The organism is Pseudomonas sp. UBT (assembly GCF_050915955.1).
Lineage (GTDB): Bacteria > Pseudomonadota > Gammaproteobacteria > Pseudomonadales > Pseudomonadaceae > Aquipseudomonas > Aquipseudomonas antarctica_A.
In genome coordinates, this window is record NZ_CP168081.1 from 419,660 (window position 1) to 477,330 (window position 57,671).

Consider the following 57,671-nt stretch of genomic DNA (forward strand, 5'->3'; position numbering starts at 1 on the left):
CCGCAGGCTGCTGATCATTCGCGGGTTGCTGTCGCTGCTGGCGTGGTTGCTCTATTACACGGCCGCCAAGGACCTGACCCTGGCGGAAATGACCACCTTGTATTTTTCCGCGCCAATCATGGTCACGTTGCTCGCCGCGCTTATCCTCAAGGAACGCGCCAGCCGTGGCCAATGGGTTGCGCTGATCATCGGCTTTGTCGGCGTGGTGATCGCCTGTCGCCCGAGCAATATGGTTGACCCATTGCCAATCGCACTGACCCTGGCCGCTGCGCTGTGTTGGGCATTTACCTATATCCAGTTGCGCCAGGTCGACCCGACTACCTCAGTGCTGGAGCAGATGCTGATCACCAATGGGGTGTTCGTGGTGTGCATGGCGCTGACCTTGCCCTGGACGCATACCCCATCGCCGACCCCGGCCTGGCTGGGCATGTTGGCGGCGGGGCTGGTCGGCGGTATCGGTCAGTTTCTGTTGTTCGCCAGTTTCCGTCGCGCCACGGCGACCTTGCTCGCGCCGTTTGAGTACACCGGTTTGATCTGGGCGTTTCTGTTATCCAGCCTGATCTGGGGCACGTCGATGGACCTGTCGCTGATCATCGGCGCGGTGCTGATCGCAGTCAGCGGGACGTTGGCGATGCTCAGCGCCCGCCACACCGAATCACACGATGTGGTCGGCGCCGAATGCGCCGTGACGCAACCCCTGTACCCAACAGCGGCAGATGTGCAGGCCGTTGGCGGGGCTGAAAGTGCCGGGGTTGAGGCACCCCTCGAGCCAGAGCCCGTCAAGCATCGCCGATAAGCCGATAGCGGCGAGGTGGCTGTCGTGGATCACCAGGCTTTCGCTGCGGGCCAGGTCGTCGAGCAGTTGCTGGATCAGCGCCAGGTAAGCGCGGTAGCTGTTTTCATGGGACTGATTTACGTGGGGCGAGTGGCGGATCAGGCTCCAGAACACCACCCACACGCCGAGCAGGTCGGGGTCCATGACGCGTGGTGAAAAGGATGCACTGAGAAACGCATCCAGGCGCGCGGCGGCGCCTTCGGCCAACTCGACTTGCGCCCATAACGCGCTGGTCAATTCACTGGCGAGCTTGTGGTAGGTCTCGGCGATCAGTGCATCGATGCTGCCGAAATGATGATTGAGCAAGCCCACTGAAACACCGGCTTGCGCTGCAATCTTGCGCACGGAAATTCCAGCGTGCCCGTCGCGGGACAGGCTGGTAAGGGTGGCGGCAATCAGCAAGTCCCGGCGTTCATCGGGGTCGGCACGGCGCAGTTTGGGAGGGTCGATGGTCACGGGAATGCCTTTGATGAAAGACCAGAGCGCACAGGTTAGTTGAACGCGTGTTCAATCTCTAGCGATTAAATGATGAGAGGAGGGCAAGGCATGGCAAACGACCTTTCGTGGCAGGTGGCGGGCGATGCGGGCAACGCGCTGCACATCGGTGCTTGGCGCTATGAAGGCGACGGTAGCGGGCCATCAGTGCACCTGCAAGCGGGCGTGCACGCCGATGAAATCGCCGGGATGCTGGTGCTGCACCAACTGTTGCCGCGCTTGCAGGCTTGCCAGGCACAGGGCCGGCTCAAAGGCAGTGTCACCGTAGTGCCGCAGGCCAACCCGTTTGGTATCGGCCAATTTCGTCAGGGCCGCCTGCTGGGGCGGTTTCACGAGGCCACCGGGCAGAATTTCAATCGTGCCTTCGATCATTCCCTTGCCATGGAGCGCCCGGCGAGCAACCTGGCGCAGTGGCAAAAGAGCCTGGTGCAACTGGCCGCCGATGCCGACCTGGTGCTGGACTTGCACACCGACGATGAGGCACTGCCGTACCTCTACATTCATCGCAGCTTCTGGCCGGAGCAAGGCCTGGCGCTGGCGGCGGCCTTGCAGGTGGATGTGGTGATCGTCTGGGATGACGGCGGCGACGGCTCCTTTGAAGAAACCATCATCAATCACGGCGCGCCACGGCTGGCGGCGACTATCGAATTGCGCGGGCAAGCGGATGTCAGCGATACCCTGGCGCAACAGGATGTCGATGGCCTGTGGGCGTGGCTGTGCATCAACGGCGTGATCGACGAAGTGGCCGCGATCCGCGAATGGCAAGGCGAGGCAGTGGACATGGGCTGCATGGAGACCATCCTCGCGCCCCGCGCCGGTGTGCTGGTGTTTGAAAAGGGCCTGGGCGACCAGGTCGAGGAGGGCGAGCGTTTCGCCAGGATCATCGGACGGCCGGGTGATGCGGCGTCAGAAGTGATCTTACACGCCGCGCAAACCGGGCGCATGGTCACGGCCCATCGCGAACGCCTGGTGGCGCAGGGTTCGGTGGTGGCGAAGTTTACCGGGGCGCGGTTATCCGACAGTTACAGCGGCGGGGTGCTCGACCCTTAGGAACAACCGCGGCTTGAACCTCACGGCTACAACGGCGGCGTGCGTTCCAACAAAAGGCGCTCCAGGGTTGCTGCGGGCAATGGCCGACTGAACAGATACCCCTGAATCTGATCACAGCCGGCTTGCTTCAAAAACCCCAGCTGTTCCTGGGTTTCCACGCCTTCGGCGACCACTTGTAAGCCCAGGCTATGGGCCAGTTCAATGATGGTGCGGGTGATCGCCGCGTCTTGCGGGTTAGTGGTGACTTCGCGGATAAACGCGATATCGATCTTCAACGTATCAATGGGGAACCGCCGCAGATACGCCAGGCTTGAATAGCCGGTGCCGAAGTCATCGATGGAGATTTTCACGCCCATTGTGCGCAATCGTTGCAGGCTGGCGATGGTGTGCTGGGTGTTTTCCATCAATGAGCTTTCGGTCAGCTCAACCTCCAGCCAATGGGGCGCAACCCCGGTTGCCCTCAGGATGCGTTCGATATCGGCAATCAGATCGCCCTCGATCAATTGGTGACCGGATACATTGACCGAAACCTCTACGGCACCAATCAGGCCGCGTTGCCACACGGCGATTTGCTGGCAAACGCTGTCGATCACCCAGCGCCCGACCTGCACAATCAAGCCCAGGCTCTCGAGTACGGGTACAAACACCGCCGGCGACACCGTGCCATAGCCGGGACGCTCCCAGCGCAGCAAGGCTTCAAGGGCGCATATCTTCCCGCCAGCCAGCTCGATCTTGGGTTGGTAGTGCACGGTGAACTCGCTGTTTTCCACCGCCTGACGCAGGGCTTTTTCAAAGTCCTGGCGCGCCAGGTCGTGCACGCTCATCCCCGCTGGCTCGCCCGTTTGCCGTTGCAGTTGCTGCTCCAGCATCAGGTTGTGAACCTTCAACTGATCACCGCGTTCCTTGAGCCGCAACAGGTTGCGCACCCGCAGCCACAATTCGACACGTTCCACCGGTTTGCTGAGGAACTCCTCGGCGCCGGTTTCCAGCCCGCTGACGCGCGCGCTCGGCTCACTGAGGGCCGACAACATGATGATCGGAATGCTTGCCGTGGTTTCGTTGCCCTTTAAGTGGCTGGCCACCTCGTAGCCGTCCATGCCCGGCATCATGATGTCCAGCAGGATCAGGTCAGGCGGTTGTTGCGCCACGAGCTGCAAGGCCTCTTCACCGCTGCTCGCACTCAGGGTCTGGTAGCCCTCGTGCTGCAGCAGGGTTTCCAACAGTTTGCGAATCTGGGGTTCGTCGTCAACGATCAACAGCGTTGCAGGTTGGCTGGCCATGGAGAGGACTCACAGGTGGGGGCTGATGTGCTGTTGCAGCAAAGTGTCGATGACCTGGTAAAGCTCTTTGTAGCGCAGCGGCTTGATGATGTAGGCGTCGCAACCGGCCAGGCGGGTTTTTTCGCGGTCCTCCTTCATGGCCATGGCGGTCAGCGCAATCACCGGAATGTGTGCGGTGTTGGGGTCTTGCTTGAGCAACGAGGTGGCGGCCAGGCCGTCCATGCCCGGCAACTGAATATCCATCAATATCAGCGCCGGCTGTTTTTCCCGCGCCAGGGTCAGGCCGGTTTCTGCATCCGCCGCCCACAACACGCCGTGCCCGGCATTGACGAGCAACAACCGCGCCAGGCGCATGTTCGCCTCGTTGTCTTCGACGATCAGGATGTCAGCCATGCAGCCTCCGGCGCGCGGTGCAACGGCAGCCACACCACAAAGCGCGTACCCAAGCCTTCGCGGCTGGCCACGGCGACGCTGCCGCCGTGCAGGTCGGTCAGTTGCTTGACCATTGCCAACCCCAAACCCGTGCCTTCAAATTTGCGCGCCAGGCTGCTGTCGATCTGGCTGAAGGCCTTGAACAGCTTGCTCATGTCGTCCTCGGCGATCCCGATGCCCGTGTCGCTGACACTCAGCTCCAGGAACTGCGTGTGAGGGCTGGGTTGCAGGGCGAAGCCGTGGGCGGGCCAATCGCCGGGGATGTGGCCGACCTGCGCGAGGCTGACCTCGCGGACCGCCAGGGTCACTGAGCCGCCGTGTGCGCTGAACTTCACCGCATTGGCCAGCAGGTTGTAGATAATCTGCTTGGTCTTGCGCAGGTCCAGTTCCAGGGTGCCAAAATCGTCCTCGCATTCCAGCTTCAATTGGATACGTTGCAAGGCGGCTTTTTCGCGCACGATCAACAAGCTGTTGGCGAGCAACCCCGCCAGTTCCACAGGCTCCAGCTCCAGGTCCATCATCCCGGCCTCGACCTTGGAAAGGTCGAGAATGTCGTTGATCAACGACAGCAGGTGCTGGCCGCTGGTGAAGATGTCGCCGATGTACTCGCGCTGCACCTCGCTCATGTCGCCGACCAAACCATCCTTCAACGCCTCTGAAAAGCCAATCACCGCGTTCAACGGCGTGCGCAGCTCGTGGGACATGGTGGCGAGGAACTCGGACTTCATGTGGCTGGCGTGTTCCAGTTCCAGGTTCTTTTCTTCCAGCGCGCGTTCAAAGCCTTTGCGCTCGGCTTCTTCCTGTTTGCGCGCGGTATTGTCAGTGCCAATCAACAGGTAGCCGATGATCGTGTCGTGGCGATTGCGCAGGGCCGTTACCGAGACCATGGCCGACAGGCGACTGCCATCTTTGCGGATATAGGTCAGTTCATAGATGTCTTCAATGCCGCGTGAGGCCTTGAACACCAGGGCTTCGAAGCCCGGTGTGATCGGCGTGTCCAGCTCCAGGCTAAGGGCGGCGGCACGGGTAATCAGTTCGGCGGGGTCGGATATGTCGGCGGGGGTGATGCGGTTGAGCACGTCGTCGGCGGCATAGCCGAGCATGCGCTCGGCGCCAACATTGAAGATCTGGATCACGCCTTTTTCGTCAGTGGCGATGCTCGAAAAGTACGCGCTGTTGAAGATCGCGTCTTGCAGGGCGCCGGTCTTGAGCAGGGTCTTCTGGCGTTTGAACTCGACGATTTTTTCGGCCCGCGATTGTAATTCGGGCGCTGCGCCAGGGCTGGTTTTGTCCAATGCAGTGTTGTCCGTGCATATCAGACCCGGCCGTGTTCAGAACACGGCCGCAGAGCATGCTCACAGAAAATCGCATGACCGCGATGAGGAGGAGATGAGGTCCTTGGACAATAGCAGATGCTGCGACCAGCACGGTACGAATACACTCAAACGAGTGTATGAGTCGTTTGCAGTGCCAATGCGCTCAGAGCGCCACACTGCTGATGATCTGAGTACGTTCATCGGGGTCTGTGACGCTGTTAAAGCCCAGCGCATGCGTCAGTTCACGCAGTGGCAGGTTAGTCGCCGCATCGACCGTATACATCCGTTTGAAGCCATTGGCTCGCGCCGCCGTCATCAGGTGCTGCATCAAAATGCGCCCCAGCCCCAGGCGTTGCCATGTGTCGGCCACCGTGATCGCACATTCGCACTCATACTCCTTGGCAGTGGCGTAGCGGGCCACGCCGATTTCGATCAGCGTGCCGTTGTCGTGCACCAGAGCGATCATGGCCCCTGGCGCCAGGTCGAGGTTGATCTGTATCAAATTATCTGCAGGCCGAGAGCGGCATGCGATGTCCGGTCAGTTGCGCGATAGTTGATCATGATCAACCTGCAAGACGCGATTACGGCGCAGTCTGGAGTTCCCCTGCACAGGAGTTCACCTTATGGCAGCCATGAGAGCCGCTGTTTTCGTTGAAAAAAACCGCATAGTCCTGCAGGACAAGCCCATTCCCGAAGTCGGCCCGCTGGACGCTTTGGTGCGTATCACCACCACGACCCTCTGCGGCACCGACGTGCATATCCTGCGCGGCGAGTACCCGGTCGCCAAAGGCCTGACCATCGGCCACGAGCCGGTTGGCGTGATTGAACGCCTGGGTTCCCAGGTCAGCGGGTTTGTCGAGGGGCAGCGGGTGATCGCCGGGGCCATCACCCCCAGCGGGCAAAGCTACGCGTGCCTGTGCGGCTGCGGTTCCCAGGACGGTCCCGACACACGCCATGGCTTTCGGGCGGCTGGCGGCTGGAAGTTCGGCAATACCCTCGACGGCTGCCAGGCCGAGTACGTGTTGGTCCCCGACGCGCTGGCCAACCTGTGCCCGATTCCCGACGGCCTGAGCGACGAACAAGTGCTGATGTGCCCGGACATCATGTCCACCGGTTTTTCCGGCGCCGAACGCGGTGAGGTGAGCATTGGCGATACGGTGGCGGTATTTGCCCTGGGGCCTATCGGCTTGTGTGCAGTGGCGGGCGCACGGCTCAAGGGCGCGTCGATGATCATCGGCGTCGACGGCGTGACTGAGCGCATGGGCGTAGCTCGACGCCTGGGGGCCACTCATATCATCGACTTCAAGAAAGGCGATGTCGTTGAGCAGATCATGGCCCTCACGGACGGTCGCGGAGTGGATGTGGCGATCGAAGCCCTGGGCACCCAAGGCACGTTCGAGTCAGCATTGCGGGTGCTGCGCCCGGGCGGGCGTGTGTCCAGCCTGGGGGTTTACTCCAGCGACTTGCGTATTCCCTATGATGCCTTTGGGGCAGGGCTGGGGGATTACAGCATCGTGTCGACCCTGTGCCCTGGCGGCAAGGAACGCATGCGCCGGTTGATGGCCGTGGTTGCCAGCGGCGGGGTGGACCTGTCGCCGCTGGTGACGCACCGTTTCAAACTCGACGACATCGAAGCCGCCTATGAGCTGTTCGCCCATCAGCGCGATGGCGTCATGAAAGTCGCGATTACCCCCTGAAGGCGCCGACCTATGACCACCCTGGGGCTTGCCGGCGCCGCCGCCGCGCTGGGTATCTGCATGCTGGTGGGGCTGGAGCGCAGTTGGGCATGTGGCCGTGCGTACCTTGGGCGCGCGTTATGGCTATGCCCTAGGGGCCATTGCTTCGGGGTTCTCGTCCAATACCGTGACCATTGCCACCATGGGCCATAGGGCCGCAAAAGAACCCTCGAACCTGCGCACGCTGGCGGCGGCGATCTTTTCCAACCTGGCGACGGTGGCCCAAAGTGGGTTTGCCGATGCCCATGCTTCGACCGCATCCATCGCCGCCCTGGCCACCAGCGGCCAACTCGCCCTGCAGGCAGCATCTATTCCGGTGTTGCTGGCGGTCAGTTGCAACTCCCTGAGCAAGTGCCTGGTGGCGTGGGTCCGCGGCGGCCGTCGGTTTGCGACGTAGGTGATTGCCGGTCAGGTACTGCTGACCGGCGCGATGTGGCTGGGACTGCTAGGCCAGTGATCCCGGGATCTGCAAGGTGGCGCGCAACCCGCCGTTGGCCAGGTTGGCCAGGCGGATGTGCCCCCCAAGGCGTTGGGCAATGGTCTGTACGATGGTCAGCCCCAAACCTGCGCCTTCGGCATTTCCCCGGCTGTAGAACAGCTCGAACAGCCGCTCGCGCTCGTTCTCGTCAATGCCTGGCCCTTGGTCATCCACGGTTAACTCGAACCCCGTGGCCGTTTTGCACAACCCTACGGTGATCACGCCGTGTTCCGGCGAGAAATTCGCCGCATTGGTCACCAGGTTGGTCAGCGCGATATTGATCGCGGACGCGTCGGACCTCACGCCGTAGTCCGCATCATCGACGTCGAACGCCAACTCCAGGCCCTTGCTCAGCAACCAGGGCGTCAACTGAATCAGGGTTTCACGCACGGTGGTCGCCAGGTCGATGGCCTGCGCCGGTGGTTGCACGGCGCTGGGTTCCAGGCGAGCCATGGTCAGCAACTGGTTGACCAGGCGGCTGGTGCGGTCGACGCCCGTGATCAGGAACCCTAGGGACTCGCGCCGCTCGGCTTCCGTGCCGGCCTCCAACAGGTTTTGCGCGTGCACCCGCAACACCGCCAGAGGCGTGCGCATTTCGTGGGCGGCGTCGGCGATGAAGCGGCGTTCGCGGCCGAGCATTTCCTGGATCTGCGCCAGCATGCGGTTCAGCGCGGCCTGCATCGGTTCCAGTTCGGTGGGCAGCGGGGTCAGTTGCATCGGTTCCAGGGAGCCGGAATGCCGTGCGCGCAAGGTCGCCGCCATATTCGCCAGCGGCTTGAGCCCCCAGCCGATGGCCAGCCAGACCATCGCGGCCAGAATCAGGCTGCCGAGTATGTTGGGCAATAGCGTGTGGCGCAGGATACGGTCGACCAGGTCAGAGCGTACGTCGTCGCGCTCACCCACCCAGATCCGCAGCCCATTGTCTTTGTCCTTGAGCAAAAAACCGCGCCATTGACGGCCATTCAGGTCGGCGACATTGCTGTACCCCGGCTGGCCGGGAGGCTTGGCAAATGACGGTGCGCTGGCGGTAAATACCAGGCGCTCATCCTCGGTGTTCCAGACCTGAAAGGCGATTTTGCTCTCGTAGGGGTGCCCATCGACCTTGGGCATGGCTTCGCCCAAGGCTTTGTTGAAGGCGCGGTACAGGTCCGTCTGATCGTTACTGGCCAGTGGCATGCTCATCACGCCCTGGAGCAGCCGGGCGTTCTGCGCCAGTTGTGCGTCGTAAACTTCGGCGATTTCGTGGTTGCTGTCATGCAGGTTGAGCACGCTGATCACCAGTAGTCCCGTGAACAGCAGGCCGATGATCAGGGTCAGGGTTCGTCGCCGAATAGAGCTCATCGGCGCTCCTCCACCAGGTAGCCGACGCCGCGAATAGTGCGGATCAGCTCGCTGGAGAATTTTTTACGCAGATGATGGATATGCACTTCCAGGGTGTTGCTTTCGGCCTCTTCGTTCCAGCCATACAGCAACTGCATCAACTGGTCACGGGTCATCACGCGGCCGGGTGGCGATAGCAGTTCGTGCAGCAACTGGTATTCCTTGGGTGTGAGCGGCACCGGCGCGCCCTGGTAGCTGACCTGTTGGGTACTGGGGTCCAGGCAAATGCCGGCGTGCTCGATCACTACCCGCGCACGGCCGGCACTGCGCCGCAGCAGTGCGCGCAGGCGCGCCTTGAGTTCGGCGAGGTCGAAGGGTTTGACCAGGTAATCATCGGCACCGGCGTCGAGCCCGGCGATACGGTCTTCGGTGGCATCGCGCGCGGTGAGGATCAGCACGGGCAGGTTGGACCCGCTGTCCCGCAGGCGGCGCAGTACCTCAAGCCCGTCCATGCGCGGCAAGCCCAGGTCGAGCACCACCGCGTCAAAGGTCTCGCTGAGCAGAGCATGCAATGCACTGCTGCCATCCTGAAGCCAATCAACGGTATAGCCCTCACGCACGAGTGCCTGATGAATCCCTTCGCCCAGTGCTACGTCATCTTCGATCAGTAATAGCCGCACATGGACTCCTGTCAGTTGAGTTTTTTGTCGAGGTCGACCAGTAGGCTTTCGATCTCTTTGCGACGCCCGGCATCGGCAGTCTCGCGACCCGGCCGTGGTGCGGCCAGTAAGGCTTTGCGCAGCGCATCGCGGGCTTCGCCATAGCGTTTTTGCCGGTAGAGGTGGTCGCCCCAGAAATACAGACTATCAATGCCCGTCGGGTTCAGTTGCAAGGCTTGCGTGAGTAGCTGTTCAGCCTTGTCGGCATCGCCAAAGCCAATCGGCCAGCCGGGTACGCGATCGTACAGCGCCGCGAGGCTGGTGTAGGCCGAGCCTTGCAGGGCCTTGGGGTCCAGAGCGAGCGCTTTCTCAAGGTCTGCCTTGGCCGCCTTGACCTTGCTCAATGCGCCGAGCCCACCTTGGGCGCCGGCCCAACTGCTGGTGACAATCCCGGACCAGATCCATGCTTCGGCGGCCTGAGGGCGCGCCTGGGTGAACGCCGTCACCTGCGTCGCGAGTTGTGCAAACGCCTGAGTACGCTGTTCTTCAGGCAGGTTGTATTGGATATGGGCCCAGCGCGTCTGGATATCAGTCAGGCGCTGCTGGTCGCCAGCCTCCAGCGCCCAGGTGAGTGGGCTCAAGGCGCTGAGCAGCAGCGCGGCAAAGAGGCGTTTCATGGGTTCAGATCCTTATTCACGGGTTTGTCGCTCAAGCGACGTACCAACGGCAATTGTTTACGCAAGCCACGGTCGACGAGGTTTGGCAACAGGCTGTTGAGGCGCACAAAAAAGCGCTCAGGCCAGCCCAGGTAAAGGTCACGACGATCATTGGCGATTGCGTGGATCACCGCCGACGCCACCGTCAGCGGGTCGTCCACATTGGACTTGAGCGCGTCGTTCAACGCCTGCGCTGCCGGGCTGTTCATCCGCGTATGGGTGGCGCGCGGCGCCACATACAGCACGCCTACTCGCGTATCGGCCAGTTCCCGGCGTAAGGCTTCGGAAAACCCGCGCAAGGCGAACTTGGTGGCGCAGTAAGTGGCATAGCCGGGGTAGCCGATGGAGCCATAGGTGGAGCCGACATTCACCACCATGGCGCTCTCGGCTTGCTTGAGCAGGGGCAGCAGCAGCTTGGTCAGGCAGATGGGTGCGGTGATATTCAACGCTAGCATGCCGTTGATTTCGTTGTCGTCCAGTTGTTCAAGCATGGCAAAATGATTGATGCCGGCGGCGTTGATCAGCAGATTGACGCCGCCGATGGCCTCGGCGGCGGCTCGAACCTTGCGCCGATCGGCGAGGAAGGTCAGGTCGGCACTCACCCAGCAGAGCTGCTGCGGGTACTGCGTAAGCAACGGCTCCAGCGGTGTGCGATGGCGTGCCACGGCCAGCACGTGCGCGCCGCTGGCACACAAGGCGCCTGCAATCGCCAGGCCAATGCCGCCGCTGGCGCCGGTCAGTACCACGTGGGCGTCAGACAGGCGCATGGGCGGCCTCCGCAATACGTGGCAGGTTGCGGAACATGTCGGTATAGAGGGCGTACACCACCTTGGAGGCATGGATCACGGCAGCCTGGTCGTCGGGATCGTCCAGGCTGTTCATCAAGCGGCGGTAGGTTTCCATGTGCCCAATGTCCAGGGAGCCGTGGGAGCTCAAGTAGCTGAACGCCGTGGCCGGCAGTTGCAGGCGCTCGCGGATGCTGCCGGCTGCATGAGTGGCGAGGGCGATGCTGGTGCCTTCCAGCACATTGACCATGCCGAACAGGCCGACCGGGTTGCCACGCGCGATCAGGTCATACAGATAGCTGACCATCAGCTCAATGGGTAAACCCGGTTGCCCGTCACGGACCGCATCCTTGTCGCCGCCACAGGCCTCGATGTCATTGAGCACCCATTGCTCGTGGCCGTACTCATCTTCGATGTACTCACAGACGGCCTTGCGCAGCCATTCCAAGTGTGAGGGCAGGCGCGCACCGCAGGCCATCATCAACGGCACGGTATGACGCACGTGGTAGTAGGCCTGGGCCAGGAACGCACGATAGCTCTCCAGGCTGACCTTGCCCTCCAGCGCATCTCGAATGATCGGCAGGCTGAACAGCGCCTGGCGTTCCTGTTGGGTGGCATCTTGCAGCGTGTCGAAAAAATTCACGATGAGGTTTCCTCGTTGAAGGCGGGGGCAAGCTGGGTGTGATAACGCGCGACAATGGCGTCGCGCCGTGGTCTGCCGTTGGCGGTGAGCAAGCCGTTGGCGGCACTGAAGGGTTCATCCAGGCGCGTCCAGCGATGCACCTGGGCGTAGTCGGGCAAGCCGGCATTGACGGCGGCCACGGTCGCTGCCAGCTGGGTGTCGGTACAGTCGTTGCGATGGGGCCAGAGCAGCGCGTGATTCTCGGGCTGGGCTTCGCCATAGATAAATGCTTGGACGATGACGCCGCCTTGAGTCAATTCGGCCTCGACCCAATCCGGGTTGACGTTGCGCCCATAACTGGTAACGAACTGATGTTTCTTGCGGCCGTTGAGGTAGAGGAATCCGTCCGCGTCGAAGGTGCCCAGGTCGCCGCTGGGCCACCACTGATCAGGGTGTCCGGTGTGGCCCAGATAGCCGAGCAAAGTCGAGCCTTTGATCAGCACTTCACCGTCTTCGGCCAGGCGAACCTCCACATGGGGCAGGGGCTGGCCGACACTGCCCGGGCGCTGTGCATCCGGGCGATTAAGGCACACCACCGAGGCGCATTCCGATAAGCCGTAACCTTCATAAACCGGCATGCCCAACTGCTGCGCCCGCTGCAGCAAGCCCTTGGCCACGCGGGCACCGCCGACGGCGGCAAAGCGCAGGTGCTGCGGGTTGAATGCCTTCTGCTCGGCGGCCATGACCAACATCAACAGCAATTGCGGAACCAGGATCAGGCTATGGGGCTGACGCACCGCCAGGCAGCCGAGCAATTGAGCGGCATCCACCGCGCTGGCTCCCTGGATGCCCAAGTTTTTTTGGCTGGGCACACTCAAGGTGGCGCCGGCATACAGCGCGGCGTAGCACCCAAGGTTTTCCAGCAGAATCGCAAGGGGCAACAGCGCCAAGTGGTGGCGTGGATCGGAAGCGTGGCTGGCCTGGTGCAACTCGCGGGCAACCCGCAGCAGGCTGTCGGCGCTCAGGCATACGCCCTTGGGCGCCCCGGTGGTGCCGGAGGTGAATGTCACCTTGGCAGTGCCCGATGGCATCGAAGGGCGGCCTGCAAAGCTTCTGCACCAGAAGTCGCCGTGTTGCTGGTAACCGGCAGCCAGTAGCTCAGCCTCCAGGTCTGGTTCGGCGATCACCCGTTCGGCATGGCTTTGTTCAAGACAATGGGCGCGCTGGGTGGGGCTGAAAAACGGCGGCAGGGTCAAGCAGGTCAACCCTTCGAACAGTATCGCCAAGTCCCACAGCATGGCGTCGACGCCATTGTCCAGGGCCAGCGCCACCACCTTCACGCCTTCATCGCGCAGGCGTAGCTGGCGATACGCAACTTCGGCGAACAGTGAGATGTAATCCATTTTCAAGGTATCGCCCCACAGGGCAATGGTGCCGTCGTTGCGTTCGGCATGGCCGCGCAGCACAGCGTGGAAGCGGCGGGTTTCAGGCGACATGGCTGTTGTCCTCAAGCGTGGTGGGCAACCCAAGGCGTGAGAACAGGCCCATGTTGCGCAAATGGATGAACCCGGCGCGGATGTTGCCGACGTGCACCCACGGTTGGCTTTCGTAGTAACTGCCCCACAGATGGCGGTCATCTCCCAGGCGCTGCGGGTCGGCCGCGCACAGGGTGACCGGCTTCAAACCCAGGCGGTGGAAACTGTTGACCAGCCCGATATTGCCGGTGAACGCCACCCACTCCAGGCCGCCCATGGCCAGCAACCACGTGATGGCGATGATGCTCAGGCGCGCACTGCCGGTATCGCTGGCGGCCAGGTTGCCGACTTCGGCAATCGCGTGGCGTTCTACTGTTTGGTCGGCAGCGGCGCTGATCAGGGGGTCGATTGGATGGTCCAGGTAACGCTCCAGAAACAGCGGCTCGGCACACGCCAGCCGTACACCGGCGACCGCACACAGGTCACCGTTGGCGTGGCTGACGCCAAATAGCTGAGGCATGAAATGCCGGATGTCGGCGCCGTGGGCAAGGCGGAAACGCTGTTGGATGAATGCCTCGAAGGCGGGGCGCTGAGTGTCGTGGGGCAGGGCGCAAGCCAGGCGCATTTGTGCACGATCGGCCTGGCCGAACAGCACGGGCAAGGGAATTTTCCAATCGATATCGGGCATTGGCGGTGAGCCTCCCACGTGAAGTTGGGAGGAGTATCAAAGGCATTTCTTAACGAAGTCTGAAGGTGCTGGAAATGATCGGTGGGCTGATCTTCAGACTGCCTTAAGACTTGTTCGGCAGGGTAGCGCCACTACTCAAGCAGAAGGCTTATACCCCATGACCCAAAATCCGCAGACGCAGCGCTACGCGAAACTCTCGATGACCCTGCACTGGTTGATGCTGGCGCTGTTTGTCGGCGTGTATGCCTGTATTGAAATCAAAGGCTTGTTGCCTCGCGGGCATGCGCTCAAAGGGGTGTTCCTTGGCGCCCACTCCTTGTTCGGTATCGGCATATTCGTGCTGGTGTGGCTGCGTCTGCTCGGGCGCCTGGCGCCGCGCCCGGCGATCCTGCCACGTCCGCCTATGTGGCAAACGGCAGCGTCTCACCTGATGCACCTGGCGCTGTATGGCTTGATGGTGGTGACGCCGTTGTTGGCCTGGCTGATGCTCAATGCCGCCGGCAAACCGGTGCCGTATTTCGAGTTTGCCTTGCCGACGCTGGTGGCGCCGGACCCGGACCTGGCCAGGCAGTTCAAGCACTGGCATGAGTGGTTGGGCAGCACCGGTTACTGGTTGATCGGCCTGCATGCAGCCGCAGGGTTGTTTCACCATTACTGGGTTCGGGACAACACCCTGGTGCGCATGCTGCCCGCGCGTTTCGGGCGCTAGACGCGCAGCACATGGCGAAGCATGGGTGGCTGCAAGCATCCCCCAAGGAAGCGTTAAACCATCCATGTAGTTCGCGAATTTCACATTTATTGAGCTGATGAAACGTTTAACCAAGCGATAAACGGCACACGCAAGCGCTTGCGTAACGAAATGCAACTGGAATAGAGTCGGCAGCGTTCGACTACAAAAATAATAATTCCAGGAGCTCATGCATGAGCCTTGAACCCTTGCTTGAAATGCAGGGCATCAGCAAAACCTTTAATGGTTTGCGGGTGCTCAAGAACGTCGGCCTGAAGGTTTACCCCGGTGAAATCCACGCCTTGATGGGTGAGAACGGCGCCGGCAAATCAACCTTGATGAAAATCCTCTCCGGCGCCTATCAGGCTGACCCCGGCGGCGAAATCCGCATCGACGGCCAGCCCGTCGCCACGTTTGACCCCGCCACCGCCAAAACCCTCGGCATCGCTGTGATCTACCAGGAACTGAGCCTGTGCCCGAACCTGAGCGTGGCCGAGAACATTTACCTGGGCCGTGAACTGCGGCGTGGCTGGACCATCGACCGTAAGGGCATGCAGAACGGCTGCATCGAGGTGCTGCAACGGCTGGGCGCCGAGTTCAAACCCACGACGCCGGTCAGCAGCCTGTCGATTGCCGAGCGCCAGTTGGTGGAAATCGCCCGTGCGCTGCATGCCCACGCCAGGATCCTGGTGATGGACGAACCGACCACGCCGCTGTCATCGCGCGAGACCGATCGGCTGTTCGCGCTGATCAAACAACTGCGTAGCCAGGGCTTGGCGATCATCTATATCAGCCATCGCATGGCCGAGATCTACGAGTTGTCGGACCGGGTCTCGGTGCTGCGCGACGGCCAGTACATTGGCGAACTGACCCGCGACGCGTTGTCGGCCGAAGTACTGGTGAAAATGATGGTCGGCCGCGACCTCTCCGGTTTCTACAAGAAGGAACACGCCGCCTATAACCCCGGCAACGTAGTGATGCGCGTGCGCGACATGGCCGATGGCAAGCGCGTGCGCAATTGCAGCTTCGACCTGCATGCCGGCGAAGTGCTGGGCATCGCCGGGCTGGTCGGGGCAGGGCGCACCGAACTGGCACGGCTGATCTTCGCCGCCGACCCGCGCACCTCCGGCACCCTGGAAGTGGTGGGCAAGACCGTTACCCAACTGCGCAACCCGGCGGACGCAATCCGCGCCGGCGTGGTGTACCTCACCGAAGACCGCAAGGCCCAGGGCCTGTTCCTGGACATGAGCGTGGCCGACAATATCAACGTCTGCGCGTGTGTGCCGGATGCCCACGCGGGTGGTGTGCTGGACCGCGGCCATGCCGCGCAACGCGCGAATGATGCGATCAAGTCGCTGTCGATTCGCGTGGCCTCCGGCAAGGTCAATGTCGGTGCGCTGTCCGGCGGCAATCAGCAGAAGGTACTGCTGGCGCGGCTGCTGGAGGTCAAGCCGCATGTGCTGATCCTCGACGAACCTACGCGGGGCGTCGACATCGGCTCCAAGTCCGAGATCTACCGCATCATCAATCAACTAGCCCTGGCCGGGGTTGGCATCGTGGTGATTTCCAGCGAGCTGCCGGAAATCATCGGCACCTGCGACCGTGTGCTGATCATGCGCGAAGGCCAGTTGGTGGCCGAAGTTGGCGGGGCCTCCGGCCACGTTATTTCCCAGGAACGTATTATTGACCTCGCCACCGGTGGCGATCAGGTGGCTGCCAATGGTTGATTCAAACAACACGATGACAATTGCGGCGGTGGGCAAGGCCGAACGCATCCGCGAGCTGATGCGCACGGTGGGCATGCTGCCGGTACTGGTGTTGCTGCTGGTGGGCTTTGCCCTGGCCAGCGAGAACTTTCTGACTGTGCAGAACCTGTCGATCATTACCCAGCAGGCTTCGGTCAACGTGGTGCTGGCGGCGGGCATGACCTTTGTGATCCTCACGGCGGGCATCGACCTGTCCGTCGGCGCAATCCTTGCGGCCTCCGCCGTGGTGGCGCTACAGGCGTCGATGTCGCCGCAGTTCGGCATGTTCGGGATCGCCGCCGGGATCGGTTTCGGTTTGTTGCTGGGCCTGGTCAACGGTGGGCTGATTGCATTCATGCGCTTGCCACCGTTCATCGTCACCCTCGGCGCACTGACTGCCATGCGTGGTCTTGCACGTTTGCTGGCCGATGATAAAACCGTGTTCAACCCCGACCTGCCATTCGCGTTTATCGGCAATGACTCGATCCTCGGCGTGCCGTGGCTGGTGGTCATCGCCGTGGCGGTGGTGCTTTTGTCGTGGTTCATCCTGCGCCGCACCGTGATGGGCGTGCAGATTTACTCGGTGGGCGGCAACCCGGAGGCCGCGCGGCTGTCGGGGATCAAGGTGTGGAAGGTGTTGCTGTTCGTCTACGCCATGTCCGGTGCATTGGCCGGGCTCGGCGCGGTGATGAGCGCCTCGCGCCTGTTTGCCGCCAATGGCCTGCAACTGGGCCAGTCCTATGAGTTGGATGCGATCGCTGCGGTGATTCTCGGCGGCACCAGTTTTACCGGCGGCGTCGGCACCATCGGCGGCACATTGATCGGCGCGCTGATTATCGCGGTGCTCACCAATGGCCTGGTGCTGTTGGGGGTGTCGGATATCTGGCAGTACATCATCAAGGGCATCGTGATCATTGGCGCGGTGGCGCTGGATCGCTATCGCCAATCCGGCGCACGTACCTGATTTCACTCCCACAACAATCACAAGAGAGACCCGCATGAACCTTAAACGCCTGTTTCCCGTGCTTGCCTTGGCTGCCCTGATGTCCAACGTCGTGGAAGCCCGGGAGCTCAAAGCCCTCGGCATCAGCATGGGCTCGCTCGGTAACCCGTATTTCGTGACCCTGGCCGACGGTGCCACGGCCCGGGCCAAGGAGCTGAACCCCAACGTCAAGGTCACCTCGGTGTCGGCCGACTATGACCTGAGCAAGCAGTTCTCGCAGATCGACAACTTCATTTCGTCCAAGGTCGACCTGATCTTGCTCAACGCCGTCGATCCGTCGGCGATGGCCTCGGCCATCAAGAAAGCCCGTGACGCTGGAATTGTGGTGGTGGCCGTGGATGTAGACGCCAAAGGCGTCAACGCCACCGTGCAAACCGACAACGTCGAAGCCGGCAAGCTGGCCTGCCAGTTCCTGGTGGACAAGCTCGCGGGCAAAGGCAATGTGATTATCCAGAATGGCCCGCAAGTGACCGCCGTGACCGACCGCGTCAAAGGCTGCAAGGCTGCATTGGCTGGCGCACCGGACATCAAGGTGCTCTCCGACGACCAGGACGGCAAAGGCTCGCGCGAAGGTGGCCTGAATGTGATGCAGGGTTACCTCACTCGATTCCCGAAAATCGACGGCCTGTTTGCGATCAACGACCCGCAGGCCATCGGCAGCGACCTGGCGGCCAAGCAGCTTAAACGCAGCGGTATCGTCATCACCTCGGTGGACGGTGCGCCGGACATCGAGAATGCATTGAAGACTGACACCCAGATCCAGGCCTCGGCCAGTCAAGACCCTTGGGCCATGGCCCAGACCGCGGTGAATGTCGGCAATGACCTTCTCAATGACAAGGCTCCGGCCGAAGCGGTGACCCTGCTCACGCCAAAATTGATTACCCGCGACAACATCGGCACCTATAGCGGCTGGTCGAGCAAACATTGATCCACTGAAGGGGAGCGCGTCGTGATCACCATGGATGACGTGGCGAGCAGAGCGGGTGTGTCGACGTCGACGGTGTCGCACGTGTTGAACGGCACCCGCAAGGTCAGCCCGGCCACGGTACAGGCGGTGCAGCGCGCGATTCAGGAACTGGGTTACATCCCCAATACCCTGGCGCGCTCGCTGGCCCGGTCCAGTACCAGCACGATTGGCGTGGCGATCTCGGCGCTGTCCAACCACTACTTCAGCGAGATGGTGCACGCGATTGAAGCCGAGTGCACAAAGCACGGCTACATGATGCTGTTTGCCGACCCCCATGACGACCCGGAGCAAGAGCTGCAGGTGGTCACGGCGCTGCATCACCGGCGCGTCGACGGCATTCTGTTGGCACCGTCCACTGGGTCAACGGCCCTGGAGTATCTGCAGGCCAATGACATGCCGACGGTGTTGGTGGACCGCATGATGAGTGAGCAGTTTGATCAGATCGGGGTGGAGAATACCCAGTCCACACTGGCGCTGGTGGCCCACCTGATTGAACACGGGCACCGTCGTATCGGCTTTATCGCCGGGCGAGCGGGGCTGGGTACCACCGATGAGCGCGTGGCGGGTTACCGCGCTGCCCTGGCGGCGGCGGGCCTGGTATTTGACCCGCAATTGCTGGTCAATGGCGGTTCCAGCAGCGCGCCGGCGCGGGCCGCTACCGCGCAGTTACTGGGCCTGGCCGCGCCACCGACAGCGATCATGGCGGGCAATAACCTGATGACGCTTGGCGCCATGCACGCCTTGCGTGATGCGCACATTGAAGTACCGGGGCAGATGGCCCTGGTGGGGTTTGATGATTTTGACTGGGCGGATTTTTTCGTGCCGCGCCTGACGTTGATTGCTCAACCGGTCAACGAATTGGGGGCTCGCGCCGTACAAATGTTGCTGCAGCGCATGGCGTCGCCGGCTGCGCCTACGCAAAGTGTGCGCCTGGCACCCCGCCTGCAATACCGTAATTCATGTGGCTGTATTTGATTGGAATGATCCCCGTATGAGCAGTCCTGTTTCCCTCGGCATAGACCTCGGCACTTCGGAACTCAAGGCGATCCTGATGGACGCTGACGGCGTCGTGCTGGCCCACACTGGCGTGCGTTTGAGCGTGTCGCGGCGCCAGAGCGGCTGGTCCGAACAAGCACCGCAAGACTGGTGGCAGGCCTGTTTGCAGGCGCTGGAGCAGTTACGGGTGCATGAGGCGTATGCCCGTGTGGCGTGTATCGGCCTGTCGGGGCAGATGCACGGCGCGGTGTTGCTGGGGGAAGACGATCGGGTGTTGTACCCGGCGATCCTGTGGGACGACTCGCGCGCGATGGCCGAGGCCGAACAACTCGGTGCCGGGTTTGCCGAGGTCACCGGCAGCTTGCCGATGGCCGGGCTCACGGCGCCGAAACTGCTGTGGCTGCAGCGGCATGAACCCGAGGTGTTCAAGGCGATTGATTGCGTGCTGTCCCCCAAGGATTACCTGCGCCTACGCCTGACGGGCGAACGCATCAGCGAGATGTCGGATGCCGCCGGCACGCTGTGGCTGGATGTGGCGCAGCGCGAATGGTTTGCGCCCATGGTGCGCGCCACGGGCCTGACGCCTGCGCAGATGCCCAGGTTGGTGGAGGGCGGCGCGGCAAGTGCGTGTTTGACCGCGAGCGGCTTGGGCCTGTCGCCTGAGGTCGTGATTGCCGGCGGTGGCGGCGACAACCCGGTGGCCGCCGTCGGCATCGGCGCGATCAACGCCGGTGACGGCTTCATTACGCTGGGCACCAGCGCGGCGATTGTCGCGATTACCGATCATGCCACCGGGAATCCGGCCAGCGCCGTGCACAGCTTCTGCCACGCGCTGCCGAACCGCTGGTACACCATGGGCGCGATGCTGGCCGGTGCCAGTTGTTTGCGTTGGGTGACGCGGCTGACCGGTATGCCGGATGAGCAGACGTTGCTGGATCGGGTGCAAGCGCAGCTGCCGATCACACAGCCCGTGCCGTTGGACACGCCGCTGTTCCTGCCGTACCTGGCCGGTGAGCGCACGCCGCATAACGATCCTTTATTGCGCGGCGGCTTTATGAGCCTGGGCCACGATTGCACGCCGGCCATGCTCGGTTATGCGGTCATGGAAGGCGTGGGTTTTGGTTTGCTGGATGCCCTGCGCGCCGTGCAAGCGGCCGGCGCCAGCGTGGGGGCATGCGCCCTGGTCGGTGGCGGGGCGCGCAGCGAATATTGGGCGCAGTTGCTGGCCAATATCCTGCAGCGCGAGATAGTTACCTTGCAGGGCAGTGAATTGAGCGCCTGCATTGGCGCCGCGAAACTTGGGTTTCTGGCGATCGGGCAGGGCGCAGCCTTGTTGCAAGCGGGCATGCCGGTCAAGGCGCGGTACTTGCCGGATGCCACGCAACAGCCGAGGCTGGAAGCGCGTTATCGCAAGTTCCAGGGTTTACACGCTGCGGCAAAGGCGCTGCACGACTGATCAACCTCCTGGTGACTTTTGTTGTGGCAAGCCCCAATGCCGTTCAGTTAAGCGCAGATCCCACATTGGATCCTCGCTGCTTTTAGCATTGCGTTCGCTTACCTGAACGGCATTATGGCAAGCCCGCTCGCAACAGCAGCGGTGCCACACTGGATCAAGCGGCTTAACTGGCCAGACTGCGCAGCACGCTGTCCAGCGAGGTGGTGCCCTTGAGCACTGTGTCGTGCTCGAAACAGATCCAGCCTTCGTTGAATCCATCGACCATGCGCATGCGCGGCGTTGGGTTGTGTGCGCCTTGGGCGCGAAGCAAGGTTTCCCAGGTTTCGCGTTCGACCACTTCGGCCTTCACGTCACGGCCCAGGAGTTGCCCCAGGGCCTGGGCAATGTCGTTCGGGCTCACCCATTGGCCTTCCAACTCGACCACGCGGCGGCCAGTCCAGTCTTGCTGCAACAGCTGCGCGGCGAAGGTGCCGATGTCGGCCGTGGCAACCATCGGCACGCGCTTGTCGAGCGGTTGCAGGAAACTATGGATCCGCCCGGTGTCACGCGCGGTGGTGACATCGTACGCCGCGTTCTCCATGAACCACGCCGGGCGCAGGAAGGTCACGGGGATGTCCAGGGCACTCAGCGCTTGCTCCATCAGCGTGCGCTGAGTCAGCAGGTTGAGCTCTGTGGCTTGGGCGCCGATGGTCGACAGGCACAGCACCTTGTGTGGCGCGGCGGCCTTGAGGGCCTGGCTGACGGCAACGATCACCGCACGTGCTTCAGGAAACCCGGGCTGCGGGTCAAAATCCGACGGCGGCAGAATGAACACGCCCGTGGCACCTTTGAACGCTTCAGTCAGTGCCTGTGCATCTTCCATCCGAGCCAAGGCGATCTCGCAACCCAGGTCGGCCCAATAAGCCGCTTTGCCGGGATCGCGAATCACCGCGCGCACCGGTTGCTGCGCTGCGATGAGCGTACGCGCCAACGCGCCGCCGACCTTGCCTGTAATACCTGTAATGACGTACATGCGCTTTACACCTGTGGGTTCCAATGAGTGGAGCCCAGCATAAAGACCGGCCAGCGATGACAGAATAGCGATTCCGTCACTGCTTTAATGACCCTCAGTCATTAATCGGCCAGCGGCGGCAAACGCCGTTTTACCGGGGTTTTCTTGACGATGGCGGTGTTGGTTTCGGCATAGGCGTTGAGCCGGTCGAGCAGGCTGTCGAGGTGATCCATGGTGCGAACGTGCAGGCGCGCAATAAAGCAGTCATCGCCGGTGACTTTGTCGCACTCGGTGAACTCCGGGATCGCCTGGATCTGGCGCTCCACCTCCTGCAATTTGCCGGGCAACGGACGGATGCGCACGATGGCTTGCAACAAATAGCCGAAGTGTTTGGGGTCGATGTCGACGGTGTAGTGGGTCAGCACGCCGCGCTCCTCGAGGCGACGCAGGCGTTCGCCAACACTGGGCGATGACAGCCCGGTGATACCCGCCAACGCCTTGAGGGACAGGCGCGAGTCGTCCATCAAGGCGGCGATCAGTTGCTGGTCGATGGTGTCAATCATGCGGTTTGCCTAATAAGAAAAGGTGATTGCGGCGTTTTGCCTTGTTTAGCCGCTGGAGCGGCTGATACTCAGATTGCCATAATTGAGCCTCACTTGAGGAGCCTCCATCGTGGACACATCTATCCGTCGCGGGTCGTGGGAAATGGTTGCCGCCATGCTGATTTCGGGCACCATCGGCTGGTTTGTGCTGGTGTCGGGCGTATCGGTGATCGAAGTGGTGTTCTGGCGCTGCGTGATAGGCGCGCTGACGTTGTTGCTGGTCTGTGCGTTGCTGGGTTACCTGCGACTGGACCTGCTCACCTGGGCCAAGCTTGGCCTGGCGATGCTCAGCGGCGTGGCCATTGTCGGCAACTGGCTGCTGTTGTTCGAATCCTATTCGCGCGCGTCTATCGCCATCAGTACCGCGGTGTATAACGTGCAGCCGTTCATGCTGGTGATGCTGGCGGCGGTATTTCTCGGCGAAAAAATCACCGTGCAGAAACTCGCGTGGTTGAGCGTGGCGTTCCTGGGCATGTTGGCGATTGTCACCGCCCATGGCGAGCAGCAAAGCGGTGGCGGGGATTATCTGGCGGGTATCGCTTTGGCCTTGGGCGCAGCGTTCTTATATGCGATTGCGGCGCTGATCATCAAGCGCTTGAAGGAAGTGCCTGCGCACTTGATGGCGTTGATTCAAGTAATCACTGGCGCATTGCTGTTGGCGCCGTTAGTGCCTTGGAACAGCTTGCCCGCAACCCCAAATGCCTGGGCTGCGCTGGTGACGCTGGGCGTTGTGCACACGGGCCTGATGTATGTGTTGCTGTACGGGGCGATCCAGAAACTGCCGACCGCGATGACCGGCGCGCTGTCGTTTATCTACCCAATTGCGGCGATTGTTGTCGACTGGATTGCCTTTGGGCATCGCCTGGGTTGGCTGCAATGGCTGGGGGTTGTTGCGATTCTGTTAGCGGCCGCGGGGTTGCAGCGGGGCTGGTGGTGGCCCCGCTCCCCAAGAGCTAGTGCGTGCCCTGAAAGATGATATTTTCCGGGTCGAAATGGCCCACGCCGCTGCCCGGCAGCGGCAACCCAAGGATATGCCCCTTGATCTTGCCCACCACGTGCATCTCGCATGGCTTGCAGTCGAACTTCAAGGTCAGCACTTCGTCGCCGTGGATCAACTGCATCGGCGCGACTTTGGTCTTCACGCCCGTCACACCCTTGGCCTGTTTAGGGCACAGGTTGAACGAGAACCGCAGGCAGTGCTTGGTAATCATCACCGGCACTTCGCCGGTTTCTTCGTGGGCTTCGAAGGCCGCATCAATCAGCTTCACGCCGTGACGGTGGTAGAAGTCACGGGCTTTCTGGTTGTAGACGTTGGCCAGGAACGACAAATGCGCTTCCGGGTACACCGGCGGCGGCGAGGTCTCGGCTTTGCGCCCACCTCGTGGGTGAGCCGCGACGCGTGCGGCCGTCAGCGCTTCGATCACTTCGCGGCGCAATGCCTTGAGCTGCGAGTTGGGGATGAAGAACGCCTGGGGCGCATCCAGCTCGATGTGTGTGGCGTGGTACTCGGTGGTACCGAGTTGGCCAAGCAAATCGCGCAGTGTATCCAGCGCCTGTTCCGGTTTGTTGGCCACACCAAACGGGCCGGGCAGGGTAACGCTGGCGCGGATGCCTTCTTCGCTGGTAGCGGTGACTTCCAGCTGATCTTCACGCAGGCGTGCTACCCACGACAGACCGATACGGCGCTCGGCCGAGGTCTTGAGCAGCGCCTGTTGCCAGTTGTGGTCCAGGTTGCGGTTCAGCGGGTGATTCGGGCGCAGTTGATGCAGCCCGGCCGGCATTTCATTCGGCTCGACGCGGTAACGGTAACGCTTCTTGCCGTCTTCCTCGAACTCGCCTTTGGCTTCTGCGATGTTGGCGCGGAAACCCACCACTTCACGCTTGACCAGCACATTGAGGCCGTCGCCGTTGGACAGCGGCTCATGGGTGACCACTTGCAGGTCACGCTTGCCGGCTTTTTCCACCACACCCACCGGCAGGCCGGTAAAGGTCGGGGTGTCGAAAGCGCCGATGTCGATCTTGCGATCACTGACGAAGTAGTCAGTGCTGCCACGGTGGAAAGTTTTTTCCGGGTCGGGCAGGAAGAAATGCGCAGTACGGCCGCTGGACGCGCGGGCCAGGTCCGGGCGGTCTTCGAGGATTTCGTCGAGACGCTGGCGGTAATAGGCAGTGATGTTCTTCACATAGCCCATGTCCTTGTAGCGACCTTCGATCTTGAACGAACGCACACCGGCTTCGACCAGCGCGCGAATGTTGGCGCTCTGGTTGTTGTCTTTCATCGACAGCAGGTGCTTTTCAAAGGCCACGACGCGGCCCTGGTCATCTTTCAAGGTGTACGGCAGGCGGCAGGCCTGGGAGCAGTCGCCACGGTTGGCACTGCGGCCATTCTGCGCGTGGGAGATATTGCACTGCCCGGAGAACGCCACGCACAAGGCGCCGTGGATAAAGAACTCGATGGCGGCATCGGTTTCATCGGCGATCGCGCGAATTTCTTGCAGGTTCAGCTCACGGGCCAATACCAACTGCGAGAAACCGGCCTGGTCGAGAAACTTGGCACGGCCCAGGGTGCGGATATCGGTCTGGGTACTGGCGTGCAGCTCAATCGGCGGAATATCCAGCTCCATCACGCCCAGGTCTTGCACGATCAGCGCATCGACACCGGCGTCGTACAGCTGATGGATCAGCTTGCGCGCAGGTTCCAGCTCGTTGTCATGCAGGATGGTGTTGATGGTGGTGAACACGCGGGCGTGGTAACGGCGGGCGAATTCGACCAGTTGAGCGATATCGCTCACCTCGTTACACGCATTGTGGCGGGCGCCGAAGCTTGGGCCGCCGATGTAGATGGCGTCGGCGCCATGCAAGATAGCCTCGCGCGCGATGGCGACATCGCGGGCAGGGCTGAGCAATTCCAGGTGATGCTTGGGCAAGGACATAGTTTTTTTAGTCAGGCTTGTCACGGTTGAGGCGTGCATTGTAGCCGTGAAATGCCTGACCGGCATCTACCACAGGGCTGTCAGGCCTTGGCGGCCATCGCGGTGACTTCCACACGCATGCCTTCAACGGCCAGGGCCGCTACGCCGACGGCAGCGCGAACAGGCCAGGGCTTGGCAAAGAAGCGTTTGTAGACTTCGTTGAATGCAGCCCGATCAGCCATGTCGGTGAGGTAGATGGTCAGGTGCATGACCCGGTCCATGGAACTGCCGGCTTTCTCCAGCGCCACCTTCAACGCTTGCAATGTGCATTCGCTTTGCAGGGTGATATCACCCAGTTCCAGGCTACCGTCGGCGTGGGTCGGGATCTGCGTGGACACCAGAATGCCGTTGAAGCCGATGACGTCGGAGGAAATGGAATCGGCATCCGGATCGGGGGTGTAGGTCAGGTCGTGGTTGGCCATGGTGTTTTCCTGGCAGGCAAAAAAGGGGCGTCAATTTAAACACAGGGTCACGGCGATTCGGCGCAAAACTCACCGGACAATTGACGTCAATTAATAATTATTTTTCGACTATCAAGTCGCGTATTTCCGTGTCGATAGTGCAATGGAGTAACCCGGATTCTGCGCACAAACGAGGGTATGTCATGTTCAATAAAACACTCAAAACAGAACTGACGGCCAGGACGGCCGAAGTCGTCGAGTATAAAGGACTGATTACTGCACTCGAGCGCTCTATGGCGGTGGTCGAATTCGACACAAATGGCAAAGTGCTACGCGCCAACGAAAACTTTATGAACGCCCTGGGTTACAGCGCCGATCAATTGGTCGGCAAGGCCCATCGTGATTTCTGTTTACCTGCGCTGACCAGCAGCCCGGCCTATGCGGCGTTATGGAATGACCTCAAGGCGGGGAAGTTCGTATCAGGCACCTTCAAGCGCGTGACCCGTGACGGCCGCGTTGTTTGGCTGGAGGCCAGTTATAACCCGGTGCTGGATGACCGTGGCCAGGTCATAAAAGTGGTCAAGTACGCGCTGGACGTTACCCGCAAAGTCGAACAGGAAGCGGCCATCCACAGCAAATTGGTCGCGCTGGACCGGGCGATGGCGGTGATCGAGTTTGACTTGAAAGGGCAAATCCTGGATGCCAATGAAAACTTCCTCAACGTGATGGGGTATTCACTCGCGGAACTCAAAGGCAAACACCACCGCATGTTTTGCGAGCCCGACTTGATCAATGGCCATGAGTACGCCGACTTCTGGCGCCGCCTTAACAATGGCGAATTTTTTACCGGGCAATTCAAGCGTGTGGGCAAGCACGGTCGCGTTGTATGGTTGGAAGCCAGTTATAACCCGGTGTATGACGGCGATGGCACTTTGATCAAGATTGTCAAATTTGCCAGCGACATCACCGAGCGCGTGGAAAAGTTCGAGGAAGATTCACGAGGCGCTTCACGGGCTTACCATATTTCATCCGAAACAGAGCGATTCGCCGAGCATGGCACACAGGTGATTCAAGAAACCGCCAGTGAAATGCGCCGGATTGCGGACAACATCGGCGTCTCCGCCCGGCTGGTGGGCCAACTGGGTGATCGCTCCGAACAGATTACCGCCATCGTCAATACCATCCGCGGCATCGCTGACCAGACCAATCTGCTGGCGCTCAACGCTGCCATCGAGGCGGCGCGGGCAGGTGATCAGGGCCGTGGCTTTGCGGTGGTGGCCGATGAGGTGCGGCAACTGGCAGGGCGGACCAGCGGTTCAACAGCGGAGATTGCCGAGATGATCAGCATGATCTTGTCGGAGACCCGTGATGCCGTTGCCAGTATGAATGCCACTCAGGAAGGCGCGCAGCGTGGTGTAAGCCTGGCTGACCAGGCGGGTTCGGTGATCCTGCAGATTCGCACCAGCACCAGCGATGCCGTACAAGCCGTGAGCATGTTTGCCTCAAAGATGGATGAGTCTGAGGTCATTCCGAAAGCCGCGGTCGGCTGGGTTGGATAATGGCAGTGCGCCAGCCAGCATAGGAGCCGGTCGGCGCACTGAACGCCTTACAAAAGGGTGAACGGGTAGTCGACGATCACCCGCAGCTCATTCAACTTGCCGTCGCGCTGATCGGCATTCGATGAAACCATGGCGTCACGCACGCGCAGCGACAGGTTTTTCGCCGGGCCGCTCTGGAGTACGTATTTGGCCTCCACATCGGTTTCGTGGTGGTCGCCATCCGCGCCGTAGTCGCCGGCATAGGCGCTGTTGGCCGGGGTGTGGGTGCCATTGATGTCCGAGCCGTTGATGTAGCGGGTCATGAAGCTCAGGCCCGGCACGCCATAACTGGCCATGTTCAGGTCATACCGCACGCCCCAGGATTGTTCCCCCGGGCCGTTGAAGTCGCCCCATTGTACCGAGTTGGCCAACAAGACCGAGTCGCCGCCTTCGCCTGCGCCGTTGTCGCCGGTGCCGATGTAGTCGAACGGCGTGTCGCCATGCACTTTCTGGAACGACAAGGTCAGGGTGTGGGCCGCCAGGAACGAATAGGCCGCCGCCACCGAGTAGGTGGTGTTGTTGATTGCCCCGGCTTTGGCGCTGCCGGTGTCGAGGGTGCGGTACAGGTTGCCGTCCAGTGCCAGCGACTGGTCATGCCCCAATGGCAATACGTAATTGAGGTTGGTGTAGTACTGGCGCCAGATATCTTCCAGCTCGCCGGCATACACGGTCGCGCTCAAGGACGGTGTGAAGGTGTATTTGCCGCCGATGAAACTGGCACTGTTGGCGGCCACGTTGGCATAGGTCGCATAGATATCGTGGTCATGGTTGCTGGTCATGCCGCTGTTGGTGCTGGTGAAGTGCCCGGCTTCCAGGTCCAGGCCGGCGATTTCACTGCTGGTCAGGTCAAAACCGGTGGCCGTCTGCGGCAAAATGCGTGTGCCGCCAGTGGCGAAGACCGGTGCGGTGGGCTGCATATCACCGAATTTCAGTTGGGTCTTGGAGACCTTGATCTTCACCGCAGCGCCCACTGAACCGTAGCCACTTGCAGGGTCGCCATTTCGGTCGGTCGGCAGCTCACCGGTGCCCGCATCTGCGTGGGTAGCGTCGAGCTTCATCGCGCCGTACGCATAGGCATCCACGCCAAACCCAATCGTGCCCTGGGTAAAACCCGAGGCGTAATTGAGCATCGCGCCCTGGGTCCAGTCGCGGTTGTCGGCCTTGCCGCTTTGGCGATCGCGATCGAAGTAATAGTTGCGCAACAGGCCGGTAATGCTGCTGCCCTCGATAAAGCCTTTGGAATCTGCCTGGTCGGTGACAGACTCGGCGAGGGCCATTTGGCTGACACTGGCGTACACCGCCAGCGTTAACAGGCTCCACTGTTTTATCATGTTGTTACTTCCCCGGAATAATTAACGCGTGCACAGAAACACCGCATTTTTTGGACGGAACTTAGGTGTTATGGGCAGATGTTTTCAAGTGAGCGACAGGCTGTTTTTATTGTGCTCGACGTGTTTGTCGAGGCTGATTTTTATCATATTTTTCGCCACCTGCAGCGTTGCCGGCGATTAAACTCGATTAATTAAACTTCACTTCTTTTAATCAGCCGCAGGTGTAGCGTTGATAGGGTCTTAGCCGCTCTGCTTCGACAAAAACCTTTGGTTTGCCGCCGCAGGCTCTGCGGCGGATTTTTTAGACGTGGTTAAATAAACTTAGATAAATATTTATAGTCGGAAGTCTCCATCACTGATGGCGATTTGATTCTGCTTGTCTCAATTATTTGTTTGTAACAAGACTGTTGCACATACCCCCCAATAATCCTCTCTCCGACGCCAGCTCCAGGAGACAGGTCATGCAGGTCAACCCGGTCGACAGCACACCCTCAGCGCGCGATAACCCCAATTGGAATAAAGCGGTATCCAGGGCAGTAGACACCCCACCGAGCGACAACCGCCTCGGCCCCGATACAAAGCGCCCTCAGGGTGACTTTCGCACCGCGCAGCAGATCATCGACGAGAACCCTCTGCTGAAAAACCTCGGCAACCAGAGCGGTGTGAAAGACAAGCTGCGTGAGCGCGTGGGGGATTTCGAGCACGATCCGGACGCCGCCTACCGCGCGAGTCGGGTGCTGGAGCACATTGAGAAACTCGATGAAAACGGCAAACCGACCGTTAAACGCTCAGAGTTCAACGAGGCCGGTAATGGCAAGATCGACGGGTTCACCAAGGGCGGTGATGCCCGTCACGGCACTGAAGCCGGGCGCTTGCAGGACTTCGGCAAGTACGGCTGGGACACCCTCAAGGGCGATCTGCCGGTCACACCACCCAAGACGCCGCCCAAAGGCGATGCTCCGTCCAACCATCTGCCCTTGCCGGGAGAAGGCAGGCCGATGGGCGATACCCGCAGCGCGCAGCAGATCATTGAAGACAACCCCTTGCTGAAAAACCTCGGCAACCAGAGCGGCGTGAAAGACAAGCTGCGCGAGCGTGTCGGCGACTTCGAGCACGACCCGGATGCCGCCTGGCGTGCGGCCCAGGTGCTCAATTACGTCGAGAACTACGACGAAACCGGCAAACACATTGAAGGCGCCAACGTCGGCAATGGCAGCATCGACGGCTTCACCAAAGATGGCGAAGCGCGTCACGGCACGGAAGCAGGGCGCCTGCAGGATTTTGGCAAATACGGCTACGACAACCTCAAGGGCCTGGACGGCAACAGCGCCGACGACCAGATAAAGGACTTGAATGCCAAGGCCACTGAAGAGGCGGTCAAGGCGGCCGGTGGCGACGCCTCCAAGGTCGGCGCCGACTATTTTGTCAGCGGCACCAGCAGCGCCAGCGGTGCCGATAAAACGGCGGCGATCATCCAGTTGTCGACCGGCCTGGCCAACTATAAGGCCGGTGCGGATGCGTTCGCGCACCAGGGGCCGGACGGGGCCAATGAGTGGTCCGGCGACGGCAAATCACCCGGCCAGCAGCGCGAAGATTTTATTCACGATGTGCAAGGCCGCATCGACAAACTCAGCAAAGACCCGGACGTGCAGCAGTTCCTCAACACCCAGGGCACCGAGCAATTGCAGAAAAGGGTCGCTGCCGACCCGGCCTTGAAGGCCGAGATGGAACGCCGCCTGGACGCGTCATCGAGCACCGACGCGCTGCAAAGCGCGTTTGCCGCCAAGGGCGTCAGCACCTCGGATGCACTGTCGAGCTTTATCAAATACCCGGACTTCTACGCCCAGGCGTTGGGCAAGCAACCGGACTACAAAAAAGCCCTGGAAAACGCCCCGCAGGCCATCAAGGACAAGGTCAAGGCCGAATACGCGGACATCACCTCCGGCAAACAAATGAACGACCTGATCGCCAGCGGCGTGCCGGCGGACAAAGCGGTGATTCAGTCCGGTGTGAACAAAGCGATCTTCGACGCGGTACTGGATGACAAAACCGTGCAGGCCGGCAGCGCCAGCTTTAACGATGCGGCCGCCAAGATGGGCCGTGAAGACGTGCTCAAAGGCCAGTCCATCGATGATTTCTACCGTGGCCTCGGGGTTACCGGCGCCAATGATCCACGTCTCGAGCAGGTCATCAACGACAACATTGCCGCGTTCACCGCGCCCGGCGAAGCACCGCCCAAGACCGCCGATATCATCAGCGGTATCCGTGCGGTGGAGGACGCCATGCGCGGCGGCGCCAAGTTTGACGACGCCATCAAGAAAGTCCAGAGCACTTGGGGCGGCAAGCTGCCGGCCGGGGTCAGCGCGGCTTACAAGGCCGGGGTCATGCACGGCGTGTCCGGCGTATTGTTGGCCGGCGCCATCGGCACGCGGATCGCCAGCGGCAAGGGCGGCAGCACTGCGCAAACAGTGGGCCAGTCGTTCCAGGCGGCGGGCCTGTTCATGGAAGGCGGCGCCAAATTTGTCCAGGATCAGTTCGACCGCACCCAGCAAGGCACCTACAAGTTTGATGCACCCAAGTTTGTCAAAGATGTAGAGAATATCGGCAAGAGCCTCGGCGGCGTGGCCGGTAACGTGTTGGGCCTGGTCACCGGGGCGCTATCCGCCAAAAACTCGGCCCAGAGTGGCGACAAGGTCGCCGCAGGCTTCCAGGGCACCTTCGCAGGCCTCAACGGTTTGTCCGCCGTCGCCGGTGCGGTGGAAGTCGCCACTTACGTGGTGCCGCGCATTACCACGGTTGCAGCCGGTGTTGCCGAGGCCGCAGGGGCGATTGGCGGGGCTGCAGGTGCGTTGGCGGGTGCCGTGGGCGGCATCGCGGCGGTGGGTGGTTTGATCTACGCGATCATTGCCGACATCAAGGCCGACAATGCGCGTAAGAAACAGCAAGAGGATTGGTACAAAGGGCTCACGGATCAGCTCAATGGTTTCGGCGTGACGCCGCCGCCATTGGACGTCATCATTGCGCCGAAAAATGGCTACGTTGACGTGGGGAATCCCAACGCCAATTACTGACTAACGCGGGCCTTTGCAACCAACACCGTCGAAATGGCGGTGTTGTTGTTTTAGCAGCTTGCCGCGAAAAATGCATGCCCTATCATGGCGCACGCACTCCTCTCTACAAGGACCAGAGGCTCCATGAAAAAACCGTCATACATCCTGCTTGCCACAGTTTTATTGGGGCTCAGTGCCTCAACGCTGGCGGCCGAAGGTTTTATTGGCACCGGCATCAACACCGGTAACGGCTATGAACCGGATGGCCACGGTGGCCTTAGAGGCACCGGGGGGAACCTGGGCGGTGACTATAAGCTGCTTGAAGATGGCTCTCTCATGGGCACCGGCAAAAATAGCGGCAAAGGGTATGTGCCGGCCGATGACGGTGGCCTCAAAGGCATCGGCTACAACAATGGTCGCGGGTTTGCCCCGGATGGCTCGGGCGGCTACAAGGGCACCGGCTATAACTCAGGCGAGGATTACCGGTCTGACGGCAAAGGCTATTTTCGCGGCAACGGCACAGCCTCGGGCGCCAGCTGGCGGTCCGATGGACAAGGCGGCTATGAGGGCACCGGCGAATACCGCAAGCGTGGGTATAAGTCTGATGGCCGTGGCGGCTATATCGGGACGGGCAAAAACGAGGGGCGGGGCTTGAGTCCGATGGCCGGGGCGGATTTATCGGCACGGGTGACAACGCGGGTGGCGGCTGGGAACCTGATGGGGACGGCGGCTACAAAGGCACCGGCAATAACCGGGGAGAGCGCTGGAAACCTGATTGAGGCCGCGCTCACCCCGTGAGCCCGGTGCTGATTGTTTCAATCAGCACCGTTGCGACCCTTACTCCTTAACGTCCATGAACTCTGCAGCCCATGCCACGTAGCTCTCCGGCAACGTGTAGGTATGCGTCAGTTCAGTCGCGCTGAGGTTCGAGGTGCTGCTGGTCATCTTGCGCTGGGCGCGCAAGCTGTCGTAAGTCGCCTTGATCGACGCAAAGTAGGCGCCGTGCCCGGCCACCACAATGCGCACGCCCAGGCTGGCCAGGCGCTCGCTGTCATTGAGCTTCGGATTGCCGTAGGTCACCAGCATCAGTGGCACGGTGAGGTTTTCTGCGATCTGCTCAAGGTGCTCGAAGTCCTTGACGCCAACCATGCAAATGCCGTCAGCACCGGCGTGTTCATAGGCCTTGGTACGGGCGATGACATCTTCGGTCGGCAACACCCCTGCGTTGGTCCGGGCGATGATCGACAGCTGCGGATCGACACGCGCCTCCAGCGCTGCCTTGACCTTGCCGATGCCTTCCTCGACAGAAATCAGGTCGGTGGATTTACGGCCAAACTGGGCGGGCAACAGCGTGTCTTCAATCGTCAGTGCGGCCACGCCGGCACGCTCAAGCTCCTCGACGGTGCGCATCACGTTCAGGGCATTGCCGTAACCGTGGTCGGCGTCAGCGATGAAAGGCAGTTGGGCGACACGGCCAATCCGGGTGGCCTGCTCGACGAACTCACTCAGCGTGATCAATGCAAAATCCGGTGCGGCCAGTACCTGCAAAGACGCGACTGAGCCACCCAGGATACCGACCTCAAACCCCAGGTCTGCCGCGATACGGGCGGACATGGGGTCGAAAACGGAGGCGGTTTCAACGCACATTTTCTTTGCAAGCAATTCACGGAAGTTGCGGCGCAACGCTGAGTGAGAAATCTTCGGCATGTTCTTTCCTGGCTCTGTCATCGTCGAGTGACGATCAATGTCTATTCATGGTGATGCCAGATTACCATGCACACGAACCGGGGATTATGACGTTTGAGCATGGGGTAGGCGCCCAACACATGGATTGTTGCTTCACGCTTGGGGGCTGGACAAGGCGATAAGGCGCTTTCTGCGCCTCATCATCCATACGCCTGCTGGGCCGTGCCTGCCTCGTGACGGTGCGTCGCGCCAATAAACAGGTACATCGCCGGCACCATGAACAACGTCAACAGCGTGCCGATCGACAGCCCGGCGAAGATCACCAGGCCCATATCATGCCGCCCGGCCGCCCCGGCGCCGGAGGCCCAAACCAGTGGCACCACGCCCAGCACCATCGCGGCCGTGGTCATCAGGATCGGGCGCAACCGCACCGCGGCCGCTTCTTCAATCGCCTCACGCTTGCTGCGGCCTGCGCGCTGCAACTCGTTGGCGAACTGCACGATCAGAATCCCGTGCTTGGTGATCAACCCCAAGAGAGTCACCAGGCCGACCTGGGTGTACACGTTAATAGAGGCATAGCCCATGGTGATAAACGCCAGCGCGCCAAACAGGGCCGGCGGCACCGAGAACAGAATCACCACCGGGTCACGGAAACTCTCGAACTGGAAGGCCAGGGCCAGGTAGACGATCAGAATCGAGAACAACAGCAGGCCGACGAACCCGCCTGACTCCTGTATGAATTGGCGCGATTCACCCGAGAAGTCGGAGGTGTAACCCGAGGGCGCAACCTGGGTCAGGATCGTGTTCAGCTTGGCCAGCAGCTCGCCCTGGGCCACACCACTGACGCCCGAAAGCGTGGCCGAGTTGAGTTGCTGGAAGTGGTTGATCGATTCCGGCTGCGTCGAGGTCTCGATATGCGCCACCGTACGTGCCTGGATCATGGCGCCTGCGGGTGTGCGAATGTAGTAGTCGAGAATTTGCTCGGGGTTGAGGCGATCCACCTGCAACACCTGGGGAATCACCTTGTAAGAGCGCCCGGCGGTGGAGAAGTAGTTCACGTAGTTGCCACCCAGTGCGGCAGACAAGGCGGCACCCACGTCGGCTTGGGTCATGCCCAGCGCGGCAATTTTTTCGCGGTCCACCACCAGCTTGGCTTGCGGCTTGTCCAACTTCAAATCCATGTCGGAAAACCAGAACAGCTGCTGTTTTTGCGCCTCGGCCATGACTGCCTGCGCGACTTCATTGAGGTTTTCCACCGAGTCGGTGGTGGTGATCACAAATTGCACCGGCAGACCTTGGGCGCCCGGCAGTGACGGCAGCGGAAAGGCCGCGATCGTAGCGCCGGGCACCTGACTCCATTTTTGCTGCAGATCCAGGATCAACTGAGCTTGGGAGCGCGTGCGATCACCCCAGGTCTTGAGCAACACGCCGCCCAGGCCCTGGTTAAGGGCAGGCAGGCCGGTCAGCTGGAACATTTGCGCGTATTCCGGCTCTTTGTTAGCGATCTGGAAAGCCTGGTCGGCGATCCGTTCCATCTGTTGTGGCGAGGCCGTCGGCGGGCCTTTGATCTGCATGAAGACCAGCCCTTGGTCTTCGGTGGGGGACAGCTCGCTTTTGGCGGTCATGCCGCTGGCGGCGACCAGCAGGAACAGCACAAAACCAAACGTGACCAGCACCGGCCAGATGTCCAGGCCGCCTGACAGGACGCGGTGGTAACGCCCGCGTAGCCAGTCAAAGTAGTGGTCGAGCCGGCGTGCGAAACGACCTTCTTCCTGCCCGGTTTTGAACAGCTTGGAGGTCATCATTGGTGAGAGGGTCAACGCGACCACGGCCGACACGGTCACCGCGCCCGCCAAGGAGAAACAGAACTCCTTGAACAGTGCCCCGGTGAGCCCACTGCGCAGCCCGATAGGCACATACGCGGCAATCAACACCACCGTCATCGCGATAATCGGGCCACCCAGTTCCCGCGCCGCCAACAGCGCCGCCTCGAGTACGCCTTTGCCTTCCTCCTTGATATGGCGGTCGACGTTTTCCACCACAATAATCGCGTCGTCGACCACCAGGCCAATCGCCAATACCAACGCGAGCAGGGTCAGCAGGTTGATGGAATACCCCAGCAGGTACATGACAAAGAATGTGCCGACCAGCGACAGTGGTATCGCCACCAGCGGCACAACCACTGCGCGGAACGAGCCGAGGAACAGGTAGATGACCACCGACACAATAATCATGGCCTCAACCAGGGTCTTGACCACCTCGTAAATCGAGGTGTTGATGAACGCGGTGGAGTCATACACGATGTCGCCGCGCACGCCGGTAGGCAGTTGCGACTGCAGTTCGGGGAAGGCCTCGCGCACACTGTCGGCGACGGTCAGGATGTTCGCGGTAGGCGCCACCTTGATCCCGATGAACACTGAACGCTTGCCGGAAAACGCCACGCTGCTGTCATAGCTTTCGGCGCCAAGGGTCACGGTCGCGACATCTTCCAGGTACACCAGCGCGTCGCCTTTCTGCTTGATCACCAGCCGTTTGAACTCATCCACCGTGTGCAAATCCGTCCCCGCCGTGAGGTCCACCGTCACGGTTTGCCCTCGCGTCGATCCGACGGCAGACAGGTAGTTGTTGTTGGCCAGGGAGGCGGCGACGTCCTGCGCGGTTACGTTATGTGCCGCGAGTTTGTCCGGGTCCAGCCAGGCACGCAGGGCAAACTGGCGCCCGCCGAGGATCTCGGCGGTTTGCACGCCCTGGATCGAATCCAGCTTGGGTTTGACCACCCGCACCAGGTAGTCGGTGATGTTATTGGTGGGCAGCGTGTCGCTGTAGAAACCCAGGTACATGGCGTCTGTGGTCTGGCCGACGGCGATCGTGAGCACCGGCTCCTGAGCCTGGGCCGGCAGTTGGTTCTTGACCGAGTTGACCTGGGTATTGATCTCGGTGAGGGCCTTGCTCGCGTCATAGTTCAGCCGCAGCGTGGCGGTGATGGTCGAGACACCGGTGATGCTTGATGAAGACAGGTAGTCAATGCCCTGGGCCTGGGCAATGGCCGACTCCAGCGGCTGGGTAATAAAGCCTGCGACCGTGGACGCGTCCGCACCATAGTAGGCCGTGGTGATGGTGACCACGGTATTTTCGGTCCGTGGCCATTGGTTTACGGGCAATTCAAAGATCGAGCGCAGCCCCAGGATCAAGATGAATAGCGACACGACCACGGCCCAGACCGGTCGCTGAATAAAGGTATCGGTAAGTTTCATGGGACACCTTTAATGTTCTTGGGGAGTCGGAGCCGGGTCGTTCAGCGGTGCGGTGCTGTTATCGACCTTCACCGCCGAGCCGTTTTTGAGTTTCATCTGGCCACTGGTGATCAACAGATCGCCTTCTTTCACGCCGGACAGGATGGCAACCTGATCACCACGGGTCGGCCCAGTCTTGATGAAGGTTTGTTGCGCGGTGAGCACCTCATCGCCCTTGTCATTTTTGCTCGACGTGGCGATGAACACCGTGGTGCCGTAAGGGTTATAGGTGACCGACGTTTGTGGCACGGTGAGGTAGCGCTGGGTCGTACCCGAGTTGACCACCGCGCGGGCAAACATGCCGGGCACCAGGTTTTGTTTGGGGTTTTCGACGGTGGCTTCGACCGTGACGTTGCGTGTGGTTGAATCGAACTGGGTGTCGATGGTGCTGATCCTGCCCGTGAAGGTCTGTTTGGACAGGCCATCGGCCGTCACCGAAACCGCTTGGCCGATGGCGATAGACTCCAGCTGGGTTTGCGGCACCGAGAAGTCAATGTAGATCGGGTCAAAGGTCTGCAACGTGGCGATTTTGTCGCCGGGGTTGAGGTACTGTCCGGGGTTGACGCTGGTAATCCCGATGCGCCCGGCAAACGGTGCGCGAATAGTTTTTTTCGCCACCAGCGCCCGTTGCTGTTCTGCGGCGGCGAGTTTGGCCTTCAAGTCGGCAGTGTCGGTATCAACCTGGGCCTGGGACACCGCGTTTACCGCCAGTTGCGCCTTGTCACGCTTGAGCACGATCACGGCCAGGTCGGCCGTGGCTTCAAGCGAGTGAAGTTGCGCGATGTCGGCGTCGGCATTCAACTGCACGAGCAGTGCCTGGGCCTCGACGCCTTGCCCGGGTTTGAAGCCGATGGTGCGCACGATACCGCCGACTTCGGTGGTTACATCCACCCCGCGCACCGCCTTCATAGAGCCCACGGCGGAGACACTCGGTTGCCAATCGCTGAAGGGCACCTGCATGGCCGTTACAACAGCGGCGGGCAAGGGCACTTTTGACTGGGCAATCAGCGCTGAAATCTGCACGAATTTCACCCCGGCAATGATCGCGACTATCACCACGACCACCCCGATCATGATCAGCATCGGCCGCCACAGTCGCTGCTTGCGTGGGTTGCCTGGCGGGGGTGGTGGGGCAGAGGCAGGGTTGACTTCAGCCATGGGGGTTCTCGCTGTTTCAATGATTCAATTCAGTTGAGCCGCGCCGCATCGGCAGGCGCCGCCTTGGTCTTGGCCGGCATGATTTCTTGCCACGACGGCAGGCCGAAGCGATCCGGGCGACCCTTGGTGGCGGGGTCCACATCCGCGCGGTTCCACCAGCCGCCACCCAATGCCTGGAACAGCGCAGTGGTGTCGCTGTACCGGGCGGCCTGAGCCTTGACGCGCGCCAGTGCCGTGTTCTGGTAGGTTTGTTGGGCGGTCAGCAGGTTGATGTAAGCCACCGCCCCGAGGCGGAACTGGGCCTGCACCAAATCCAGGTTGGCCTGTGCGGAATGTTCAGCCGCGACTTGCTGGTTGAGCGCGTCGGCGTCAGCCTCCAGCGCCCGGAGGGCATTGGCCACATCCTGAAACGCCGTAATCACCGTGCCGCGATAGCGCGCCGCCGATTCGTCATAGGCCGCCACGGCGGCACGTTTGCGATGTTCGAGGGCGCCGGCATCAAATATCGGTTGGGTGATCGAGCCGGCAAGGCTCCAGACGCCGGAGCCTGCTGAAAACAGCTTGGTGCCGCTGGTCACCGTAGACCCCAAAGACCCGGTAATGCTGAATTGCGGCAACTGGTTGGCGACGGCCACGCCAATGTTGGCGCTGGCCTGATGCAGTTGAGCTTGTGCAGAACGCACATCCGGCCGCTGGCCGACAATGGCCGAGGGCAAGCTCAGCGGCAGTTCTTGCGGGAGTTGCAGAGACGCGAGGTTGAAGCGCTCGCCTCGATCCTGATTTGGAAATCGGCCCAGGTAAGCCATCAATTGGTTACGCGTTTGCGCCAATTGTTTTTGCAGGGGCGGCAAGGTGGCGCGGGTTTGCGCCAGTGCGGTCTGCTGCGTGAGCACGTCGGCATCACCGATGGCGCCGAGTCGGCGCTGCGCCTGCAGCAGGTCCAGTTGGTCGCTCTGGAGTCGGATGATTTCTTCGGTGGCGGCGACTTGATCCCGCACAGACGCCAGGCTGATGGCGGTATTGACCACATTGGAGGTCAACGTAAGGTACGTCGCCTCCAGCTGGAAGCGTTGGTACTCGGCTTGCGCTGTGGTCGATTCAATTTGCCGGCGGGTGCCGCCGAAGACGTCCGGGGCGTAGGAAACGCTCAGCGACGCGGAGCTCACCGTGAGAATCGGCGACTCGGGGAGGCCAGACGTGGCCCCGGAGACTTTCTCGCGGGTTTTCTGAACGTTGCCGCTCACCGAGGGAAACAGCGACGCCTGGTCGGCGTAGACCAGCTCGTTGGCCTGGCGCAGCGCTGCTTGTGCGGCGCTCACATCGGGGTTGGCACGTAAGGCTTCTTCGACCAGAGCGTTCAACGCCGGCGAACGGAACAGCGTCCACCATTGCCCGGGAATATCCATCCCGGCGATCAACCGCTGCGCCGCGCCGCCGACGGCGATGTCGGCCTGGGCAGTGGTGGTGAGTTTTTCCCGCGAGTAGTCGGCATTCGCGGCCACATCGGGCCGTGTGAAATCAGGCCCGACGGTGCAGCCGGCGAGGACAAGGCACAGCAGGCTCAACGAGGCCAGAAGGTGTGAGGGTCGAAAAAGCGCACAGGCTGGCGCCACAGGGTGCGGTCCCGATGCAGGCTGCCGAGGCTGCTCTTTCATATTCACTCTGATTAATCAGTTGGTTAACTGCTTGTTTGTTCAGCAATGAGTGCAGGTGCATCAGGCCGGCCCGCTTGGCGTGACGGGGTTCAAGTCACGCGGGGCGCGTGGGTTGAACGTTAATTCAAGAATGGCGTAACCGCCAATAGATGCAATCTTCAGCGGGGGGTGTTGGGTGAGGGTTGCGCCTATCTTGCCGGTACCGGGTGGCTGCCCCATTGCGCATAACTGCTGTGCGGCGTGAGGGCTTAATCGCCCGGCGCGCGATCACTATAGTTTGTTCACCGTCGCAACGCCCTGCGAGGCGCTGCGCAACCCAGCCGAAGAGTGAGGTGAACATCATGAACAGCGAATTCAAGCCCGACCACAACCACGCGCTGCCGAGCCATCAAGCGGACGTCGAATACTTTGAATACAGCAAAGCGGCCAACCCCATCAGCGCCAATCTGATTACCCGAATTCCGTACCACAACTTTCCGGCATCGCTCTATGACAGCGGCCCCTCACGGGTGGTAGCGCTCGACCTCAGTGATGCACTGGGCTGCGAAGGCCCGGCCACCGGCCCGGGGCTGTGTGCCAATTTCATTCGCCTGAACGCCGGCGACGCACTGACGCTGCACCCCAACGCGACTTCACAAGTGTTCTATGTGATTGCCGGGGAGGGCCGTGTCGTGCAGGGCGAGCACGCTATCGAATGGTCAACCGGCTGTTTTATCGCATTGCCGGGCATGCTGGAAGCCCGCTTCAGTGCATCACAGGATGCGCGACTGTACTACGTGCACGATGAGCCGCTGCTGCGCTACCTGGGGGTGACGCGCAGCACCGACCGCTTCGTGCCAACGCTGTACCCCGCAGCACTGGCCAACCAGAAATTGCGTGAAGCGGCAGATGATCCACATGCCCAGGATCGCAGCCGTATCAGTATTTTGCTGGGTAATCGCAACTTTCCCCAGACCCGCACGGTGACCCATGTGCTCTGGGCAATGTACGGCATTCTGCCGGCGGGCTCGATTCAAAAGCCGCACCGGCACCAGTCGATTGCACTCGACTTCATCATCGACTGCCCCGAGGGGTGCTATTCACTGGTCGGCACTGAGCTGGATGCCGACGGCCAGATCCGCAATCCGGTGCGCGTTGATTGGGCGCCTGGCCTGGCGTTTGTGACGCCACCGGGTTACTGGCACGCCCACTTCAACGAGTCCGACCAGGAAGCCTTCCTGATTCCTATCCAGGACGCCGGGCTGCAAACCTATTTGCGCGCGTTGGATATTCGGTTCAGCTGACAGGCCATTAAGGCACCGCCCTGGCCTTGTTGCCGGGCGGTTTTAGCGTTTCCAGTAAGGTGTATCACCCAACTGCTCGACGATAAAGTCGATAAAACACCTTACCTTGGACGACACGATTCGCTTCGGCGGATAGACAAACCACACGGCATACGCCTGCTCTGCGCCACGGATTTCCCATTGCTCCAGCCAGACCTGCAATTCACCCGCTGCAATACTCTTGGCCACCAGCCAGTCAGGCAGCAACGCATAGCCCAACCCCTGGCGCGCGGCGATTAACTGAGCGTCCAGATCGTTGATCCGCACACCGTCGTTATGCACCCGTGGCAACAGTTCGTCGGCGCGGGCAAACGCAAAGTGCCCAGCGGCATTCGTACTCACGATGGCAGGCAGGCCCGCGAGGTCTGCGGGCGTTGCCGGAGCCGGGTGTTCCATGCAAAAAGCCGGGCTTGCCACCAGCCAATACTTGCCGTCGCAGATCTTACGGGCTTTGAGCGTGGAGTCGGGAAGGGCGCCAATGCGTATGGCAAGGTCCACGCCTGAATGGATCAGGTTGACCTGGTCGTCATCCAGTACAAGCTCCAGCTTGATCTGCGGATAGCGGGCCAGAAACAGGTTCAAGACCGGAAGGATATGGTGGCGGGCAAATGCGGGCGGCAAGTTGAGTTTAAGTAACCCTCTGGGTTCCTGGTTCAGTGCCGAGGTTGCCGCTTTGGCTTGTTCAAGTTCATCCAGCACCCTGCGGGCGTGCATCAGAAATGTCTGGCCGCCTTCCGTCAGGTGCAGCATGCGCGTGGACCGGTTGAACAAGGCGATGCCCAGGTCCTGCTCAAGATCCTTCACGTAGCGTGAAACCGTTGACGCCTTGATGCCGAGCCGCTCGGCGGCACGGGAGAAGTTATTGCCTTCAGCGGCTTCGACGAAGGCGGTTAGCGCAGTGAAATAGTCCAAGTGCCGCCTCGCTATTTAGGATGGGGAGAGGCGCTCAGGTTACCGGCTCTTGTCGGGCGCGGCCATTCACATCCTGCAACCCCATTCAGCGAGGTACTGCAAAAAAGCAATCTGTAAGCATTGTTCAATGGTTGTTCCAAACACAGGTAGACGAAGGCTACAGGGCGATAGGACCCTGCAGCCTTCGTTGCCGTCTTATACCTTTGGCGCCAACCACGAATCTTCGGCTTCAATACCGTCTGGCTCGTAGGTCCAGGTGATTTTTTCGTAGGTAAACGCCAGGTCTTCCATGTGCCCCATTTGCTTGTTGTTCGGGTCCAGGCAGTTCGGCGTCCATGACTTCATCGACACCAGCACCGCATTTTCAAGCTTCGCGGTGTAGTACTTCTCCTCGGTGCCTTTGGGCGAGATGCGATAGAACTCCAGGGAGACGGTTTTCATTTGCTCGCCGGACGTCAAGGCCTGGTAGAGCTTGGGCGAGGCCTTGTCGATTTCCTTGGTCAGGGTCATTGCGCCATGCACGCGCTTGCCTGTAGGAAGCCCGGTTTGCGGGTTTTTCGGGATTTCGATGGTGTGGTCTACGGCCTGCAGAAGGATCTTTCCTTCGTGGCCCTGGACTTTGGTCGAACCTTCGATTTTGCCTTGGTTCTGGCCTTCCAGCGTGAGATAGCAGGGCATGGGCATAACGAGCACTCCAGTTCATTAAGTAAGGTGAACGTACGCGATGGCCTTCAAGCCGCTTCGCGATGGAGTCAGATTACTGAGGGCCGGCAACCGCGACCCTCCGGTGAAGACCTGAATCATTCTTGAGCGCACACGCCCAGCTTGAACGCCCATTGGGTAAGGTCCGCGGCGTTGTGCGCATCCAGCTTTTTCATCAGGTTCAAGCGGTGGGTTTCGACCGTTTTCAAGCTGATGCATAACAGCTCGGCGACATCGCGGTTACGCGCGCCTTCAGCCACCAGCTTAAGGATCTGGCGCTCGCGATCGGTCAGCGTGATGCCTGGCTGTGCGCTCGCGTTTGCCCGCAGCGCTGCGACCTGGTCGGGGTTCAAGTCGGCATCCAGAAACGGCCGGCCCGCGAGCAACGTGGCAATGGCCGCCCTGAGCACCTCACTGGTGCTGCTTTTGAGGACGTAACCATCCGCGCCGGCATCCAGCGCCAAGGCGGCGTTTTGTTCACTAAGACGAGCCGTGAGGGTCAGGACACGAATAGCTGGCCAGCGCTGGCGTATCAACGGCAAGGCAGAAAGGCCATCCATCACCGGCATGTTCAGGTCCAGCAGCAGCAAGTCCGGCTCCAGGGCGCGGCACACGTCCAGCGCCTGGCGCCCATTCTCGGCGTCCCCGACAACCCTGACTCCAGGCGCGTCAAGGAGCAGGGCACGCAAACCCTCACGCATCAGCGGGTGGTCATCTACCAGCACAATCCGATAGTCAGCCATAGGTCATCCTGTATGAGGGGTGTATCAAAAAAGCCGCACGCATGCGGTCTCAAGACTGCGTAATGCGGCTTCGCAGTCAGCGTGTTTTTGTTGTTCTGCACTGTCTTCAAGCTGGCGGCCGAGGTGCTCCAGCTCCCGCTCACCGAATTGCCCGCAGGTGCCTATAAGGGTGTGTGCCAGTTGCGCCAACTCCGCGTAATCCGCCACGTCGCACGCCTCGCGCAGCGCACCCAGCAAGCGTTGCGTGTCAACCCGAAACAGCTCGCGCAGGCGCGGTTCGGTGAGCGGCGAGACGGCTGGCTCAGTGGCCTGCACCCGTAGAGGGCCAATGGCACCGGCGGGCATCGGCGCAGGTTCCATGCCGCGCTTGAGTTGCCAGGCAATGGCGGTTTCCAGTGCCCTGAACAGCTGCCCGGGCAGCACCGGTTTCGCCAGGTAGGCATTGGCACCCTGGCGCAGGAAACCTTCGCGATCACCTTCCATGGCGTTCGCTGTCAGTGCAATGACCCAGATATCTTCATCGAGCACCCCATTCGCCCCCGAGCGCAGCTTGCCGATGGTTTCCAGCCCACCCATCACCGGCATTTGACTGTCCATCAAGACCACGTCGAAGATCACTTTGCTCATCAGCTGCAAGGCTTGTTCCCCATTGCTCGCGCACTGGAAACGATGGCCGAATCGTTCAAGGTACAGGCAGGCGATTTCACGGTTGGTGGCGACATCGTCTACCACCAGAACATTGAGTTGATACGCTTGGCCAAGCAGTGTGTCCATGTCCTCGCGTACCGGCGGTACGATCACTTCATCCGGAGCCAGGGGCGGGAAGGGCAGCACCAGGGTAAACGTCGACCCATTGCCGGGGGTGCTTTTGACCCCGAGCTCGCCGCCCATGAGTTGCGCCAGGCGGTGGCTGATTGAAAGGCCCAACCCGGTACCGCCGTATTCGCGAGTGGTGGAGGCATCGGCTTGGCGAAAAGCATCGAAAATCTGTGCCTGTTTGTCCTCGGCAATGCCAATGCCGGTGTCTTCGACGCTAAAACCCACGGTGATCCCCGGCCCCTTCCACACCAGTAACCGCACAGAACCACTCGGGGTGAACTTGATGGCATTGCCGAGCAAATTGAGCAATATCTGCCGCAAGCGCAAGGGGTCACCCTTGACGCCCGCCGGTACGTCGCTGGCCACTTGCACGGTCAGGCGCAGCTGCTTCTCTTGCGCACTCGGCACCAGCACGTTGATCGCCTCGGTAACCAACGCAACCACGTCGAACGCCGTGTGTTCCACGATAAGGTTCCCTGACTCTATTTTGGAAAGGTCAAGAATGTCGTTGATCAACGCCAGCAGCACATCGCCGTTATCTCGGATAGACCCCACGAAGCGCAGCTGTGGTGTGTCCAATGACGTGTCAGCGAGCAAATGGCTCATGCCGATGATCGCGTTGAGCGGGGTACGGATTTCGTGGCTCATGTTCGCCAGGAACTCGCCCCTGAGCAGGTTGGCCCGGTCGGCGCTCTGCCACGCTTCGCGCAGCTCGCAGGTGCGCGCCTGCACCTGGCTTTCAAGCCCCAGGCGCTCGGTGTGAACGGTGTCGAGCAGGTCGTTATAGGCTCGGGCAAAGCGTCCCAGCTCATCGTCGTGTACCACCGGCAGGCGGCGAGTCAGGTCATCGGAGTGTCGGGTTTCTTCGATGGCCTGGGCAAAGCCGGCCAGCGGGCGCGCCAGTTGTTGGCGCAGTACGGTGAGCAGGCCCAGGGTCAACAGCACCAAACCGATCAACGCAAACGGCGCTTCGTTCATGATCAGTTGCAAGGTGTTGGCCTGCAGGCGCGCTCGCGGGTAAAGCGACACCAGGTACCAGTCCAGCACGTCCAGGCGCGCGACCACCGCAGTGCCATGGTTGAGCTTCAGTAGCTGGGGAAAGGTGCCTTTCATGTCCAGGCCGGGTAACGGCGTCGTCAGGTAACGGTACTCTTTGGGTGCCCCTCCGGGCAGCGTGGCGATGGGCAGCCCGGTGTGGTCGATAATGAAACCGTTGTAGCCGCGCAGTAACTGCGACATGCGCGCAAAACGGTCATTGAGCTGCAGGTCGTAGCCGGTGATGACTTCCACCTTGCCGTGCTTGTCGCGGCCGATGGCGGCCACAGTGATCAGTTGTTGCCCGGTATGGGGGTCATAGACAGGCCCGTCCCAGACAATGTCGGCCTTTGTATCCGGCAGGCGCTTGCTCAAGTCCCGCAGATAGTCGGCACGGCTGGCGGTAAACCCCTTGACGGGGTAGGGGCCGGTGGAAAAGGCAGCGCCGATGCCCGGGAAGTAGAAAAACGTATCCACGATCATCGACAGGCCCGCCGCGCCATAGGCTTCGGCCGCCACTGCTGCACGGGGTAACTTGGTCGACGGTGCGGCGCCTGGGTCGGGCAGCCAGCACAGCGTACTGCGCGGCGTCGGTATATCGATTTCTTCGGTCGCCGGGCTGCGCCACAGTCGCAGTAACCGGCGGGCGCCATCGGCGCTTTCCTGCAAATCATCGTTATCGACGCGCGTGATCAACTCCACGCGTTGGCTGAGCTCCTGCAGCGACTCGCGCTCCAGTTGATGGTAGACGCGCCACGCGCTCAGCCCGGTTGCAACACACCAACTGCCGGCCAGAACCACGACCAGCACGCAGGTAATGCGCAAAGCCAGTGACCGGCGCCATAGTTTTCTCATTCAGGTGGGGCCTTGGTATCCGCTGGCCATACGGGGGACGGGATACCCGACCAGCCATAGGCAATCTGTGCCGGTGGTGCCTGCGCGGCCAAACGCCGTTCAGCAACGCTGCCTTGCGCGGCTTCACCCACTGCGTTAGCGGCGTCCTGGGTATCCATGGCCGTCAGTTGGTCACTGATGGTTTTCAGTTGTTCATTGATCGCCTTGGACTGGCTGTCGGCAGCCTGGGTTTGTTGGTCGGTTTGTAACAACGTATCCGCCCCGGTATATCGATAGGTGAGTGTCAGCTGGGTAATGTTATCGCTGGCCATCAAGTCACGCTGGTCAGGAAAGTCGTCCGGGGTAAGGGTGCGTAGGCCACTGGAAAATGACTGCAGGAAATCGATGAACCCATGCTTGCCAGGCCAGCGTTTAGTCAGCGTGTAGTGTGCAAAACGCACCTGCAGGCTCACATCGCCGCACGCGCCTGGCGTCCAGGTGAAGGATTCGCTGGTGGGGAAATTGAAGTTATCCAGGACGGTTGAATGGCTGCTGCATTGCAACGTCAGTCGGGTTTGCTGCGGTAATTGCCTGGCGCCCAGGTTGATCGACACCGGTGTGGCCTGAATGCCGACCACGGAGGCACTGGTTGGCAGGCTGAGCTGGGGCTGCAACGCTGCCAGCTGTGCCTGCAACTCTTTTTCAGCCGTTTGCAGGTTTTGCCGTTGCGCCTGGCGCACAGCCTGTTGCGCACCTGTTTGGCGCTTGGCGGCTGCGAGGTCCGACTGGGCATGTTGCATGCGGCCAATGTAGGCAAGGAAGGCACTGTTCATTGGCACTTTCTGGCCCAATGCAATAACCGGTTTAAACCCCTGCGCATCTTGCTGGATGAAGGTCTTGATTGGCCCATTGAGAAACCGCGGGAGTTGGCCGCGCTCGCCATAGAGTGCGTCATTCATCAACACCGGGTCGTGCACGCCCTCCACTGCGCCCAATACCTGGCTGTTCCATTGCTGCTGCAATTGGCTGGCGGCAATCTGGCCGGCATAGGCCATCTCGAAATCCAGGCCACCGGAGGCCAGTTTCCAGACGAGCGATTCGCGCGCGTCACCTTGCGTCAATTGGTTACGCAAAGCGTCGCGCAGGTCTTGAGCTTCCCACAGGGCAGCGGACTTGATTGTCGGGTCGTTGCCAAAGCCCCAATTGTCGAGGGCTACCTGGAACGCCTGTGCATCGCTCTTGCGCAGGTCAGTGGCTACCGCCTGCAATTTTTGATTGAACTGGCTAAGTACCTTTGCCTGCCTCATATCACTGTTCACGGCATCCACGCCCTTGGCGACAGAGCCGCTGCTGGCGACATCCTTGATTGCGTTACCGCCCAGTTCATTGGCGATGCGCAGGTGTCCGAGCAGGCCGCTGTTATCCGCTGCGGGGGTTTCTTGCGCCAACTCAAACAGGCGGTTCATGTGCACGCTCAGTTGCGCCCACAGCCTGCGATTGGCCGCCGGAATCAAGGCGAAACGCTCGGCAGTGCGTTGCAGCAGTTGACGGTAAGGCGCACGTGCCGTGCCGACGGTACTGAGGGCGTCGCGCCATTGTGCTTGGCTGGTCATCCGGGCTTGATCCATCGAAAGGTAACCTTCGATAAAACGATACCAGGCATCCTGCGTGTCATCCTGGTACTGCACAAGAAAATGCTCACGTTGATTTTTCCATAATGCCTGATTACCCGTCGCGGCGATCAGCTCATCGATGAATCCCAGAATCGCGCTGCGCCCTTCAAAAGTAAATGCGCGGGGTAGCGCAGCGTCGGCGTCTTTCGGCACCTGCGAGTAGTCAGAATAGCGAAGCGTGGGCAATTGCGGCTGTTGGTCAGCCCAGGCTTCCAACCAGGACAATGAACGATTGGCAAGGCCCAGGCCGTTAAGCTGGCGCAGCGCGTTAGCGCGGTCCTCCACCAAGGCTCGCTCGTCGGTTTGCCAGTTCAGGTAAGCCTTGAAGCTGCCACTCAACGATTGCACCAGCGTCGCACTGGGCACCTGGTCCGGTAAAAATCGCCGTAGCAGCGGCAGCAGTTCCTCGCCAGGGCCTGGCAAGGCATTCAGGGCGCCGCCGGCGAGGCGCGCATTGATCAAGTTGATGCGCCGAACCAACAGCTCCGTGTAGCTGGCGATCAGGGTGTCGTCGTTGCTGGTCGCAATCGCCTGCAACTGATCAGGCAGCAGCGTCATGAACAAGGGGCGCTGCACGTTTTTATCGAACCCGGCCACGTATCCGGCACGGTCGAACTGAATCACTTGATTGACCCGGTTGTGGAACGGCAGCCAGCGCTTCCAGCTCGGCGTCACATCATGCTCAAGGTTCTCAATGAACTGGTGATACTGGTCAAACGTGTGCAGATCCCGTTCCAACCCCTTATCGAAAGTGCTGGTGGGCGGCCATTTTTGAGCGATCAGGTCCAGTTCGTGACTGACATGATTGCTGGAATACATCAGCAGGACGGCGCAGGCGCCGCATCCGACCAACCACAGCACGACGGCGGCATGCCCTGTCAAGCGGCGCCAGTGCCGCCAACCGTCGATGGCGCGGTACGCGAAGCGTTGCGAAGGCAGTACACGGTCGAACAGTTCATGGCTGAACCAGCCGACCGTGCTGCCATCTTCCTCAACCCCCTCGGCGGTTAAAAACAGACCGGACAACAGGGGCGGGGCGCAGTAAGGGTTGCTGGCGAAGGCGGGCAACAATAGTTGTTCCAATGCCGGGCGCAGCGCGGCGACACGCTCGGGAAAATGCAGTGCCTGGGCGTTGGGCAGCAGCCGTTGCCCAAGGTCGACCCGCAGTTCGAAGAGACGACGGCCGATTTCACCCAGTACCTTGTCCAGGAATGCGCGCGCGTCTGCATCGCCCCCATCGACCAGCAGACCGAGCGCCTGCTGGCGTTGATTCTGAGTGAGGCTGGCGGCCCATTCCGGCATGCCGTCAATGCGTTCAGCGCCGGTAAGAACCAGGTACACCGGCAGGCGTGCTCCGAATACCTTCACCAGATCGTCCAGTTGGCGGCGCAGATTCTGCCCAAGCGCGGTCAGGTGAGCCTTGTTCTTGTCTTGCAGAGATTCAATCGCAACCTCCAGAATCACGCCGTTCAGCGGTTCGCGCCGCCGTGAACGCAACAGTCGCAACAACAGGCGTTTCCAGGCACTGGCACTATCGAGCAAGCGGCTGGACGGGTCGAGTACCACGGCATTCTCAAAAAACCACCAGTCAAGTACGTCGCCGGGTGAGGTGCTCGCCTCATGCCGTGCTGAACGCAATGGCGTATCCAGGCCGCTACGCGCCAACAGTGTGCTTTTGTCGCGTGTGGTATCCCCGAGCAGCATGAACCAGGGCAGGGCATAGAGTGCAGAGCCAAACTGGCCCGACTGGCCCAAACGTGACTGGCGCAGTAAACGCACACCGCTGTTCCAGCACTGATCGACATCGGGCTCGAGCGGATCGGCGCGCCCAGGCAGGTCGCGCTGCGGGCGCTTGCGCAGCCGCCAGCCTTGCCAGTAGCGCACCGTCCGCACCAGCATCCAGGTGCTGAGAATCACCGCGATGAGCATCAGTGGCATGCACCATAAAGGCCAGCCAGACAGCACCGTGACCACCCAGCAGGCACAACCGAGGACAATCAGCGCGACCATCCAGAACACGGCGACAAGCGCTTTCATCAACATTTCAATGGGCCTCCATCAGCATTGCAGCGGCCGCTGCCAGCGGCCTGTCCAGACCGATGTACAGTGCCGCCAGCCCCAGCAGCGGAATCACGATCAGCAGGGTAACTACCAGCGCGGGCAATCGCCGGCGCGTGCGGCGACGCTGCGCCGAGATGCCGAGTGACGGCTGGTTGAACAAGGTGCCGGACGTATCCAGCGTGCGCATCTGGCCGTCCCGGGCGATGCGTTGCAGGCATTGCCGACGAAAGTCGTCCAGCTCGCAGGCTGGGCGCGTTGCGTAGTGGCCGGCGAAACCGGCGAGCAACGCCAGGCCAAAGACCTCACGTACGGGACCCGCCTCCTCAGGTAGCGCCTGCCAGCGCTGGAAGAACTCCACCCCAGCCCGAGTGGTAAAAAAGTAGTGACGCTGCAAAGGCGAACGGCGCCAGTCAGCGGCGCCGGGCCACGCGGTGGTCATTGCGGTTTCATCCACCCAGGCCACCACCGCAAACAGCGATTCGCGAACCCATGCCTCGACGTAACCGCGCTCACGGGCGCGACCGGCTGCCACTTCCAGCTGGTTGATAAGGAGTGCTGTGGCGGTGGCTGCCGACGCCGCAGGATTTGCGAACACGGCCCGAGTGCGTTCAAAGATGCCGACCCAGCAGTCGGCCAAGCGACCTTCGTTCATGCGCGTACCACCACCAGCTCGACCAGCATGTCTGCCGGGGCGTTGGGCATAAACAATGCGGCTGCCTGGGTGCTGCAGACTTTTTCCCAGGCTTCGCTCAGTGGCTCCAGGCGGTAATAAAGCGCTCCGGGACGACGGGGCATGCCTTGCGGCGGCACTTGCAGGTAAATCAGCTCGACCCCCGGCAATGCGCGGTTGATCAGGTCCGGCATGTCCTGCGGCGCACCCAACTTGCCATCCAGTTCCAGCTGCTGCGCGAGTCGCGTCGGATCACCATCGCTGCGTACCACCAGGTAATAGCGGTGGCGCGGGCCGAGAAATGCGTCCGGCAAGCTGCTTTGGAATAACCCCTCGCTGGGCAGCAACCGCACCAGGAGTTCTGAACCGACGCTGATCTCGTTAAGCAATTGGCCGATCAACCCGGCAGCCAGGGTAATGGCCTGGCCGGAGGTTTCATGCTGATAGGACGTCAGCAGCGATCGACCGTCGCGGGTTTGCCCCAGCATGTCGCAGCGCTCGCTGAACACACTGAGTTCGCCGATCAATTGACGCAGCGTCCCATACACCTGCCACGGCGAGACTTGTGGCGTCTCCAGCAAGTGAGTCAGCAATGGGCCATAACGGTTGAGGATCACCAATGCCAGCAAATTGTGCGTGTGTGCGGCATCGAAGTCGCCGTAACGCGCGTCGCCGGATTGCTTGAACACCTCCAGCTGGCGGGCTCGGCCGACCAATTCGTCACGGGTGTCTCGCAACGTTTGCATCAACGCCGGCGAGGCACCGATCATCACGCAAGGTGCGATGTAACGCTCGGCCAAATGAATGCGGTCACCGTCGTGCTCCAACCGCGCGATAGGCAGCAAGTCATAGGCGCCGAGGTTGTCCAGTTCATCTTCCCAGAACAAGCGCAAAACGTAGGACATTTGCCGCACCAGCGCTTCGGGGGCGTCGCCGTGACGATCATTCAGTGTGTGCGGGTCGGCCCTTACGGCAAAACGCACGTTGGCTTTTTCAGCGTCTTGCAGGTCTTCGAACACCTGGGCATCCGGTTCGCCCGGCTGGCTGCGCTTGAGGCCGACATACAGCGTGCGGCTGTCGCTGACAAAGTCTGCAAGCGCCAGCGGGCGGCATTCCAGTGAGGCGTTGCCGGGGTATTCGACCAGGCTGCCGTCGGTGAACCGCACCGACAGTTGTTCAACCCGACATTGACGCGACGCCAGTGCAGCATCATTCAAACACATCGATATCAGCCCCCAGGCATGGGGTTGTTGGCAGGCGAGGGTCCTCGTCACGAGGCTTTCCAGGCGAGCGTCATTCTGCTGAAAGTGCTGCGGCTGCAGGAACAGGCCTTGATGCCAGTAGAGCGGTTTGTCGATGTTCATAGGGCACCTCGACAGAGAGGGGAAACACACGGAACACCGATCATTGGCCGGCGCCAGTCAGGCTGACTTCGCCTTCGACGGGTTGCTCGGTCACCGGTTTTTCCAGCTGGCTTTGCTGGCTGCGCAACAGTGCGTCAGGTCCCAGCAACAGGTTGATGGCCAGCGTTTTCGGGCGGGCGGTCCAGGTTTTACTGAAAAAGCCCGTGGAGGCCACGTCCACGCCAATCCGGTAGAGCTTGACGCTGCGCTGCGGGTCCAAGTGGGCATAGCCGGCGCTGATGCCGACCATTTTTGCCCCCTCCAGGCGTGGCAAACGCACGGTGCGGGTCTGTCCCGGCTCGATAAACAGGCGTGTCAGGCCGATCAGGTCCGGTGGAGCGCTGCTCATCAGCAACAGCTTGCTCAATTGTTGGCTGCTGCCGGTGTAGGCACTGAAGGCGTTCGGTTGAGCGAACTGGGTCACGACCAGCAGGAGGGTGTGTGCCTGGCCGTCGTATTGATTGAGGTCTTTGTCGGCGGTCAGCGTGAGTTCAATGCTGTCATTGGCGTAGTTCCACTTCAGCTCGTTCAACGCCTGTTGCTGCGGTGTCGGACCGTTACTGCTACAGGCTGTGAGCAACACACCGAGCAACAGCACCGCAAGGGTTTTAAGCGCCACTGTGTTCATCTCAACACCAGCACTTTGGTCTGGCCAGGCGCGCTGACCATGCCCACGGTATTCTGAGGGGCGCCGTTATGCCCGGTCAGGCAGGTCACTCGCACGGCAGGTTTACCGCCGACCGTGACGCAGGTGCTGGCGTTGAGAAAGGTCATTTCGCCCATGATCCGGCCACTGAGCAGGCCGCCTGCGGCACCGGGTTGATCGCCATTGCTGATCGTCACTTTGCTCATCAGCGTCATCGCTGGCATGCCCATCACCAGCACGTTTGACATCAGGCCGCCGGGGTCGGCCATGCGGGTGTCGGCGGTGTTGGGATAGGGCATGGGCAAAGGCCCGGTCGGGGTTGGTGTGTTGCACATGTCGGGGGCGGTGGCGGTGGCCACTGCGCCATCATTCGTCAGCATGAACATGGGAGGACTCCTAACCGAGTTTGATGCGCTGGCCATCCAGCGCGACGGTGATATCGGCGAACAGGTCAAGGGTTTCGCCACGCAATTGCCAATCGTTTTTCACCTGCTGGCTGACCGAGCCCGCGTACAGCTCTTCGTGCCCTTCCACGCGGCGGCGGCTGTCGCCGAACTCGGCGGTATGGACCTGCACGGTCTGGTGAGCGTGCAACGCCGTGTCATGGCGTTGCAGCCAATGGCTGTCGGCGCGTTCACCGCTGACCTGCAGCGTTTGGGTCGTCAGGCACGCGTGGGTGCTGTGCAGCAGGACGTTAGCGCTGCGCACGGCAAGTGCCGCGCCGGCGTCCAGGCTGATACCGTCCCGCGCCTCTATATGCAGCGCACCTGCCGGCAAGTGCAGGTGCAGGTCGCCGTCCACACTCAAACGGGCGGGCGTGCTGCTGTCGCGCTCCAGTACGGTGAGGATGTAGCCGCTCGTACCCTCCACGCAGATCAGCACCGCATCCCCGAGTGCCGGGCGCAACAGGCAACCGGCCGCGGGCTTGAGCCAGTAACGGCGCCCGTCGGTACTGACGACACCAAAACGCTCGCCATCCTCGGCATTGATCCGCCCATGGTGCAACGTGGCCGGGCATTGACTGTGCTGCGGGGCTTGCAGTGGCATGGTGTTCTCCTTACAGCGTCGGCTGCCAACGATCGGCGGCCAGGCGCAGCGGGTCGGTAGGGCGAATGTCGTCGAGCCGCGCGCCTTTCCACTGACAGTTGTCCAGTTCGGCGGCGTGCAGGTTGGCGCCAAACAGGTCCGCATCGGTGAAGTCGGCACCGCAGGCGCGCAGATAGATGCATTGGGCGTAGCGCAGGCGGGCCCGCAAGAACTGCGCGCCGGGCAGCACTGCGCCGTTCAGGTTGGCCTGGACCAAGCCACTGTCGGTGAAGTCGGCAGCGTTCAGCCGTGCGTCGGTAAAGATGGCCTGGATGAGGTTCGTGGCGATGAACCGCACACGAGCGCCCTGGCATTGGAACAGCGACAGGGCACGGGTCTCGGCGTGGCTCAGGTCAACATCGGTCAGGCTGCTGCGATCAAAGGCACATTGCTCAAGGTGTGCGTCGATCAGGTAGAGGTTGCGCAGCAGGCTGTCGGTCACGCGCACCTGCTGCCATTGCGCCGAGCTGGCATCAGCATCACACAGGCTGACATGGTCCAGTTGGCATTGGCGCATGATGCTGCCGCGCAAATTGGGCACTGAGAATGCGCAGTCAATAAAACTCAGGTTGCTGACACTGGCTTCGTTGAGGTTCAGCCCAACGGCCTCGCAGCGTAACCAACGGCCACCGTCGAGGGTTGCCGTGGCCAGGTTTGCCCCATCGAATTGGCAGTTTCTGAAGTCGACCTGACGCAACTGGCTGCGAGAAAAGTGGCTCCCCGCCAGTTGGCAGTCGACCCAGGTACAGGCCTCAAGGTCGGCGTCGTTGAAGCAGGCGTTGCGCGCGTCGACCTGCTCCAGGCGCGCATGGCGCAGCGCAACGCCCCGGAAGTCACCATCGGCCAGGCACAGGTCGCGCAGCACGCCACCCTCGGCGACGCGCGCGCGCAGCTGTTCGGCGGTCATTGATTCAGACATGTTCGAGTTCCTCGGGTAATCGGCAATAGCTCAATAAAGCGCCTTCCAGGCGGGCCCCGACACCTCGGGCGCCTTCGCTGACGACCGCATGCAGATTGCAGTCGCGCAGGTCGGCCTGATCCAGCCGGACTTTGCGTAGGCGGGCTTGCTGCAAGTTGGCGCCCACCCACTGTATTTGGCTGAGGTCACTGCCGGTGAAGTCGGCATTGCGCGCGTCCAGGCGATAACCCTGGCTGCTGCGCAAGTCGCAGCGAATGAGCAGGGCGTTGTGCAGGTGGCTGCCACGCAGGCTTGCCCCTATCAGTGACGCGTCTTGCAGGCTGGCATTCGCAAGGTCTGCGTTATCCAGGCGAATGCCGGGCAACTGGCAACCCAGGTCCAGTTGCAGTTCGGTGGCGCGGGCATTGGTCAGGTCGATGTCCTGGCCTTCGACCCCTGACCAGGCCGCCGCGTGCAGGCCGGCGCCGGCCAGCCGCGCATGGTCCAACAGGCAGTCGCGCAGGCGTGTTTTGCCTAACTGCGCTTCGCGCAAGTCGATCTGCCGCAGGTCGCAATTTTTCAGGGTGCTGCCGGTCAGGTCGATACCTGGCCAATGCGCGGCAGCCAGCACACAGTGATCAAACGAACAGCGGTGCAGTACCGCACCGGCCAAATCACTGGCAGACAGGTCCAGGCCGACAAAACGTGCGCCTTCCAGGTGGTCACCCCGGGCGTGGGCAGCTTCGAGCAACGCACGAGTCCAGGGGCCGGCCTCAGGGGTTGCGGTGTCGCCGCCGGCAGGAGGGCGCGGCGATTGTTCTTTTACCGAACTGGCCGCCGGCAATTTCGCCCGCAGTGCCTGCATCTTCGCGTTGATCTGCTGCTCTGTCTCACGCATCTCTTGCAAACCGGCGCTCAGTTGCGCGCGCAATGAGGCTTTGCGTGACGCCGGCAGGGGCAGTTGCTCAAGACTGGACATTGGGTCTGTCTTGACGGGGCGCGGCGCGTTTTGTTCAACCTGTCTGATCGCCTCGCGCAGCGCCTCAGGCTTCATGTTCAGGCGTACCGCTGTCTCGTCGAGGAACTTCTCGGTTGCCGCCTCCGCGTATTCAATGCTGGTTTGGATGCTCGCTTTGAGGGCGGCCGGGTTAAACGGCCGGACCTCGGCCGGCGGGCGTTGCGCCAGTGCGGCGAGGTTAGGCGCAGTCGCCGGGTACTCCGCCGGGTTCAACGGTTTGCCGAAGCGTTTGCCCACGTCGCCGGCGCAGGCCAATACCCTGGCTTGTTCGGCGGCGAAGGCCGCGTAACGGGCATTTATCGAGGCCTGCATACGGTGAATGATGGCGTCTTTGTCGACCGTTGCAGGCGGTATTGGCATGGCCGCAGGAGGCGGCTTGACCGCGGGCCAGAGTTTTTCGCAGCAGTCTGCGGCGGTTTCGCTTGGCGCGTCGGGGTGTTCATACACGGCGCCCAACTGGGCAATATCGGCGCCGTCAAGATCGGCCACGTTGACCTCGGCCCGGTACAGCAGCAATACCCGCTCAACGTCGGGGAATAGCCACACCGTGTCCAGGTCCAGTGGTGGCTCTTCGATCTGTTGTGCCGGTGCCGCTCGCTTGAGAAACACCCGGGCACGGAATGCGGGCAACGTACCGCGGATTTGCGCATGCTGAGGGTGCATGCCGTCAACGCTCCAGGCTTCGTTGCCTGCCCAATAACCTGGGTTGCATTGGTCCTGAGCGACTTCATCAAACCAGCGAACGTCACAATCCAGAGGCGGGCAGGGTGCCCGGCGTGCTGTCCAGTGTTCATCGCAAGTGCCCCACAAATCGCGGCGTTCACGGCATTGCGGCGGCAGCGGACGCAGGCTGGCAATTGGCAGCGTCTGGCCGGGTACCCGCAGGGGCAAGTGTTCGTTTTCGATTTGCGGCAACGGCATGCCCACGCTGCTGCCGGGGTCCGCCAGATAGCCGCTGCCTTCGGGATTATCCGCCCAGCCGGCGCCGCCGAACGCGTGCTGCAAATCCAACGGCAAACGCAGGAGCGGGCCCGTTGGACGCGCAGTGAGGCCGAGCACCCCGCGCTCCCAGCACCTTGGCGGGTGCAGGTGCAAGGTCTTACTGGTGCTTGCGATGTGCACGCGTACGGCCATGCCCGTGTGTTGCTGCTCAGGCGTCAGAGGGTACGCGTCGCCATGCACGGCGAAGCTGCCACGGGCCTTTTTCAAACCACTGTCGAACGGCTGTTTGTCGAAGCGCTGGCTGAGCCAGGGCAGTGCATGTTCAGCGGCCAGCACCTGATGGTCGGCACCGAACAGCAGGCCCACGGTAATTGCCAGGGTGGCAGGCCGTGGCCCCTGTTGACGGGCCAGGGTCAGCAGACTCATGTCGGAATAGGAAAGGTGCATGCTTGAACCCTCGTCAGGAAGAAACGCTTTAAGGCTCGAAGTTGTCGACTACCTGGAGTGCCGCATTGGCCCCGTCGTCCAACCCTCTGGCGACCGCCTCAGCCATTTCGTTGAGCACCTCAAAGGCTTTGAGCCGCGCGGTTTCTTCGGCTTCTATCAGCGCTTGCGTCGGCGTGGGAGGGATATAAACGGCGCCCAACGTTGCATTGGTCGCACTCAGTTCGTCGAGGCTGGTGTAGGTGGCTTTGAGCCGGGAGGTTACGGTCGCATTTTTGCATTCGAGATCGCCCACCACGTTGACGTTTCCCACGAACCGGGTGTTACCGTTAATGGCCACGTCGGCGTCGATCATGATCGTTTTAGGCGACTTGATCCGAATGCCATTTTGGTTTAATACGATGGAATGCTCAGCGCATTTCAGCGTGATCGAGGTCGTTCCGATCACCTCGTATATATCGGCAGTCACCTTGTGCAGCTCTGCTTCAAGTTTTGAGACGGAGGCCACCGTTTTATCGATGAGCTTCTTGTCTTCGGAAATTGCCGCGACCTTCTTCCCGATCTTTTCCCAGACGTAAGTGAACCCGTTACACGACAGTGAAATGCTGACGCCCGACATATTCACGGTGGTCGCTTTTCCTTGCACAGTGAGGCTTCCCTTGGCTCCGCCCAGGCTTGCCTCCACCTGGGCTGCCGCCGTATTGAGTATTGCCGAGAAGGTAGCCGCGTTTTTTAACTCAGCCTTGTCTCCGAGGTTGAGCCAGTTCGGGCCGCCCCAATGGACACCTGTGTTGAGTTCCCCCAGTGTTGGTTTGGGTTTAGGTTCGGGGGGCGGAGTCGGCACGGTGGTATCCGGGCCCGAGTCGCTGCCACTGGCTGTCGCCGGGTCCCCGGTGCCCATGGACAACGAGTACACGCCGGGCACTTCATGTGTGAGCGAGGACG

General features: G+C 61.2%; 46 protein-coding genes and 4 pseudogenes (2 of these 50 running past the window's edge). 16 read left to right on the forward strand and 34 right to left on the reverse strand.

The window, feature by feature from the left end:
• Positions 1–796: the 3' portion of a DMT family transporter gene (locus ACDZ94_RS26330; RefSeq protein WP_432751661.1), read on the forward strand. Its footprint begins 203 nt before the window's first position; only the last 796 of its 999 coding nucleotides appear in the window; its start codon lies beyond the left edge, outside the window; its stop codon occupies positions 794–796.
• Here ACDZ94_RS26330 and ACDZ94_RS26335 read toward each other — a convergent pair.
• Positions 752–1,291 (reverse strand): annotated as a pseudogene (locus ACDZ94_RS26335) (TetR/AcrR family transcriptional regulator); the annotation flags it as partial. The gene ACDZ94_RS26330 and the pseudogene ACDZ94_RS26335 sit on opposite strands and share 45 nt — an antisense overlap.
• A 90-nt stretch (positions 1,292–1,381) precedes the next feature.
• Here ACDZ94_RS26335 and ACDZ94_RS26340 point away from each other — a divergent pair.
• Positions 1,382–2,380, forward strand: coding sequence for a succinylglutamate desuccinylase (locus ACDZ94_RS26340; RefSeq protein ID WP_432751662.1), 999 nt, complete (start codon positions 1,382–1,384; stop codon positions 2,378–2,380).
• Between the two features lie 26 nt (positions 2,381–2,406).
• Here the strand turns inward: ACDZ94_RS26340 and ACDZ94_RS26345 are convergent, their stop codons facing one another.
• From ACDZ94_RS26345 to ACDZ94_RS26360, 4 genes are all read right to left on the reverse strand, one after another.
• Positions 2,407–3,660 (reverse strand): EAL domain-containing response regulator, encoded by a 1,254-nt coding sequence (locus tag ACDZ94_RS26345; protein WP_432751663.1) that lies wholly within the window; start codon positions 3,658–3,660, stop codon positions 2,407–2,409.
• A 9-nt stretch (positions 3,661–3,669) separates the two neighbouring features.
• Complete coding sequence (locus ACDZ94_RS26350; RefSeq protein ID WP_064452353.1) at positions 3,670–4,053, reverse strand: response regulator; 384 nt, start codon at positions 4,051–4,053, stop codon at positions 3,670–3,672.
• Entirely contained in the window at positions 4,038–5,387 is a 1,350-nt protein-coding gene (locus ACDZ94_RS26355; RefSeq protein ID WP_432751664.1) for a sensor histidine kinase, read from the reverse strand. Before ACDZ94_RS26355 ends, ACDZ94_RS26350 begins: the two co-directional genes overlap by 16 nt.
• 184 nt (positions 5,388–5,571) lie before the next feature.
• Positions 5,572–5,874 (reverse strand): GNAT family N-acetyltransferase, encoded by a 303-nt coding sequence (locus ACDZ94_RS26360; RefSeq protein WP_432751665.1) that lies wholly within the window; start codon positions 5,872–5,874, stop codon positions 5,572–5,574.
• A 157-nt stretch (positions 5,875–6,031) separates the two neighbouring features.
• On the opposite strand from ACDZ94_RS26360, the gene ACDZ94_RS26365 reads away from it, so the two are divergent.
• The gene (locus ACDZ94_RS26365) at positions 6,032–7,105 is read left to right on the forward strand and encodes an NAD(P)-dependent alcohol dehydrogenase (RefSeq protein WP_064452355.1); all 1,074 of its coding nucleotides are present in this window, start codon (positions 6,032–6,034) and stop codon (positions 7,103–7,105) included.
• Between the two features lie 79 nt (positions 7,106–7,184).
• Positions 7,185–7,541, forward strand: a pseudogene (locus tag ACDZ94_RS26370) (DUF4010 domain-containing protein); the annotation flags it as partial.
• Between the two features lie 48 nt (positions 7,542–7,589).
• On the opposite strand, the gene ACDZ94_RS26375 reads toward ACDZ94_RS26370, so the two are convergent.
• From ACDZ94_RS26375 to ACDZ94_RS26405, 7 genes are read right to left on the reverse strand one after another with little or no spacing between them, the layout of a single operon-like run.
• The gene (locus ACDZ94_RS26375) at positions 7,590–8,963 is read right to left on the reverse strand and encodes a sensor histidine kinase (RefSeq protein ID WP_064452357.1); all 1,374 of its coding nucleotides are present in this window, start codon (positions 8,961–8,963) and stop codon (positions 7,590–7,592) included.
• Positions 8,960–9,622 (reverse strand): response regulator, encoded by a 663-nt coding sequence (locus tag ACDZ94_RS26380; protein WP_064452358.1) that lies wholly within the window; start codon positions 9,620–9,622, stop codon positions 8,960–8,962. Before ACDZ94_RS26380 ends, ACDZ94_RS26375 begins: the two co-directional genes overlap by 4 nt.
• Before the next feature lie 11 nt (positions 9,623–9,633).
• A complete protein-coding gene (locus ACDZ94_RS26385) occupies positions 9,634–10,278 on the reverse strand; it encodes a tetratricopeptide repeat protein (protein ID WP_128590014.1) in 645 nt (214 codons plus the stop codon).
• A complete protein-coding gene (locus tag ACDZ94_RS26390) occupies positions 10,275–11,084 on the reverse strand; it encodes an SDR family oxidoreductase (RefSeq protein ID WP_064452360.1) in 810 nt (269 codons plus the stop codon). The genes ACDZ94_RS26385 and ACDZ94_RS26390 overlap by 4 nt, the downstream gene beginning before the upstream one ends.
• Entirely contained in the window at positions 11,071–11,745 is a 675-nt protein-coding gene (locus ACDZ94_RS26395; protein ID WP_064452361.1) for a TenA family transcriptional regulator, read from the reverse strand. Before ACDZ94_RS26395 ends, ACDZ94_RS26390 begins: the two co-directional genes overlap by 14 nt.
• The gene (locus tag ACDZ94_RS26400) at positions 11,742–13,220 is read right to left on the reverse strand and encodes an AMP-binding protein (protein ID WP_432751666.1); all 1,479 of its coding nucleotides are present in this window, start codon (positions 13,218–13,220) and stop codon (positions 11,742–11,744) included. The genes ACDZ94_RS26395 and ACDZ94_RS26400 overlap by 4 nt, the downstream gene beginning before the upstream one ends.
• A complete protein-coding gene (locus ACDZ94_RS26405) occupies positions 13,210–13,887 on the reverse strand; it encodes a thermostable hemolysin (protein WP_064452363.1) in 678 nt (225 codons plus the stop codon). Before ACDZ94_RS26405 ends, ACDZ94_RS26400 begins: the two co-directional genes overlap by 11 nt.
• Before the next feature lie 157 nt (positions 13,888–14,044).
• On the opposite strand from ACDZ94_RS26405, the gene ACDZ94_RS26410 reads away from it, so the two are divergent.
• The 6 genes from ACDZ94_RS26410 (at position 14,045) to xylB (ending at position 20,781) form a co-directional block, all read left to right on the forward strand.
• On the forward strand, positions 14,045–14,596 hold the full coding sequence (locus ACDZ94_RS26410) for a cytochrome b (protein ID WP_262667936.1): 552 nt from the start codon (positions 14,045–14,047) through the stop codon (positions 14,594–14,596).
• Positions 14,597–14,808: 212 nt separating this feature from the next.
• Positions 14,809–16,341, forward strand: coding sequence for a sugar ABC transporter ATP-binding protein (locus ACDZ94_RS26415; RefSeq protein WP_064452365.1), 1,533 nt, complete (start codon positions 14,809–14,811; stop codon positions 16,339–16,341).
• A gap of 13 nt (positions 16,342–16,354) precedes the next feature.
• Entirely contained in the window at positions 16,355–17,323 is a 969-nt protein-coding gene (locus ACDZ94_RS26420) for an ABC transporter permease subunit (protein WP_221296087.1), read from the forward strand.
• A 34-nt stretch (positions 17,324–17,357) separates the two neighbouring features.
• On the forward strand, positions 17,358–18,290 hold the full coding sequence (locus ACDZ94_RS26425) for an ABC transporter substrate-binding protein (RefSeq protein WP_221294690.1): 933 nt from the start codon (positions 17,358–17,360) through the stop codon (positions 18,288–18,290).
• A 21-nt stretch (positions 18,291–18,311) separates the two neighbouring features.
• Positions 18,312–19,304, forward strand: a complete 993-nt coding sequence (locus ACDZ94_RS26430) for a LacI family DNA-binding transcriptional regulator (protein WP_259762554.1) — start codon at positions 18,312–18,314, stop codon at positions 19,302–19,304.
• Positions 19,305–19,320: 16 nt separating this feature from the next.
• The gene (gene xylB, locus ACDZ94_RS26435) at positions 19,321–20,781 is read left to right on the forward strand and encodes a xylulokinase (RefSeq protein ID WP_432751667.1); all 1,461 of its coding nucleotides are present in this window, start codon (positions 19,321–19,323) and stop codon (positions 20,779–20,781) included.
• A gap of 163 nt (positions 20,782–20,944) precedes the next feature.
• On the opposite strand, the gene ACDZ94_RS26440 is transcribed toward xylB, so the two are convergent.
• Entirely contained in the window at positions 20,945–21,793 is an 849-nt protein-coding gene (locus tag ACDZ94_RS26440; RefSeq protein ID WP_432751668.1) for an NmrA family NAD(P)-binding protein, read from the reverse strand.
• A gap of 101 nt (positions 21,794–21,894) precedes the next feature.
• Positions 21,895–22,335 carry an Lrp/AsnC family transcriptional regulator gene (locus ACDZ94_RS26445; protein WP_064452370.1) on the reverse strand — a complete coding sequence of 147 codons (441 nt, stop codon included), beginning with the start codon at positions 22,333–22,335 and terminating at the stop codon, positions 21,895–21,897.
• Positions 22,336–22,444: 109 nt separating this feature from the next.
• Between ACDZ94_RS26445 and ACDZ94_RS26450 the strand changes: the two genes are divergently transcribed.
• The gene (locus ACDZ94_RS26450) at positions 22,445–23,350 is read left to right on the forward strand and encodes a DMT family transporter (protein WP_064452371.1); all 906 of its coding nucleotides are present in this window, start codon (positions 22,445–22,447) and stop codon (positions 23,348–23,350) included.
• Here the strand turns inward: ACDZ94_RS26450 and ACDZ94_RS26455 are convergent.
• Entirely contained in the window at positions 23,328–25,307 is a 1,980-nt protein-coding gene (locus tag ACDZ94_RS26455; RefSeq protein WP_262667941.1) for a peptidase U32 family protein, read from the reverse strand. The genes ACDZ94_RS26450 and ACDZ94_RS26455 overlap by 23 nt on opposite strands.
• An 80-nt stretch (positions 25,308–25,387) precedes the next feature.
• Positions 25,388–25,768 carry a RidA family protein gene (locus tag ACDZ94_RS26460; protein ID WP_053256117.1) on the reverse strand — a complete coding sequence of 127 codons (381 nt, stop codon included), beginning with the start codon at positions 25,766–25,768 and terminating at the stop codon, positions 25,388–25,390.
• Positions 25,769–26,040: 272 nt separating this feature from the next.
• Here ACDZ94_RS26460 and ACDZ94_RS26465 point away from each other — a divergent pair.
• Positions 26,041–26,670: pseudogene (locus ACDZ94_RS26465) on the forward strand (PAS domain-containing protein); the annotation flags it as partial.
• A 159-nt stretch (positions 26,671–26,829) separates the two neighbouring features.
• Positions 26,830–27,306 (forward strand): annotated as a pseudogene (locus ACDZ94_RS26470) (methyl-accepting chemotaxis protein); the annotation flags it as partial.
• Between the two features lie 47 nt (positions 27,307–27,353).
• Here ACDZ94_RS26470 and ACDZ94_RS26475 read toward each other — a convergent pair.
• Complete coding sequence (locus tag ACDZ94_RS26475) at positions 27,354–28,676, reverse strand: OprD family porin (RefSeq protein WP_432751669.1); 1,323 nt, start codon at positions 28,674–28,676, stop codon at positions 27,354–27,356.
• Positions 28,677–29,137: 461 nt separating this feature from the next.
• On the opposite strand from ACDZ94_RS26475, the gene ACDZ94_RS26480 reads away from it, so the two are divergent.
• Together ACDZ94_RS26480 and ACDZ94_RS26485 are read left to right on the forward strand one after the other, a co-directional pair.
• Entirely contained in the window at positions 29,138–31,747 is a 2,610-nt protein-coding gene (locus tag ACDZ94_RS26480; protein ID WP_432751670.1) for a hypothetical protein, read from the forward strand.
• Between the two features lie 123 nt (positions 31,748–31,870).
• A complete protein-coding gene (locus ACDZ94_RS26485; protein WP_432751671.1) occupies positions 31,871–32,524 on the forward strand; it encodes a hypothetical protein in 654 nt (217 codons plus the stop codon).
• A 39-nt stretch (positions 32,525–32,563) separates the two neighbouring features.
• On the opposite strand, the gene ACDZ94_RS26490 is transcribed toward ACDZ94_RS26485, so the two are convergent.
• From ACDZ94_RS26490 to ACDZ94_RS26505, 4 genes are all read right to left on the reverse strand, one after another.
• A complete protein-coding gene (locus ACDZ94_RS26490) occupies positions 32,564–33,433 on the reverse strand; it encodes an isocitrate lyase/PEP mutase family protein (protein ID WP_064452377.1) in 870 nt (289 codons plus the stop codon).
• A gap of 179 nt (positions 33,434–33,612) precedes the next feature.
• Complete coding sequence (locus ACDZ94_RS26495; protein ID WP_064452378.1) at positions 33,613–36,666, reverse strand: efflux RND transporter permease subunit; 3,054 nt, start codon at positions 36,664–36,666, stop codon at positions 33,613–33,615.
• Positions 36,667–36,675: 9 nt separating this feature from the next.
• The gene (locus tag ACDZ94_RS26500) at positions 36,676–37,788 is read right to left on the reverse strand and encodes an efflux RND transporter periplasmic adaptor subunit (protein WP_221296088.1); all 1,113 of its coding nucleotides are present in this window, start codon (positions 37,786–37,788) and stop codon (positions 36,676–36,678) included.
• Positions 37,789–37,892: 104 nt separating this feature from the next.
• Positions 37,893–39,518: an efflux transporter outer membrane subunit gene (locus tag ACDZ94_RS26505; protein ID WP_432751672.1), complete on the reverse strand. Its 1,626-nt coding sequence runs from the start codon at positions 39,516–39,518 to the stop codon at positions 37,893–37,895.
• A gap of 341 nt (positions 39,519–39,859) precedes the next feature.
• Between ACDZ94_RS26505 and ACDZ94_RS26510 the strand changes: the two genes are divergently transcribed.
• Positions 39,860–40,801, forward strand: a complete 942-nt coding sequence (locus ACDZ94_RS26510; protein ID WP_432751673.1) for a cupin — start codon at positions 39,860–39,862, stop codon at positions 40,799–40,801.
• Positions 40,802–40,843: 42 nt separating this feature from the next.
• Here the strand turns inward: ACDZ94_RS26510 and ACDZ94_RS26515 are convergent, their stop codons facing one another.
• The 13 genes from ACDZ94_RS26515 to ACDZ94_RS26575 all read right to left on the reverse strand — a co-directional run.
• Positions 40,844–41,752 carry a LysR substrate-binding domain-containing protein gene (locus tag ACDZ94_RS26515; RefSeq protein WP_432751674.1) on the reverse strand — a complete coding sequence of 303 codons (909 nt, stop codon included), beginning with the start codon at positions 41,750–41,752 and terminating at the stop codon, positions 40,844–40,846.
• Positions 41,753–41,947: 195 nt separating this feature from the next.
• Positions 41,948–42,436 (reverse strand): Hcp family type VI secretion system effector, encoded by a 489-nt coding sequence (locus tag ACDZ94_RS26520; protein WP_053256108.1) that lies wholly within the window; start codon positions 42,434–42,436, stop codon positions 41,948–41,950.
• A gap of 116 nt (positions 42,437–42,552) precedes the next feature.
• Positions 42,553–43,197, reverse strand: coding sequence for a two component system response regulator (locus ACDZ94_RS26525; RefSeq protein WP_064452382.1), 645 nt, complete (start codon positions 43,195–43,197; stop codon positions 42,553–42,555).
• 24 nt (positions 43,198–43,221) lie between these two features.
• Positions 43,222–45,906: an ATP-binding protein gene (locus ACDZ94_RS26530; RefSeq protein WP_432751675.1), complete on the reverse strand. Its 2,685-nt coding sequence runs from the start codon at positions 45,904–45,906 to the stop codon at positions 43,222–43,224.
• Entirely contained in the window at positions 45,903–49,595 is a 3,693-nt protein-coding gene (locus ACDZ94_RS26535) for a type VI secretion protein IcmF/TssM N-terminal domain-containing protein (RefSeq protein WP_432751676.1), read from the reverse strand. The genes ACDZ94_RS26530 and ACDZ94_RS26535 overlap by 4 nt, the downstream gene beginning before the upstream one ends.
• Positions 49,596–49,602: 7 nt before the next feature.
• Entirely contained in the window at positions 49,603–50,271 is a 669-nt protein-coding gene (locus ACDZ94_RS26540; RefSeq protein WP_432751677.1) for a DotU/TssL family secretion system protein, read from the reverse strand.
• A complete protein-coding gene (tssK, locus tag ACDZ94_RS26545) occupies positions 50,268–51,653 on the reverse strand; it encodes a type VI secretion system baseplate subunit TssK (RefSeq protein ID WP_432751678.1) in 1,386 nt (461 codons plus the stop codon). Before tssK ends, ACDZ94_RS26540 begins: the two co-directional genes overlap by 4 nt.
• Positions 51,654–51,693: 40 nt before the next feature.
• Positions 51,694–52,320, reverse strand: coding sequence for a type VI secretion system lipoprotein TssJ (gene tssJ / locus ACDZ94_RS26550; protein WP_432751679.1), 627 nt, complete (start codon positions 52,318–52,320; stop codon positions 51,694–51,696).
• A complete protein-coding gene (locus tag ACDZ94_RS26555) occupies positions 52,317–52,724 on the reverse strand; it encodes a DUF4150 domain-containing protein (protein ID WP_221294699.1) in 408 nt (135 codons plus the stop codon). The genes tssJ and ACDZ94_RS26555 overlap by 4 nt, the downstream gene beginning before the upstream one ends.
• 10 nt (positions 52,725–52,734) lie before the next feature.
• Positions 52,735–53,385, reverse strand: a complete 651-nt coding sequence (locus tag ACDZ94_RS26560) for a DUF3540 domain-containing protein (protein WP_221294700.1) — start codon at positions 53,383–53,385, stop codon at positions 52,735–52,737.
• A gap of 10 nt (positions 53,386–53,395) precedes the next feature.
• Positions 53,396–54,343 (reverse strand): pentapeptide repeat-containing protein, encoded by a 948-nt coding sequence (locus tag ACDZ94_RS26565; protein WP_064452390.1) that lies wholly within the window; start codon positions 54,341–54,343, stop codon positions 53,396–53,398.
• A complete protein-coding gene (locus ACDZ94_RS26570) occupies positions 54,336–56,729 on the reverse strand; it encodes a DUF2169 family type VI secretion system accessory protein (RefSeq protein ID WP_432751680.1) in 2,394 nt (797 codons plus the stop codon). The genes ACDZ94_RS26565 and ACDZ94_RS26570 overlap by 8 nt, the downstream gene beginning before the upstream one ends.
• 28 nt (positions 56,730–56,757) lie before the next feature.
• Positions 56,758–57,671, reverse strand: partial view of a type VI secretion system Vgr family protein gene (locus ACDZ94_RS26575; protein WP_432751681.1) — the final stretch only. 1,651 nt of this gene lie beyond the right edge of the window; the window shows 914 of its 2,565 coding nt (coding positions 1,652–2,565); its start codon lies off the right edge, out of view; its stop codon occupies positions 56,758–56,760.

Excerpts from the sequence above, each read along its gene's own strand:
- ACDZ94_RS26340 (WP_432751662.1), top strand. The coding sequence starts at position 1,382 with ATGGCAAACGACCTTTCGTGGCAGGTGGCGGGCGATGCGGGCAACGCG.
- ACDZ94_RS26345 (WP_432751663.1), bottom strand. The coding sequence starts at position 3,660 with ATGGCCAGCCAACCTGCAACGCTGTTGATCGTTGACGACGAACCCCAG.
- ACDZ94_RS26350 (WP_064452353.1), bottom strand. The coding sequence starts at position 4,053 with ATGGCTGACATCCTGATCGTCGAAGACAACGAGGCGAACATGCGCCTG.
- ACDZ94_RS26360 (WP_432751665.1), bottom strand. The coding sequence starts at position 5,874 with ATGATCGCTCTGGTGCACGACAACGGCACGCTGATCGAAATCGGCGTG.
- ACDZ94_RS26365 (WP_064452355.1), top strand. The coding sequence starts at position 6,032 with ATGGCAGCCATGAGAGCCGCTGTTTTCGTTGAAAAAAACCGCATAGTC.
- ACDZ94_RS26375 (WP_064452357.1), bottom strand. The coding sequence starts at position 8,963 with ATGAGCTCTATTCGGCGACGAACCCTGACCCTGATCATCGGCCTGCTG.
- ACDZ94_RS26385 (WP_128590014.1), bottom strand. The coding sequence starts at position 10,278 with ATGAAACGCCTCTTTGCCGCGCTGCTGCTCAGCGCCTTGAGCCCACTC.
- ACDZ94_RS26390 (WP_064452360.1), bottom strand. The coding sequence starts at position 11,084 with ATGCGCCTGTCTGACGCCCACGTGGTACTGACCGGCGCCAGCGGCGGC.
- ACDZ94_RS26400 (WP_432751666.1), bottom strand. The coding sequence starts at position 13,220 with ATGTCGCCTGAAACCCGCCGCTTCCACGCTGTGCTGCGCGGCCATGCC.
- ACDZ94_RS26405 (WP_064452363.1), bottom strand. The coding sequence starts at position 13,887 with ATGCCCGATATCGATTGGAAAATTCCCTTGCCCGTGCTGTTCGGCCAG.
- ACDZ94_RS26410 (WP_262667936.1), top strand. The coding sequence starts at position 14,045 with ATGACCCAAAATCCGCAGACGCAGCGCTACGCGAAACTCTCGATGACC.
- ACDZ94_RS26415 (WP_064452365.1), top strand. The coding sequence starts at position 14,809 with ATGAGCCTTGAACCCTTGCTTGAAATGCAGGGCATCAGCAAAACCTTT.
- ACDZ94_RS26420 (WP_221296087.1), top strand. The coding sequence starts at position 16,355 with ATGACAATTGCGGCGGTGGGCAAGGCCGAACGCATCCGCGAGCTGATG.
- ACDZ94_RS26425 (WP_221294690.1), top strand. The coding sequence starts at position 17,358 with ATGAACCTTAAACGCCTGTTTCCCGTGCTTGCCTTGGCTGCCCTGATG.
- xylB (WP_432751667.1), top strand. The coding sequence starts at position 19,321 with ATGAGCAGTCCTGTTTCCCTCGGCATAGACCTCGGCACTTCGGAACTC.
- ACDZ94_RS26440 (WP_432751668.1), bottom strand. The coding sequence starts at position 21,793 with ATGTACGTCATTACAGGTATTACAGGCAAGGTCGGCGGCGCGTTGGCG.
- ACDZ94_RS26445 (WP_064452370.1), bottom strand. The coding sequence starts at position 22,335 with ATGATTGACACCATCGACCAGCAACTGATCGCCGCCTTGATGGACGAC.
- ACDZ94_RS26455 (WP_262667941.1), bottom strand. The coding sequence starts at position 25,307 with ATGTCCTTGCCCAAGCATCACCTGGAATTGCTCAGCCCTGCCCGCGAT.
- ACDZ94_RS26460 (WP_053256117.1), bottom strand. The coding sequence starts at position 25,768 with ATGGCCAACCACGACCTGACCTACACCCCCGATCCGGATGCCGATTCC.
- ACDZ94_RS26475 (WP_432751669.1), bottom strand. The coding sequence starts at position 28,676 with ATGATAAAACAGTGGAGCCTGTTAACGCTGGCGGTGTACGCCAGTGTC.
- ACDZ94_RS26480 (WP_432751670.1), top strand. The coding sequence starts at position 29,138 with ATGCAGGTCAACCCGGTCGACAGCACACCCTCAGCGCGCGATAACCCC.
- ACDZ94_RS26485 (WP_432751671.1), top strand. The coding sequence starts at position 31,871 with ATGAAAAAACCGTCATACATCCTGCTTGCCACAGTTTTATTGGGGCTC.
- ACDZ94_RS26490 (WP_064452377.1), bottom strand. The coding sequence starts at position 33,433 with ATGCCGAAGATTTCTCACTCAGCGTTGCGCCGCAACTTCCGTGAATTG.
- ACDZ94_RS26495 (WP_064452378.1), bottom strand. The coding sequence starts at position 36,666 with ATGAAACTTACCGATACCTTTATTCAGCGACCGGTCTGGGCCGTGGTC.
- ACDZ94_RS26500 (WP_221296088.1), bottom strand. The coding sequence starts at position 37,788 with ATGCTGATCATGATCGGGGTGGTCGTGGTGATAGTCGCGATCATTGCC.
- ACDZ94_RS26505 (WP_432751672.1), bottom strand. The coding sequence starts at position 39,518 with ATGAAAGAGCAGCCTCGGCAGCCTGCATCGGGACCGCACCCTGTGGCG.
- ACDZ94_RS26510 (WP_432751673.1), top strand. The coding sequence starts at position 39,860 with ATGAACAGCGAATTCAAGCCCGACCACAACCACGCGCTGCCGAGCCAT.
- ACDZ94_RS26520 (WP_053256108.1), bottom strand. The coding sequence starts at position 42,436 with ATGCCCATGCCCTGCTATCTCACGCTGGAAGGCCAGAACCAAGGCAAA.
- ACDZ94_RS26525 (WP_064452382.1), bottom strand. The coding sequence starts at position 43,197 with ATGGCTGACTATCGGATTGTGCTGGTAGATGACCACCCGCTGATGCGT.
- ACDZ94_RS26530 (WP_432751675.1), bottom strand. The coding sequence starts at position 45,906 with ATGAGAAAACTATGGCGCCGGTCACTGGCTTTGCGCATTACCTGCGTG.
- ACDZ94_RS26535 (WP_432751676.1), bottom strand. The coding sequence starts at position 49,595 with ATGAAAGCGCTTGTCGCCGTGTTCTGGATGGTCGCGCTGATTGTCCTC.
- ACDZ94_RS26540 (WP_432751677.1), bottom strand. The coding sequence starts at position 50,271 with ATGAACGAAGGTCGCTTGGCCGACTGCTGGGTCGGCATCTTTGAACGC.
- tssK (WP_432751678.1), bottom strand. The coding sequence starts at position 51,653 with ATGAACATCGACAAACCGCTCTACTGGCATCAAGGCCTGTTCCTGCAG.
- tssJ (WP_432751679.1), bottom strand. The coding sequence starts at position 52,320 with ATGAACACAGTGGCGCTTAAAACCCTTGCGGTGCTGTTGCTCGGTGTG.
- ACDZ94_RS26555 (WP_221294699.1), bottom strand. The coding sequence starts at position 52,724 with ATGTTCATGCTGACGAATGATGGCGCAGTGGCCACCGCCACCGCCCCC.
- ACDZ94_RS26560 (WP_221294700.1), bottom strand. The coding sequence starts at position 53,385 with ATGCCACTGCAAGCCCCGCAGCACAGTCAATGCCCGGCCACGTTGCAC.
- ACDZ94_RS26565 (WP_064452390.1), bottom strand. The coding sequence starts at position 54,343 with ATGTCTGAATCAATGACCGCCGAACAGCTGCGCGCGCGCGTCGCCGAG.
- ACDZ94_RS26570 (WP_432751680.1), bottom strand. The coding sequence starts at position 56,729 with ATGCACCTTTCCTATTCCGACATGAGTCTGCTGACCCTGGCCCGTCAA.